Source organism: Nocardioides bigeumensis, from assembly GCF_039531755.1.
GTDB classification, from domain to species: domain Bacteria; phylum Actinomycetota; class Actinomycetes; order Propionibacteriales; family Nocardioidaceae; genus Nocardioides; species Nocardioides bigeumensis.
The window spans coordinates 169154-224890 of the sequence record NZ_BAAAQQ010000001.1 but is presented as its reverse complement, the minus strand read 5'-3'; the positions used below and the strand labels follow the sequence as shown (position 1 = coordinate 224890).

Annotated in this window: 60 protein-coding genes and 1 other RNA gene (2 of these 61 only partly in view); 39 read left to right on the top strand and 22 right to left on the bottom strand. The window is 71.4% G+C overall.

The genetic code is table 11. The features are described from left to right. A protein-coding gene (locus ABD295_RS01150) for an RNB domain-containing ribonuclease (RefSeq protein ID WP_344301674.1) crosses the window boundary here: on the top strand, positions 1 to 1250 show its 3' portion. The gene continues 202 nt to the left of window position 1, outside the view; only the last 1250 of its 1452 coding nucleotides appear in the window; its start codon lies off the left edge, out of view; it ends in the stop codon at positions 1248 to 1250. Here ABD295_RS01150 and ABD295_RS01145 read toward each other — a convergent pair. Then, positions 1243 to 1983, bottom strand: a complete 741-nt coding sequence (locus ABD295_RS01145; protein ID WP_344301673.1) for a PIG-L deacetylase family protein — start codon at positions 1981 to 1983, stop codon at positions 1243 to 1245. The two genes, ABD295_RS01150 and ABD295_RS01145, sit on opposite strands and share 8 nt — an antisense overlap. 167 nt (positions 1984 to 2150) lie before the next feature. Here ABD295_RS01145 and ABD295_RS01140 point away from each other — a divergent pair, with 167 nt between their 5' ends. After that, positions 2151 to 2876, top strand: a complete 726-nt coding sequence (locus tag ABD295_RS01140; RefSeq protein WP_344301672.1) for a hypothetical protein — start codon at positions 2151 to 2153, stop codon at positions 2874 to 2876. 7 nt (positions 2877 to 2883) lie between these two features. Here the strand turns inward: ABD295_RS01140 and ABD295_RS01135 are convergent, their stop codons facing one another. Together ABD295_RS01135 and ABD295_RS01130 are read right to left on the bottom strand one after the other, a co-directional pair. Further along, entirely contained in the window at positions 2884 to 3684 is an 801-nt protein-coding gene (locus ABD295_RS01135; RefSeq protein WP_344301671.1) for an enoyl-CoA hydratase-related protein, read from the bottom strand. A 5-nt stretch (positions 3685 to 3689) separates the two neighbouring features. Then, a complete protein-coding gene (locus ABD295_RS01130) occupies positions 3690 to 4853 on the bottom strand; it encodes an acyl-CoA dehydrogenase family protein (RefSeq protein WP_344301670.1) in 1164 nt (387 codons plus the stop codon). A 126-nt stretch (positions 4854 to 4979) separates the two neighbouring features. Here ABD295_RS01130 and ABD295_RS01125 point away from each other — a divergent pair, with 126 nt between their 5' ends. From ABD295_RS01125 to ABD295_RS01115, 3 genes are all read left to right on the top strand, one after another. After that, the gene (locus ABD295_RS01125; RefSeq protein WP_344301669.1) at positions 4980 to 5705 is read left to right on the top strand and encodes a VOC family protein; all 726 of its coding nucleotides are present in this window, start codon (positions 4980 to 4982) and stop codon (positions 5703 to 5705) included. Positions 5706 to 5707: 2 nt separating this feature from the next. Then, positions 5708 to 7000, top strand: a complete 1293-nt coding sequence (locus tag ABD295_RS01120) for an NAD(P)/FAD-dependent oxidoreductase (RefSeq protein ID WP_344301668.1) — start codon at positions 5708 to 5710, stop codon at positions 6998 to 7000. A gap of 129 nt (positions 7001 to 7129) precedes the next feature. Beyond that, positions 7130 to 7612, top strand: a complete 483-nt coding sequence (locus ABD295_RS01115; RefSeq protein WP_344301666.1) for an SRPBCC family protein — start codon at positions 7130 to 7132, stop codon at positions 7610 to 7612. A gap of 13 nt (positions 7613 to 7625) precedes the next feature. On the opposite strand, the gene ABD295_RS01110 is transcribed toward ABD295_RS01115, so the two are convergent. From ABD295_RS01110 to ABD295_RS01085, 6 genes are all read right to left on the bottom strand, one after another. Continuing rightward, the gene (locus tag ABD295_RS01110; RefSeq protein WP_344301665.1) at positions 7626 to 9272 is read right to left on the bottom strand and encodes a bifunctional 3'-5' exonuclease/DNA polymerase; all 1647 of its coding nucleotides are present in this window, start codon (positions 9270 to 9272) and stop codon (positions 7626 to 7628) included. Between the two features lie 41 nt (positions 9273 to 9313). After that, the gene (locus ABD295_RS01105) at positions 9314 to 10036 is read right to left on the bottom strand and encodes a class I SAM-dependent methyltransferase (RefSeq protein WP_344301664.1); all 723 of its coding nucleotides are present in this window, start codon (positions 10034 to 10036) and stop codon (positions 9314 to 9316) included. 54 nt (positions 10037 to 10090) lie between these two features. After that, positions 10091 to 11437, bottom strand: coding sequence for a DUF222 domain-containing protein (locus ABD295_RS01100; protein ID WP_344301663.1), 1347 nt, complete (start codon positions 11435 to 11437; stop codon positions 10091 to 10093). A gap of 215 nt (positions 11438 to 11652) precedes the next feature. Next, positions 11653 to 12564: a cation diffusion facilitator family transporter gene (locus ABD295_RS01095; protein WP_344301662.1), complete on the bottom strand. Its 912-nt coding sequence runs from the start codon at positions 12562 to 12564 to the stop codon at positions 11653 to 11655. Between the two features lie 38 nt (positions 12565 to 12602). After that, on the bottom strand, positions 12603 to 13502 hold the full coding sequence (locus ABD295_RS01090; protein ID WP_344301661.1) for a DMT family transporter: 900 nt from the start codon (positions 13500 to 13502) through the stop codon (positions 12603 to 12605). Positions 13503 to 13571: 69 nt separating this feature from the next. After that, positions 13572 to 13802, bottom strand: a complete 231-nt coding sequence (locus ABD295_RS01085; protein WP_344301660.1) for a hypothetical protein — start codon at positions 13800 to 13802, stop codon at positions 13572 to 13574. A gap of 249 nt (positions 13803 to 14051) precedes the next feature. On the opposite strand from ABD295_RS01085, the gene ABD295_RS01080 reads away from it, so the two are divergent. From ABD295_RS01080 to ABD295_RS01070, 3 genes are all read left to right on the top strand, one after another. Beyond that, positions 14052 to 14309 carry a hypothetical protein gene (locus ABD295_RS01080; RefSeq protein WP_344301658.1) on the top strand — a complete coding sequence of 86 codons (258 nt, stop codon included), beginning with the start codon at positions 14052 to 14054 and terminating at the stop codon, positions 14307 to 14309. 89 nt (positions 14310 to 14398) lie between these two features. After that, entirely contained in the window at positions 14399 to 15130 is a 732-nt protein-coding gene (locus tag ABD295_RS01075) for a flavodoxin family protein (protein ID WP_344301657.1), read from the top strand. A gap of 2 nt (positions 15131 to 15132) precedes the next feature. Then, entirely contained in the window at positions 15133 to 16188 is a 1056-nt protein-coding gene (locus ABD295_RS01070) for an NAD-dependent epimerase/dehydratase family protein (RefSeq protein WP_344301656.1), read from the top strand. On the opposite strand, the gene ABD295_RS01065 is transcribed toward ABD295_RS01070, so the two are convergent. Next, the gene (locus tag ABD295_RS01065) at positions 16173 to 17528 is read right to left on the bottom strand and encodes a hypothetical protein (protein ID WP_344301655.1); all 1356 of its coding nucleotides are present in this window, start codon (positions 17526 to 17528) and stop codon (positions 16173 to 16175) included. The two genes, ABD295_RS01070 and ABD295_RS01065, sit on opposite strands and share 16 nt — an antisense overlap. 90 nt (positions 17529 to 17618) lie before the next feature. On the opposite strand from ABD295_RS01065, the gene ABD295_RS01060 reads away from it, so the two are divergent. The 9 genes from ABD295_RS01060 to ABD295_RS01020 all read left to right on the top strand — a co-directional run bounded on the left by ABD295_RS01060 (position 17619) and on the right by ABD295_RS01020 (position 24176). Then, positions 17619 to 18302, top strand: a complete 684-nt coding sequence (locus tag ABD295_RS01060) for a glycosyltransferase family 2 protein (protein WP_344301654.1) — start codon at positions 17619 to 17621, stop codon at positions 18300 to 18302. Continuing rightward, on the top strand, positions 18299 to 18967 hold the full coding sequence (locus ABD295_RS01055) for a TIGR04282 family arsenosugar biosynthesis glycosyltransferase (protein WP_344301652.1): 669 nt from the start codon (positions 18299 to 18301) through the stop codon (positions 18965 to 18967). The genes ABD295_RS01060 and ABD295_RS01055 overlap by 4 nt, the downstream gene beginning before the upstream one ends. Next, on the top strand, positions 18964 to 19611 hold the full coding sequence (locus ABD295_RS01050; RefSeq protein WP_344301650.1) for a methyltransferase domain-containing protein: 648 nt from the start codon (positions 18964 to 18966) through the stop codon (positions 19609 to 19611). The genes ABD295_RS01055 and ABD295_RS01050 overlap by 4 nt, the downstream gene beginning before the upstream one ends. Beyond that, the gene (locus ABD295_RS01045) at positions 19608 to 20777 is read left to right on the top strand and encodes a molybdopterin-dependent oxidoreductase (protein WP_344301649.1); all 1170 of its coding nucleotides are present in this window, start codon (positions 19608 to 19610) and stop codon (positions 20775 to 20777) included. Before ABD295_RS01050 ends, ABD295_RS01045 begins: the two co-directional genes overlap by 4 nt. Next, positions 20774 to 21226, top strand: coding sequence for a hypothetical protein (locus tag ABD295_RS01040; protein WP_344301648.1), 453 nt, complete (start codon positions 20774 to 20776; stop codon positions 21224 to 21226). The genes ABD295_RS01045 and ABD295_RS01040 overlap by 4 nt, the downstream gene beginning before the upstream one ends. Continuing rightward, positions 21204 to 21884 carry a response regulator transcription factor gene (locus ABD295_RS01035; protein WP_344301709.1) on the top strand — a complete coding sequence of 227 codons (681 nt, stop codon included), beginning with the start codon at positions 21204 to 21206 and terminating at the stop codon, positions 21882 to 21884. The genes ABD295_RS01040 and ABD295_RS01035 overlap by 23 nt, the downstream gene beginning before the upstream one ends. Then, entirely contained in the window at positions 21881 to 23041 is a 1161-nt protein-coding gene (locus ABD295_RS01030) for a sensor histidine kinase (RefSeq protein ID WP_344301647.1), read from the top strand. Before ABD295_RS01035 ends, ABD295_RS01030 begins: the two co-directional genes overlap by 4 nt. 86 nt (positions 23042 to 23127) lie before the next feature. Next, positions 23128 to 23337 carry a hypothetical protein gene (locus tag ABD295_RS01025; protein WP_344301646.1) on the top strand — a complete coding sequence of 70 codons (210 nt, stop codon included), beginning with the start codon at positions 23128 to 23130 and terminating at the stop codon, positions 23335 to 23337. Positions 23338 to 23345: 8 nt separating this feature from the next. Further along, positions 23346 to 24176: a DUF72 domain-containing protein gene (locus ABD295_RS01020; RefSeq protein WP_344301645.1), complete on the top strand. Its 831-nt coding sequence runs from the start codon at positions 23346 to 23348 to the stop codon at positions 24174 to 24176. A 102-nt stretch (positions 24177 to 24278) separates the two neighbouring features. Here ABD295_RS01020 and ABD295_RS01015 read toward each other — a convergent pair whose 3' ends face one another. Further along, the gene (locus ABD295_RS01015; RefSeq protein WP_344301644.1) at positions 24279 to 24788 is read right to left on the bottom strand and encodes a hypothetical protein; all 510 of its coding nucleotides are present in this window, start codon (positions 24786 to 24788) and stop codon (positions 24279 to 24281) included. 220 nt (positions 24789 to 25008) lie between these two features. On the opposite strand from ABD295_RS01015, the gene ABD295_RS01010 reads away from it, so the two are divergent. Both ABD295_RS01010 and ABD295_RS01005 read left to right on the top strand, forming a co-directional pair. Beyond that, a complete protein-coding gene (locus tag ABD295_RS01010; protein WP_344301643.1) occupies positions 25009 to 25989 on the top strand; it encodes a TIGR03885 family FMN-dependent LLM class oxidoreductase in 981 nt (326 codons plus the stop codon). Further along, the gene (locus tag ABD295_RS01005) at positions 25986 to 27653 is read left to right on the top strand and encodes an alpha-amylase family protein (RefSeq protein WP_344301641.1); all 1668 of its coding nucleotides are present in this window, start codon (positions 25986 to 25988) and stop codon (positions 27651 to 27653) included. The genes ABD295_RS01010 and ABD295_RS01005 overlap by 4 nt, the downstream gene beginning before the upstream one ends. 51 nt (positions 27654 to 27704) lie before the next feature. Here the strand turns inward: ABD295_RS01005 and ABD295_RS01000 are convergent, their stop codons facing one another. The 3 genes from ABD295_RS01000 to ABD295_RS00990 all read right to left on the bottom strand — a co-directional run bounded on the left by ABD295_RS01000 (position 27705) and on the right by ABD295_RS00990 (position 30590). Next, entirely contained in the window at positions 27705 to 29408 is a 1704-nt protein-coding gene (locus ABD295_RS01000) for a SulP family inorganic anion transporter (RefSeq protein WP_344301639.1), read from the bottom strand. Next, positions 29405 to 29740, bottom strand: coding sequence for an ArsR/SmtB family transcription factor (locus ABD295_RS00995; protein WP_344301638.1), 336 nt, complete (start codon positions 29738 to 29740; stop codon positions 29405 to 29407). Before ABD295_RS00995 ends, ABD295_RS01000 begins: the two co-directional genes overlap by 4 nt. A 244-nt stretch (positions 29741 to 29984) precedes the next feature. Further along, positions 29985 to 30590: a sigma-70 family RNA polymerase sigma factor gene (locus ABD295_RS00990; RefSeq protein ID WP_344301637.1), complete on the bottom strand. Its 606-nt coding sequence runs from the start codon at positions 30588 to 30590 to the stop codon at positions 29985 to 29987. Positions 30591 to 30778: 188 nt separating this feature from the next. Here ABD295_RS00990 and ABD295_RS00985 point away from each other — a divergent pair, with 188 nt between their 5' ends. From ABD295_RS00985 to ABD295_RS00970, 4 genes are all read left to right on the top strand, one after another. After that, entirely contained in the window at positions 30779 to 31246 is a 468-nt protein-coding gene (locus tag ABD295_RS00985) for a hypothetical protein (RefSeq protein ID WP_344301636.1), read from the top strand. 80 nt (positions 31247 to 31326) lie between these two features. Continuing rightward, positions 31327 to 31713, top strand: coding sequence for a metalloregulator ArsR/SmtB family transcription factor (locus ABD295_RS00980; protein WP_344301635.1), 387 nt, complete (start codon positions 31327 to 31329; stop codon positions 31711 to 31713). After that, on the top strand, positions 31710 to 32825 hold the full coding sequence (gene arsB, locus ABD295_RS00975; protein WP_344301634.1) for an ACR3 family arsenite efflux transporter: 1116 nt from the start codon (positions 31710 to 31712) through the stop codon (positions 32823 to 32825). Before ABD295_RS00980 ends, arsB begins: the two co-directional genes overlap by 4 nt. After that, the gene (locus ABD295_RS00970; protein ID WP_344301631.1) at positions 32822 to 33286 is read left to right on the top strand and encodes an arsenate-mycothiol transferase ArsC; all 465 of its coding nucleotides are present in this window, start codon (positions 32822 to 32824) and stop codon (positions 33284 to 33286) included. The genes arsB and ABD295_RS00970 overlap by 4 nt, the downstream gene beginning before the upstream one ends. Positions 33287 to 33316: 30 nt before the next feature. Here the strand turns inward: ABD295_RS00970 and ABD295_RS00965 are convergent, their stop codons facing one another. Beyond that, entirely contained in the window at positions 33317 to 34219 is a 903-nt protein-coding gene (locus tag ABD295_RS00965; RefSeq protein ID WP_344301630.1) for a metalloregulator ArsR/SmtB family transcription factor, read from the bottom strand. 96 nt (positions 34220 to 34315) lie between these two features. Between ABD295_RS00965 and ABD295_RS00960 the strand changes: the two genes are divergently transcribed. The 4 genes from ABD295_RS00960 to ABD295_RS00945 all read left to right on the top strand — a co-directional run bounded on the left by ABD295_RS00960 (position 34316) and on the right by ABD295_RS00945 (position 39690). Then, positions 34316 to 35701 carry an FAD-dependent oxidoreductase gene (locus tag ABD295_RS00960; RefSeq protein WP_344301629.1) on the top strand — a complete coding sequence of 462 codons (1386 nt, stop codon included), beginning with the start codon at positions 34316 to 34318 and terminating at the stop codon, positions 35699 to 35701. After that, entirely contained in the window at positions 35698 to 36960 is a 1263-nt protein-coding gene (locus ABD295_RS00955) for an MFS transporter (RefSeq protein WP_344301628.1), read from the top strand. Before ABD295_RS00960 ends, ABD295_RS00955 begins: the two co-directional genes overlap by 4 nt. A gap of 184 nt (positions 36961 to 37144) precedes the next feature. After that, the gene (locus ABD295_RS00950) at positions 37145 to 37609 is read left to right on the top strand and encodes a TadE/TadG family type IV pilus assembly protein (protein WP_344301627.1); all 465 of its coding nucleotides are present in this window, start codon (positions 37145 to 37147) and stop codon (positions 37607 to 37609) included. A 44-nt stretch (positions 37610 to 37653) separates the two neighbouring features. Continuing rightward, positions 37654 to 39690 carry a hypothetical protein gene (locus ABD295_RS00945; protein WP_344301626.1) on the top strand — a complete coding sequence of 679 codons (2037 nt, stop codon included), beginning with the start codon at positions 37654 to 37656 and terminating at the stop codon, positions 39688 to 39690. 163 nt (positions 39691 to 39853) lie between these two features. Here ABD295_RS00945 and rnpB read toward each other — a convergent pair. Further along, an RNA gene (gene rnpB, locus ABD295_RS00940) (RNase P RNA component class A) lies at positions 39854 to 40285 on the bottom strand. A 58-nt stretch (positions 40286 to 40343) separates the two neighbouring features. Here rnpB and ABD295_RS00935 point away from each other — a divergent pair. From ABD295_RS00935 to ABD295_RS00925, 3 genes are all read left to right on the top strand, one after another. Beyond that, the gene (locus ABD295_RS00935; protein WP_344301624.1) at positions 40344 to 40553 is read left to right on the top strand and encodes a hypothetical protein; all 210 of its coding nucleotides are present in this window, start codon (positions 40344 to 40346) and stop codon (positions 40551 to 40553) included. 31 nt (positions 40554 to 40584) lie between these two features. Further along, positions 40585 to 41274 carry an aspartate/glutamate racemase family protein gene (locus tag ABD295_RS00930; RefSeq protein WP_344301621.1) on the top strand — a complete coding sequence of 230 codons (690 nt, stop codon included), beginning with the start codon at positions 40585 to 40587 and terminating at the stop codon, positions 41272 to 41274. A gap of 179 nt (positions 41275 to 41453) precedes the next feature. After that, positions 41454 to 42893 (top strand): GGDEF domain-containing protein, encoded by a 1440-nt coding sequence (locus ABD295_RS00925; RefSeq protein WP_344301620.1) that lies wholly within the window; start codon positions 41454 to 41456, stop codon positions 42891 to 42893. Between the two features lies 1 nt (position 42894). Here the strand turns inward: ABD295_RS00925 and ABD295_RS00920 are convergent, their stop codons facing one another. From ABD295_RS00920 to ABD295_RS00910, 3 genes are all read right to left on the bottom strand, one after another. Continuing rightward, positions 42895 to 44109: a PQQ-dependent sugar dehydrogenase gene (locus tag ABD295_RS00920; protein WP_344301618.1), complete on the bottom strand. Its 1215-nt coding sequence runs from the start codon at positions 44107 to 44109 to the stop codon at positions 42895 to 42897. Between the two features lie 138 nt (positions 44110 to 44247). Next, the gene (panB, locus tag ABD295_RS00915; protein ID WP_344301617.1) at positions 44248 to 45102 is read right to left on the bottom strand and encodes a 3-methyl-2-oxobutanoate hydroxymethyltransferase; all 855 of its coding nucleotides are present in this window, start codon (positions 45100 to 45102) and stop codon (positions 44248 to 44250) included. A 47-nt stretch (positions 45103 to 45149) separates the two neighbouring features. After that, a complete protein-coding gene (locus tag ABD295_RS00910; protein ID WP_344301616.1) occupies positions 45150 to 46091 on the bottom strand; it encodes a phosphotransferase in 942 nt (313 codons plus the stop codon). 17 nt (positions 46092 to 46108) lie between these two features. Between ABD295_RS00910 and ABD295_RS00905 the strand changes: the two genes are divergently transcribed. The 4 genes from ABD295_RS00905 (at position 46109) to ABD295_RS00890 (ending at position 50038) form a co-directional block, all read left to right on the top strand. Further along, the gene (locus ABD295_RS00905) at positions 46109 to 46807 is read left to right on the top strand and encodes a class I SAM-dependent methyltransferase (protein WP_344301615.1); all 699 of its coding nucleotides are present in this window, start codon (positions 46109 to 46111) and stop codon (positions 46805 to 46807) included. A 30-nt stretch (positions 46808 to 46837) separates the two neighbouring features. Next, the gene (locus ABD295_RS00900; RefSeq protein ID WP_344301614.1) at positions 46838 to 48877 is read left to right on the top strand and encodes an NAD(+) synthase; all 2040 of its coding nucleotides are present in this window, start codon (positions 46838 to 46840) and stop codon (positions 48875 to 48877) included. Positions 48878 to 49023: 146 nt separating this feature from the next. After that, the gene (locus ABD295_RS00895; protein WP_344301612.1) at positions 49024 to 49395 is read left to right on the top strand and encodes a hypothetical protein; all 372 of its coding nucleotides are present in this window, start codon (positions 49024 to 49026) and stop codon (positions 49393 to 49395) included. 64 nt (positions 49396 to 49459) lie between these two features. Then, positions 49460 to 50038: a hypothetical protein gene (locus ABD295_RS00890; protein ID WP_344301611.1), complete on the top strand. Its 579-nt coding sequence runs from the start codon at positions 49460 to 49462 to the stop codon at positions 50036 to 50038. A 26-nt stretch (positions 50039 to 50064) separates the two neighbouring features. Here ABD295_RS00890 and ABD295_RS00885 read toward each other — a convergent pair whose 3' ends face one another. Continuing rightward, positions 50065 to 50646: a M15 family metallopeptidase gene (locus ABD295_RS00885; RefSeq protein WP_344301609.1), complete on the bottom strand. Its 582-nt coding sequence runs from the start codon at positions 50644 to 50646 to the stop codon at positions 50065 to 50067. Between the two features lie 100 nt (positions 50647 to 50746). Here ABD295_RS00885 and ABD295_RS00880 point away from each other — a divergent pair, with 100 nt between their 5' ends. The 4 genes from ABD295_RS00880 to ABD295_RS00865 all read left to right on the top strand — a co-directional run bounded on the left by ABD295_RS00880 (position 50747) and on the right by ABD295_RS00865 (position 53557). Continuing rightward, positions 50747 to 51499, top strand: a complete 753-nt coding sequence (locus ABD295_RS00880) for a response regulator transcription factor (RefSeq protein ID WP_344301608.1) — start codon at positions 50747 to 50749, stop codon at positions 51497 to 51499. Then, on the top strand, positions 51492 to 52598 hold the full coding sequence (locus tag ABD295_RS00875; protein ID WP_344301607.1) for a sensor histidine kinase: 1107 nt from the start codon (positions 51492 to 51494) through the stop codon (positions 52596 to 52598). The genes ABD295_RS00880 and ABD295_RS00875 overlap by 8 nt, the downstream gene beginning before the upstream one ends. 112 nt (positions 52599 to 52710) lie before the next feature. Then, positions 52711 to 53103: a hypothetical protein gene (locus tag ABD295_RS00870; RefSeq protein WP_344301606.1), complete on the top strand. Its 393-nt coding sequence runs from the start codon at positions 52711 to 52713 to the stop codon at positions 53101 to 53103. Positions 53104 to 53170: 67 nt separating this feature from the next. Further along, a complete protein-coding gene (locus tag ABD295_RS00865) occupies positions 53171 to 53557 on the top strand; it encodes a hypothetical protein (protein ID WP_344301605.1) in 387 nt (128 codons plus the stop codon). Between the two features lie 35 nt (positions 53558 to 53592). Here ABD295_RS00865 and ABD295_RS00860 read toward each other — a convergent pair whose 3' ends face one another. Continuing rightward, positions 53593 to 54900, bottom strand: coding sequence for a sensor histidine kinase (locus ABD295_RS00860; protein WP_344301604.1), 1308 nt, complete (start codon positions 54898 to 54900; stop codon positions 53593 to 53595). A gap of 21 nt (positions 54901 to 54921) precedes the next feature. Then, positions 54922 to 55611 carry a response regulator transcription factor gene (locus ABD295_RS00855; protein WP_344301603.1) on the bottom strand — a complete coding sequence of 230 codons (690 nt, stop codon included), beginning with the start codon at positions 55609 to 55611 and terminating at the stop codon, positions 54922 to 54924. Positions 55612 to 55712: 101 nt separating this feature from the next. Between ABD295_RS00855 and ABD295_RS00850 the strand changes: the two genes are divergently transcribed. Then, a protein-coding gene (locus ABD295_RS00850) for a hypothetical protein (protein WP_344301602.1) crosses the window boundary here: on the top strand, positions 55713 to 55737 show its 5' portion. The gene runs 434 nt beyond the window's last position; 25 of the gene's 459 nt are visible here — the first part of the coding sequence; its start codon is at positions 55713 to 55715; its stop codon lies beyond the right edge, outside the window.

The window sequence follows — 55737 nt, the reverse complement described above, 5'->3', positions numbered from 1 at the left end:
TCGACCCGCCGGGCGCCCGCGACCTCGACCAGGCGCTCTTCCTCGAGCGCGCGGGGGACGGCTACCGCGTCTACTACGCGATCGCCGACGTCGCTGCGTTCGTCACACCCGGTGACCCCGTCGACGTCGAGGCGCACCAGCGCGGCCAGACGCTCTACGGCGCCGACTCGAAGATCCGGCTGCACCCCGCTTCGATCTCCGAGGACGCCGGCTCGCTGCTGCCCGACCAGGTCAGGCCGGTGCTGCTGTGGACCATCGACGTCGACAGCACCGGTGAGGGCACCGACGTGGTCGTCGAGCGGGCGCTGGTCCGCTCGCGCGCGCAGCTCGACTACGAGTCCGTCCAGGAGCAGCTCGACGCCGGCAACGCCGACGAGTCGCTGCGGCTGCTGGCCGAGGTCGGCAAGCTGCGCCAGGCCCGCGAGGCCGCCCGGGGAGGCGTGTCCCTGCCGATCCCCGAGCAGGAGGTCGACATCGAGGGGGACACCTGGCACCTCGAGTACCGACCGCTGCTCGACGTGGAGCTGTGGAACGCCCAGATCTCCCTGCTCACCGGCTTCGCCGCGGCGTCGCTGATGGTCTACGGCGCGGTCGGCCTGCTGCGCACGCTGCCACCGCCGGACCCGCGCGACGTGCAGCGGTTGCACCGCACCGCCCGCGCGCTCGGCATCGACTGGCCGGCGGAGCAGCTCTATCCCGACTTCATCCGCACCCTCGACCCTGCGAAGCCGGCGCACGCCGCGATGGTGGTGGCGTGCACCCGGCTCCTGCGCGGCAGCGGTTACGCCGCCTTCGACGGCGCCGTCCCGGAGCAGCCCCTGCACTCCGCGCTGTCGAGCGAGTACGCCCACGTGACCGCTCCGCTGCGCCGGCTCGCCGATCGCTACGCCGGCGAGATCTGCATCGCGCTGTGCGCCGGCACGGACGTGCCGCCATGGGTGCTCGACCGGTTGCACGACCTGCCGGGGATCATGACCGAGTCGGGCCGTCGCGCGGCGGCGTACGAAGGGGCTGTGGTCGACCTGGTCGAGACCGCGCTGCTGGCGTCGCACGTGGGGGAGAGGTTCGACGGCGTCGTCGTCGACGTCAACGAGAAGGACCCGCGGCGCGGGACCGTGACCCTGGCCGAGCCGGCGGTCGAGGCGCCGATCCGCTCGACCGAGGGGGAGCTGCCGCTGGGCACCGAGGTGTCGGCCCTGCTGACGCGCGCCGACGTGGACGCGCGCAAGGTGGAGTTCGAGCTCAGCTGACAGGCCCCGGATCGAGCGGGTCGGCGAAGCCCTCCCTGGCGACCCACGCGGCGTACCGCTCCCGGCCGACCGCGTCGACCAGGCCCGAGGTCTGGCTGGCCTGGGCCAGGAGCGCCGCGACCTTGCGCTCGCGTTCCTCGCCCTCGATGTCGAGGTAGACCACCAGCTCGTCGGGGGTGCACAGCCGGGGCCGGCCGTGGGTGTAGATGGCGTACCCCTCGTTGATGTCGCGGAACGTCTCCATCTCCTGGGGCGTGAACGCCGAGTGCAGGACCCGCGGCCGCGAGGCCATCCGTGGCGCCGCGGCGCTGACCCAGGCGCTGACCGTGCAGTGGTCGGGGTGCCCGGTGATGCCGTCGGGGCCGAAGGTCAGGATCGTGCGCGGGCGTACGTCGTCGGCGATCTCGACCAGCCTGGCCACGACCGGCCCGGGGTCGAGGTCGGCGCACCCACCGTCGGGCAGGTCGAGCCACACGTGCTCCTCGATGCCGAGGATGGCGGCCGCCGCCTCCAGCTCGGTGGTGCGCAGCGCCGCCAGCGCCGCCCGCTCGGCGTCGGTCGCGTCGGGATCGGCGGCCTCTCCGCGGGTCGCCGTCACACAGACGACCCGCTCCCCGCGGTCGCGGAGGCGTGCGAGGACGGCGCCCGACAGGTAGGTCTCGTCGTCGGGGTGCGCCCAGACGGCCAGGGTCGTGCCGAGGGCGTGCGTCGCATCGTCGATCGCGTCTGTCACGGGTTCAGCCTGGCGTGAGTCCGAGGGTCGATGCCAGAGCGGAGGCCGCGGAGCAGCCAGTCCGTGCCGAAGCACGTCCTAGGGGGTGTGCCCCGGGTCGCCTCGTTGTGTCTACGTTGAGGCAGGCCCGGCACCGCCCGGGAGTCGACCGCTCTCGGGAGGGCGTCATGTCCGGCTGGCACAAGGGCCGATCCATCCGTACGACGAGCCTGGGCGTGGCGCTGGCGGTGGCCGTGCCTCTCAGCCTCGCCGGCCCCCTAGGTCTCACGGGGCCCGCCGGAGCCGCCGCGGCACCGGAGACGACCATCACGTCAGGGCCACCGGACGGCGTCGTGCTGCGCGGGCGTGCGGTGGTCTACGGCCTCGAGTCGTCGGCGACCCCGCCGAGCTTCACGTGCTCGCTGAACGACCGGCCGATCACCTGCACGACGTCGGGTGCGGACCTGAGCAACCTCGAGGGCGGGACCTACACGCTGCGTGCGGCCGCGACCGACGCGACCGGCCTGGCTGATCCGACCCCGGCCGAGCGGACCTTCACGGTGCCCTTCGACGACGACGTGCTGACCCAGAAGGGCGAGTGGTCGGACCACAAGAAGCCGGCGGCGTTCGACGGTGACTACGTCCGCAGCACCGACAAGGGCGCCAAGCTCGTCTACCGGGTCTCGGACGTTGTCGGCATCAGGCTGGCGGTGAGCACCGGCCCCGAGTTCGGTCGCGTCCAGGTGAGGCTCGGGAGCAAGGTGCTCAAGACTGTCAACACGCGAGGGGGCGTTCGGTCGCTGCGGCTCAAGCCGGTGGCGACCTTCGACACGCCTCGCGCGGGCAAGCTGCGCATCGTCGTGGCGGGGCACCGCGAGGTGCGGATCGAGGGCCTGGCGGTGATCACCGGCTGAGAGGGGCTCAGCGCCCCTTCCAGACCGGCGGCCGCTTCTCGGCGAAGGCGCGCGCGCCCTCGAGCTGGTCCTCGGAGGAGTAGAGCGCGGCGACCGTCGGGAGCCGGCTGTGGGTGACGAGGTCCATGGCGTCCTGGAAGCCCAGTGTCTCCGCGACGCGCGCGGTCTCCTTGATGGCGGCGAAGACGAGCGGGGGTCCGGCGGCCAGCGTCCTGGCCACCTCCCACGCCTTGGTCCGCACTGCCTCGTCGTCGGCGAGCACCTCGTTGACCAGCCCCCAACGGGCAGCCTCGTCGGCGGGCATCCAGCGGCCGGTGAGGAGCAGTTCCATCGCCACGTGGTAGGGCATCCGGCGGGGCAGCTTGAGGGTGGCGGCGTCGGCCAGGGTGCCGGCGTTGATCTCGGGCAGTCCGAAGGTCGTGGTGGTGGACGCGTAGATCAGGTCGCAGGAGAGGGCGAGCTCGAAGCCGCCCCCCACGGCCATGCCGTGCACGGCGGCGATGACCGGTTTGTTGAGGTCGGGCAGCTCCTGGAGGCCGCCGAAGCCGCCGACGCCGTAGTCGCCGTCGACCGCGTCGCCGCCCGCGGCGGCCTTGAGGTCCCAGCCGGCGCAGAAGAACTTGTCGCCGGCGGTGCGCACGATCGCGACGCGGAGCTCGGGGTCGTCGCGGAAGCCCGCGAAGACCTCGCCCATCGTCCGGCTGGTCGCCAGGTCGATGGCGTTGGCCGGCGGCCGGTCCAGGGTGACCTCGAGGACGCCGTCCTCGCGGTGGAGGTGGAGCACCTCGGTCTCGGGCTCGCCGGTCACCGAGGTCACGCTCCCAGCGGCCGCAGCAGCGAACGGCTGATGATGTGTCGCTGGATCTCCGAGGTGCCGTCCCAGATCCGTTCGATGCGCGCGTCGCGCCAGATCCGCTCCAGGGGCAGCTCGTCCATGAGGCCCATCCCGCCGTGGATCTGGATCGCCTCGTCGGCGACCATCGCGAGCACCTCGCTGGCCTTGAGCTTCGCCATCGCGTAGTCGGCGTCGGTCGCGGTGCCCTGGTCGTGCTTCCAGGCGGTGTGCAGGGTGAGCAGCTCGGCGGCCCGGAGCTCGAGGGCCATGTCGGCGAGCTTGAACCCGACGCCTTGGAACCGGCCGATCGGTTGGCCGAACTGCTCGCGGGTCGCGGCGTACGACACCGACAGGTCGAGCGCACGCTCGGCCCGGCCGAGACAGGTGGCCGCGACCTGGAGGCGGGTGGCGCTCAGCCACGTGCCGGCCAGCTCGAAGCCGGTGCCCTCCTCGCCGAGCAGGGCGTCCGGCCCGACACGCACGTCGTCGAAGTCGACGATGGAGTTGGTGTAGCCGCGGTGGGACACGTTGCGGTAGCCGTCGTGCACGGCCACGCCGGGCGTGTCGGCGTCGACGAGGAAGATCGACATCGCCGGCCGTCGCTCGTCGTCCTGGTCCTGCGGGCCGGTGCGCGCCAGCAGGATCACGAAGTCCGCCTCGTCGGCGTGGCTGATGAAGTGCTTGCTGCCGCGGATGACCCAGCCGTCGCCGTCGCGAATCGCCCGGGTGCGGATCGCGCGCACGTCGGAGCCGGCGCCGGGTTCGGTCATCGCCAGGCAGTCGGTCTTCTCGCCGCGGACGCAGGGGAGAAGGTAGCGCTCGCGCTGGTCGGCGGTGCCCGCCAGCAGGATGTTCGACGGCCGCAACACTCCGGTGTAGTGGAGCGCATAGCTCGCCTTGCCCAGCTCCTTCTCGAACAGCACCTGGCTCACCGTGTCGAGACCGGCGCCGCCGACCTCCTCGGGCATGTTGGCGGCGTACAGCCCCGCCGCGATGGCCTTGCGCCGGATCTCGGCGAGCAGATCGGGGCGCACGACGCCCGTGCGCTCGACCTCCTGCTCATGGGGGTAGAGCTCACGCTCGACGAACGCGCGGCTCACCTCGACGATGCTGCGCTGCTCGTCGGTCAGTTCGAAGTCCACGAGGTGACGCTAGCCGCGCCAGCCTCTTTGGGCGAGGTCGGTCCACGGCGGCGGTCGATGGCTGACATCGAGAACGTGGGCATGTCCTGATGCCCGGTCCGGCGGCATCAGGGACACAATCCGGGGGTGATCACCTTCGACCACACGTCGTTCGCCGTGCCCGATGCCGTCGCGGCGGCCCGGCGGGTGCGTCGCGAGCTCGGTGCCGTCCCGTTCGCCGGAGAGGCGATGAGCGAGTTCCGGTGGCTCCAGCTGCGGGTCGGAGACAACGGTCAGTCGGTCGAGCTCCTGGACCCGGCCGGGCCGGGCTTCCTGAGCAGGTTCCTGGACCGCCGGGGGAGCGGGCCGCACCACGTCACGTTCCTCGTGCCCGACCTGCGGGCGGCGGTCGCGGACGCCCGGGCGGTCGGTGCCGTCGTCGTGGGGGAGGACTACGGGCACCCGGCCTGGCGAGAGGCGTTCCTCGCGCCCGACGGGGTCCACGGCCTGGTGATCCAGCTCGCGGAGACCGACGGCTCGGACGACTACGTCGCCGACTGGTGGCAGCCGGTCACTGCCGAGGAGCCGCTGCGGGTGGCGACCCTGGGCCACACCCATCTCACGACCACGGACCCCGGCCGGTCGGAGGAGATCTTCGCGAGCCTGCTCGGCGGCGAGCAGGAGCAGCGCTCCGACGGGGTGCGCTACTCCTGGCCCGGTGGGGCGCTGCTCGTCCGGCGCGGCGACGTGCCCGGCATCACCGGCCTGACCCTCGATCAGTGGCCCGGCGCCGCACCTCCCGTGACGGACCTCCTGCCCGGCGTCGCCTGGACCCTGGCCGATGAGCCCGGCGCGATGGACATGACGCGATGAACATGGCGACAGCGGACGCGATCGTCGTCGGCGCCGGCGTGATGGGCGCCTCGATCGCTCTCGAGCTCAGCCGGGCGGGTTTCACGTGCGTCGTCGTCGACCGCGGGCGTGCCCCGGGGGACGGGTCGACGAGCGCCTCGAGCGGGATCGTCCGCTTCAACTACCCGACGCCTGACGGGGTGGCGCTGTCCTGGGAGTCCAGCGCTCGCTGGGACGCATGGGAGGACCACCTCGGGCTGGTCCCGGACCAGGGGCTGGCCACCGTCGACCGGTGCGGCATGGCGTTCCTCGACGTGCCGATCTTCCCGCGGGACCGGATGGTCGCCCTGCTCACCCAGGCCGGGATCCCGGTCGAGGAGTGGGGGCCTGGCGACCTACGGGCGGCGTACCCCGGCATCGATGCCGGTCGGCACTACCCGCCGAAGCCCGTGCACTCCGAGGCCTTCCTGGCCGAGCCCCGCGGTGAGCTGGGTGCTGTCTACACCCCTGGTGCGGGGTACGTCGGCGACCCTCGGCTCGCGGTCGCCAACCTCGCGGAGGCCGGGGCCCGTCAGGGCGTGCGCTTCCTGCTCGGGCACAAGGTCACGGGGCTCCGCCAGGTCGGCACGGACTGGCGGGTGACGCTCGACGACGGTCAGGTGCTCGAGGCGGCCGTGGTGGTCAACGCCGCCGGACCGTGGTCGTCGTCAGTCAACCGGCTCGCCGGTGTGGGCGACGACTTCACCGTCGAGGTCCGGCCGCTCCGGCAGGAGGTGCACCACCTGGTCGCACCGGCCGCGCTCGGCGAGCGGTTCCCGATCCTCGCCGACGCCGACCTGGGGATCTACGTGCGGCCCGATGCCGCCGGCCACCTGCTGGTCGGCGGTACCGAGCCGGAGTGCGACCCGCTGGAGTGGCTCGACGACCCCGACGAGTCAGACCCCCGACCGACGCAGCCGCGCTTCGAGGAGCAGGTGTGGCGGGCCGCGCGGCGCTTCCCCGAGCTCGCCGTGCCGAACCGTGCGCGCGGCCTCGCGGGGGTGTACGACGCCGCGTCTGACTGGACGCCCGTCTACGACCGCGTCGATGCCGACGGGTTCTTCGTCGCGATGGCGACCAGCGGCAACCAGTTCAAGAACGCGCCGAGCGTCGGGTCCCTGATGGCCACGCTGATCCAGGAAGTGCTGGCCGGCCACGACCACGACGCGGACCCGGTGCGCTTCGAGGCGACGTACACCGGCGGCTGCGTCGACCTCGGCGCGTTCAGCCGGAAGCGCGCCCGCAACACCGCCACGTCGGGCACGGTGTTCGGCTGACGGGGCGTAGGCTACTTAAGTAGCGGGTACTTCGGGCAAGCAGGCAAGTACCTGGCCGTGGGAGGGCACGACACCGCACCTGGGGAGGGCGGCCACACAGCTCGTCGACGAGAGGTGGAGGAGGCAGCGTTGCCCACGGTCGAGCGCATCGTCCGCGCCGGCTGCCCGTTCGCCCAGATCTGGGCGAGGCTGAGCGACTACCAGGAGGCGCCGCGGTGGGATCCGCGCCTGGAGTCCGTCGAGCGGATCGAGGGCGACGGAGGTGTCGGGACCGTCTACCGCACGCGGTCCATGGTCGCCGGCGTCCCGACTGACGGCGTGCTGCGGGTGACCTTGTATCGGCGCCACGAGCTGCTGGAGCTCAGGGGAGCGCACGCGAAGCTGCGCGCGATCGAGACGCTCAAGCTCCTGCGCGGCCACCATGGTGCGTTCGTGCACTGGTGCTCGCAGCTCGAGGACCCGCTCGACGATGCCGCCGCCCGGTCGGGCCAGGTGCCTGGCCAGGTGCCTGGCCAGGTGCCGGGCCACGTGTCGGGCCACGTGTCGGGCCACGTGTCGGAACGCGTCGGTGACGCCCTGGTCGCGCGGCTCGCGGCCTACCTCAGCGACTAGCCGGGGGCTGCCTTCACTTGCCGGCCTCGGCATAGGACCGGACGACCGTGACGTTGAGCGGGAAGTCGATCGAGACGTCGGGGAACACCAGCGACGCTGCCGAGGCGGCGGCCTCGGTCAGGCAGGCCGTGACCTTGTCGGCGAGCTCGCTCGGGGCATGCACCACCACCTCGTCGTGCAGGAAGAAGACGAGGTGCGGGCGGGCCGTGAGCGCGCCCTGCCCGCCGAGACGCCAGAGGCTGTTGCGCAGCTCGGCGATCCAGCACAGCGCCCACTCGGCGCCCGTGCCCTGCACCACGAAGTTGCGGGTGAAGCGTCCCCACGACCTCCGGCGGCTCGCCTGCGCGTCGGGGTCGGCGGGAGCTCCCTCGTCGGTGTGGCCCCAGTCGTCGGCGCCGCCGATCGTCGAGCCGCGTCCGAGCTGGGTGCGCACGACCTGGGCCCGCTCGCCAGCACGGGCGGCATCCTCGACGAGGCCCATGGCGCGGGGGTAGCGCCGCATCAGGGCGGGCAGCATCCGGCCGCTGTCGCCGGTCGTCGCGCCGTAGAGCGCACCGAGCATGCCGACCTTGGCCTCCGCGCGGCTGGCGACCGCGCCGTCGTCGACGATGGCTTGGTAGAGGTCGGCGCCGCGAGCCGCGCCGGCGAGGGCGTGGTCGTTGCTCATTCCGGCGAGCACCCGAGGCTCGAGCTGGGCGACGTCGGCGACGACCAGGCACCACCCCTCGTCGGCGACCGCCGCCGGACGGACCTGCATCGGGATCGAGAGGGCGCCGCCCCCGTTGGAGGACCACCGGCCCGTGCTGGAGCCGGCCGGCTGGTACGCAGGGTGCAGCCGGTCGCCGCGCACCCACTGGTCGATCCACTCCCAGCCGTTGTTGGAGAACAGGTGGGACAGGCGCTTGTAGCGCAGCAGCGGCTCGATGCACGGGTGGGTCTGCCGGCGCAGGGTCGAGGCGCGGACGTCGGTGAGGGTCAGGCCGGAGCGCTGGAGGGCCGCCAGCAGCTCGGGCCTGGAGTCCGGGTTGAGGCCGGGCGTGCGGAGCAGCTCGCGGAGCTCGTTGGCCAGCGCCTCCAGCTCGGCGGGGCGAGCGCCGCGTGGCGGTCGCGGGCCCAGCTGCTCGTCGAGGATCCGCTCGTGGACCTCCCGGCTCCACGGGATGCCGGCGTGGGTCATCTCCGCGGCCGCCAGCGCTCCCGCGGACTCCGCGGCGAGCAGGAGCCGGAGCCGGCCCGCCTCGGACGACGCCGCCACGGCCGCGAGCTGCCGTCTGTCCTCCACGCCGGCGTCGAGGTGCTCGATGCGGTCGTCCACGGGGAACAGGGTCGGCAGCGCGGCGACCGCCGGGCCGAGCCGGTCCCAGAGGTCCGCGTCATCGCCCTCGAGCAGGTCGCGGTCGACGGCAGGGGCACGCGTGAGGATGCGGCGCGAGAGCCGCAGGTCGTGGCAGCGCGCTACTCGCACGCCGGCCTCGAGCAGAGGTGGGTACCACCGGGCGGTGTCGTCCCACACCCAGCGGGCGCCGTCCTGCTCGATCTCGGCGACGTGAGCAGCCAGCTCGGACGCGGGCAGCTCACGCTCGCCGTCGGCGCCGACCACGCGGACCCGCTCGCCCGGCAGGCGGGACAGGGCGACGCGAGGCACTCCCGACGGCGGCACGCGGCCATCCTCACACCGGTCGCCGACAGGGGCGCTGTCGATCAGCCGGGGGTCGGCAACCCCAGGTCGGCTCGGAGCTCCGCGACGATGTCGGGGAACCTCGCCAGGCGCAGCGCGTCCTCCTGACGCGTCAGGTCGTCGAAGGTCATCGAGCCGACCTCGGCGAGGGTCCTGTGGGGTACGTCGGGGCGTCGGTGCCGCCAGAGCACGGCCTGGCCGTGGTTGTTCTGGATGACCCGGAACGACAGCTGCTGGCAGAAGGTGTCGATGAAGTAGACCAGCCGGAACACGTCGCCCATCCAGGCCTTCTCCTCGACCCGTCCGGCCTCGCGGCGTACGCGGAAGAACTCCTGGCGGTCGGCGATCGCCGCGAGGTCGGTGGGCGGACGCACGTCGTCGATGACGATCACGCCGCGGGGTTGGAGGTGCGGGAGCGCGTTGAGCAGGTCGCGCAGCGTCTGCTCCACCGTGTGCAGCCCGTCGAGGAAGATGACGTCGAACTGCGCGTCCGGCTCGATGACCGTGCCGAAGTACTCGTCGCTGGTGATCTCGTGATAGCTGGTGCCGAGCGTCTGCCGCTCCGGCGCGTGCTGGTCGAAGCGGAACTCCGGGTCGACCGCGACCTTGACGGCCGCCTCCACCTTGTCGAAGGTCTTCGCCTCACAGACCCCGATCTCGAGGTACCGCGGGTCGTCGTAGTGGGCCAGCAGCCGTCGCACGACCTGGCTGCGCCCGACGCCCCCCTTGCGTGGTGTCGCCGTCACGCCGCCACCGTACGTGAGCCCGCTCCGATCTCCACGCGCGCGTCGCGTCGCCGACTAGCCGGCCAGCACGAAGTCGATCGTGAAGGGGGTACGCCGGATCGTCGCGAGTGCGGGTGGTCGCGTCGTGTAGGTGTGGCCGGTGGGTGTGGTGGTCTCGACGGTGTTGGGTGATCGAGCAGCGAGCGGTGAGTCGGGTCCCCTGGCCGACCAGCCGGGCGCCTCTTTGGCGTAGCTGCATGCTTCGCAGAGTCCTTGGGCGTTGTGCTGGCTGGTGGGGCCGCCGCTGGTGTAGCTCTGGGCGTGGTCGATGTGTCGGATGGGTGCGTCGCACCAGGGTGTGCGGCAGGTCTGGTCGCGCAGGCGGATGAACCGGCCCATCGCGTGGGGGAACAGCCGGGCTCTCGCGTCGGCTGCGACGAGCTGGCCGGTCTCGGGGCTGGTGTAGAGCCGCCGGATCCAGACCTTCTCCTGGCGCTCGCAGGCGCCGGCCACGATCTCGCGGGCGAGCTCGGCGGGGATCGGGCCGTAGCCGTCGAGGCGGGCCGGCTGGTCGTCGTCGCCAAGCAGCGCGGTGTCGGTCATCACCAGGTTGAGCCGCACCGGCCTCGAGGCGACATCCGGTGGTCGAGCAGGGTCGAGACCCGACGAGACCGACGTGACTGAGGTGACTGAGGTGACCGCGGCGACCAGCTCGTCGGCCATGACCTGCCCCCGGCCGCGTGGGTCGCCCTCGGCGCGGGCGGACTCAGCGCGGCGCTGCAGCGCGGCGTACGCCGCGACCCCGTCCTTGACCGGCAGCAGGGCGGTCAGCCAGGTCATCGCGTCTGGTGCGGGCCGCAGCGACACGAACCGCTCGGACTCGGCCCGGCGGCGCCGCGCGACGAACGCCTCGGCGTCGACCTGGTAGGCCACCCGTTGGCAGGCCGCGGCCAGCTCACGCTCACCCATCGCCTCGAGCGCCGCCAGGTCGGAGGCGATCTGGGCGTCGACCAGCGCCCGGTCCTCTCGTGACAGGCACGCGGTCTCCCGGGCGACCAGGGTCGCCTTCCACTCGGTGATGCGCCCGGCGCGCCACGCGGCCCAGGTGTGCGGCAGCTCGGTGGTCACCACCTTCGCCAGACCCAGGTGCCGCCGACCGCGGTGCGGGGACTCCCGCCGCGCCAGCGCGACCTGCGCGGCGACCCCCTGACCGCGCCGAGCCGCAGGCACACCGGCCGCCTCGTGGGCCTCACGCTGGGACCGGTCCAGCTCCACGGCCAACGCCGCCTGCGCCGCGCTCATCACGCACACCGCCTCCTCGAGGGTCCTGATCCCCTCGACCAGCTCGGCGTCGCACAGTCCACTGCCCGACTCCAACGACGCCGACAGCTCAGCGGTCAGGTCCCGAAGTAGTTCGAACACACGTTCGATTGTAGTCGACCCCGCACCAACCCGCAACCGCCCGACCCAGACCGGCGCACGGAGTCCTCGCCCACGGCTCCGGCCGCGACTAGCGTGCGAAGGATCCGAAGGCACATCGACCGAAGGAACAGACCATGCCTGCCACCTCGACCCCGCGCGTGCGCGTGAACCTCAGCCTCGTCGTCCGACCTCATGGTCACCACGCGGGGTGAGGGCTACCAGGTCACCTCGTGGCACGCGTTGGTCGGCCGGTCCTCGACCTGCAGGGTCGCGTGCTCGACGCGGTGGGTGACGCGGAGGACGTCCTGGGCGGCCTGCAGCACCCGTTGGCCGTCGGCGTGGTCCTCGACGACCAGGTGGGCGGTCGCCACGTGCATTCCCGACGTGAGGGTCCAGACGTGCAGGTCGTGGACATCGCGTACGCCGGGCACGGCGGCCAGGTCCGCGGTCACGGCCTCGACCTCCATGCCGGCGGGCACGTGCTGGCCGAGCACGGCGAGCACCTGGCGGCCGAGGCCGACGGCGCGCACCGCGACGAAGACGCCGATGGCCAGAGCGACGATGGTGTCCCAGACGGGACTCCCCGACACCAGCACGAGGAAGCCCGCGACGATCACACCGACGCTGCCCGCGGCGTCCGCGACCACCTCGTAGTAGGCACCCTTGACGTTGAGCGACTCCTTCGCGCCTGAGCGCAGCAGCAACAGCGACACCCCGTTGACCGCGAGGCCGAGCAGACCGACGACGAGCATCGGACCCGTGGAGATCTCCTCCGTCGTGCCGAAGCGGCCGATCGCCTCGACGCCGACGTACACCGACACGGCGAGCATGATGAGCACGGTGAACCCGGAGGCGAACACCTCGGCCCGGTAGGACCCGTAGGTCCGCCGTCCTGTCGAGTCCGGTCGTGCGGCGACCTTGGTGGCCACCAGCGCGGCTCCGAGGGCGACCACGTCCGCGGCCATGTGACCGGCGTCGGAGATCAGCGCGAGGGAGCCGGCGACCAGGCCGACGACGAGCTCGACGACGAAGAAGGCCGCGACCATCGCGAAGGTGAGGGTGAGCCGCCACCGGTGCCGACCGCCCGCACTCGTGGGCCCGTGCCCGTGTCCGTGCCCCGCACCCACCGCGGCTCCTCTCGTCCGCGTCCAGGATGCCGTACGGGTCAGACCCGCGCGGGGACCCGCGGGGCCACGACCCGGGGTGCGCTCGTCCTCCACTGCACGAGGACCACTGCGGCCAGGACCAGGACGCCCCCGAGCGTCTGGGCTGTCGTCAGCACCTCGCCGAACACCAGGGCCGCGGCGCCGACGGTCACGACCGGTTCGATGCCCGACAGCAGCGCGGCCATGGACGGCCCGACGCGGGCCAGGCCGCTGAAGAACAGCAGGATCGAGCCGACGGTGCAGACGAGCGCGATCACGCCGATCCACGCCCAGCCGGCGGCGGGCATGCTGAGATCTGGGCCACCGGTGACCAGGCCGGCGATCGTGCAGCTGGCGAAGGCGCCGACGCAGACCAGGGCGGTGAGGGGCACGGCGGGAGCGTCGCGGACCACCCGGTCGCCGACCAGGATGTAGACGGTGTAGACCAGCGCGGAACCGAGCGACAACGCCGCGCTGACCACGTCGAAGCCCCCGCCCCGGCTGCTGACGCCGCCGAGGACCAGCGCGCTGCCGGACAGCGCGAGGGCCAGCGCGACGAGGCGGCGTCCCGAGGCCCGTTCGCGGCCGATCGCCACCGCGGCGACCATCACGAGGACGGGGTAGACGCAGAACACCAGGGCGACCTCCGACGCGTCGACGCGCGCGACGGCGGCGAGGTAGAGGCCCGCCTGCGCGGCGTACCCGAAGACGCCCATGCCCAGGCCCGCCAGGACGGTGCGTCGATCCAGCCTGCGCAGCGCCCCGGTCACCAGCGATACCGCGAGCAGGGCCGCACCCGCGAGCCCGAAACGGATCACGAGCAGCCCGCCGACGTCGGCGCCCTCGGCGTAGGCGAGCTTGGCGAAGATCGCCATCAGGCCGAAGCCGACGGCGGAGAGCAGGACGAAGACGGCACCCACGGGTCAAGCCTGGCGACGCGGACCGTCCGTGTCCATCGAGCCTTTCGGGACGACATCGTTCAGATACGCTTACGCCGGCCGGCTCGAAGGAGTCGTGCGGGTCGCCGCCCTCCAGTCGGCCGTGGTGCGCGTCGTCGCTCCCGCGGTGCAGGCCCGGCCCGGAGCCACCCCGGGATCCGCGTCGAGGTCAGCGAGGCCGAGGTCGAGCAGTCGACCCCGGCCCTGCGCCTCCAGCAGCTCGACGTCGTCGTCGGCGACGAGTACGACGACCAGCCGCGGCCGATCTACGACGACCTCCACCGGGCCACGTTGCTCCGCGAACAGATCAGCCTGGTGCTGCCGGCCGGACACCCGCCCGCCGACGCGCTCCACGAGGCCGCGGAGCGCGAGACCCGCGCAGCACGCTGACGTCAGGCAGATCAGTGGCTAGGGGGCTCGATCCGCATGACGTCCCGACGGAGTCGAGCCCAACCGGCGAAGGAGTAGCGTGAAACCTGCCCGTCGCGCTTGCGCATGATGCGTGCGCCCAGCGAGCAGGACGGATCGACCATGTCGCAGCCCCGGCAGCATCCCAGCCCGCGCGAGCGGGAGCGCGTGATCGAGTGCCTGCAGGACCTCAACATCGCCCGTGCCCACCTCCACACGGCACGACGGAACACCCGCGAGTGGGACAAGCGCATGCTGCGCGACGACCTGCTCGTCTCCCTCGAGCGCTACGCGGCGGCGATCGCGCGGATGGGAGCTCCGGTTCCACGCCGGCTCCGCACCGAGATCGCGCTCTACAAGGGCCTGAAGAATCGAGGCTGACCCGTCGGAGCAGCGACCGCTCGACGATGTCACCACTTCGTCATGAGGGACGCGTTGCGCGGTGCCGAGGGCGCGAAGAGAGTGGGCGCATGACTGCCAGTCCCGATTCCACCGGTCCCGACTTCACCGGCCTGAAGGCCACCTTCGTCAACTGCACGCTCAAGCGCAGCCCCGAGCGCAGCCACACGCAGGGACTGGTCGACGCCAGCGCCGCGATCATGCGCAAGCACGGCGTCGAGGTCGAGGAGATCCGGCTCGTCGACCACGACGTGGCCACGGGGGTCTACCCCGACATGCGCGAGCACGGGTGGGAGACCGACGCGTGGCCGGAGCTGTCGCCGGGGATCATCGGCAGCGACATCCTCGTCGTGGCCGGGCCGATCTGGCTGGGGGACAACTCCTCACAGACCAAGAAGCTCATCGAGCGGATCTACGCCCACAGCGGCGAGCTGAACGACAAGGGGCAGTACCTCTTCTACGGCAAGGTCGCCGGCTGCCTGATCACCGGCAACGAGGACGGCATCAAGCACTGCGCGCAGAACGTGCTCTACAGCCTCCAGCACGTCGGCTACACGATCCCGCCCAACGCCGACGCGGGCTGGATCGGCGAGGCCGGCCCGGGGCCGTCGTACCTCGACCCCGGCAGCGGCGGTCCCGAGAACGACTTCACCAACCGCAACACCACCTTCATGACGTGGAACCTCCTGCACCTGGCGCGGATGCTGAAGGACGCCGGTGGGGTGCCGGGCTACGGCAACCAGCGCAAGGAGTGGGACGCCGGCACCCGCTTCGACTTCGAGAACCCGGAGTACAGGTCCTGACCATGCGAGTGCTGCTCACGGGATCGGCGGGCTTCATCGGGCGAGCGATCGGCGTCGCGCTCGAGGAAGCAGGCCACGACGTGGTGCGGGTCGACGCGATGCTGCCCCAGGCCCACGGGCACACGTCCCCACCGGAGGGCACCGAGCTGCTCGATGTGCGGGACGCCGCCGCGTGGACGCACCTGATCGCAGGGTGCGACGCGGTGTGCCACCAGGCCGCGGTCGTCGGGGCCGGGACCTCGACGGCCGACCTGCCTGTCTTCGCTGCCCACAACGACCTCGGGACCGCCTCCCTTCTTGCGGCCATGCACGACGCGGGCGTACGCCGGCTGGTGCTGGCGTCGTCGATGGTGGTGTATGGCGAGGGGCGGTACGCGTGTCTCCGTCACGGCGTGCAGGTGCCCGGTCCCCGCGCGGTGGGGGCGCTCGATGCCGGGGACTTCGAGAACCACTGCCCCCAGTGCGGCGATGCGCTGGACTGGGAGGCCGTCGACGAGGACGCCTGGCTGGACCCACGCAGCAGCTACGCCGCGAGCAAGGTCGCCCAGGAGCACTACACGCGTGCCTGGGCTCGGCAGGTCGACGGCGCGGTCGTCGCGTTGCGCTACCACAACGTCTATGGGCCCCACATGCCCCGGGACACGCCGTACTCCGGCGTCGCTGCGATCTTCAGGTCCTCCCTGGAGCGGCGGGAGCCGCCGCGCGTCTTCGAGGACGGTGGGCAGGTACGTGACTTCGTGCACGTCTCCGACGTGGCGCGGGCCAACGTGCTCGCGCTCGAGGCTGTGACCGAGGACCGGCCTCCGCAGCACGCCGCTTACAACGTCTGCTCCGGCAGGCCCGTCATCATCCAGGGAGTCGCGGAGCTGGTGACCCGCGGCTCCCACGTCGACGTGGCGCCGGTCGTCACGGGCCAGTACCGGTTGGGCGACGTGCGCCACATCGTCGCGTCCCCCGCGCGCGCGGCCGCGCAGCTGGGGTTCGTTGCCCGGGTCGGTCCGGAGACGGGACTTCCGGCCTTCGCCGAAGACCCGCTCCGGGATCACCAGCTCGTGTAGAGCAGGTGCTGCACGAGCAGTGCGGTGACGAGCTGCGCGGCCAGCGCCGGACGGCGCCAGCGCTCGGGCAACAGCGCGGTCGACAGCAGCAGCCACGGCACGAAGGGGAGCCAGATCCGCTCGACCTCGGCCTTGCTCATCCGCGACAGGTCTGCCGTGAGCACGGCCGTGGCCGCGGCGACGACAAGGGTCGCGACCACCCGGTCGGCGCGCCCGCGCAGCTCGACCAGTCGTCCGAGCCCGGCGCCCAGCGCGGGGCCGGCGCTGAGGAGGAGGGCGGCGAGGTTGCCCCACAGCCAGTACTCGGCGGGCCGCCGCCTCGCCAGTCCGTCCCAGTAGCGGTCGTGCAGCACGGGGTAGGCCTCCCACCAGGCGAACCCCAGGGCGGCGAACGCGAGCACCACGGCCAGCGCCGACAGGGCAGCGATCGGGAGCGCACGCCATGGACTGCCCTTCGAGCGACCCGGCCACAGCACCGCCAGAGCAAGGAAGCCCAGCAACGGCAGGCCGTAGGACACCATCACGCAGCAACCGAGGAGCAGCCCGGCGAGTGCCGCCCACGCCGCGGCGGGGACAGATTCTCTAGTGGTGGCAGCGACGGCGAGCGCGGCCAGGGCCCACGCCGCGAGCGCGGCGAAGAGCCCGTCCGCAGACACGGCCGCGAAGATCGCCGCGGGGGAGAGCACCACGAACGGCGCGGCGCGTCTTGCCGCGACCTCGGCGCCGAGCCGGCGCAGGGTGATCAGCACCGCAGGGGCGGTCGTGGCCGCCAGCACCGCGACCGTGGTGCCTGCCGCCAGGCTGCCGCCGAGGCCGATCTCGACCAGCCCGACGAAGAACAGAAGCGCCAGGGGCGGGTGTCCGGCCGGGTGCACGGTCCAGTTGTCCGGGCTGGTCAGGGGGATGCGGTCGACGTAGGTCTCGAGCATCACGCGTACGTCGGTGATCCCGCGCGCGGTGTGGAGGTAGTCGTAGCCGTGGTCCATCGTCCGGGTCAGGCCGGCGACCCCGTCGACGAGCGCGAGCGAGACGAGCCAGGCCAGCCCCGCCGCGTACGACGCCAGGAGGAGCCAGCGCCAGGAGAGCCGTGCCGCCACGTCGGCGGCGTACCGCCACGCGAGGACGGCGAGCGCGACAGCCGGGAGGGTGCCGGCGCCGAAGAGCTTCGGGTCCCAGAAGCCGTGCAACGGGGGCAGTCCGCCGCCGGCCGACCGGGCCCAGACCTCCCAGCCGGTCAACGGCGGGACGGTGAGGGCGGCGAGGACCAGGAGGACACCGACGAGGGCACCGATCGTCGTCCCGCTCACCCTCCGGCCCACCCGGCGAGCGTAGGTGCGCACGATGTCCGAGACCCTGGGTCGATGGGGGATGTCAGCGAACCGTAAGAGTTCGTGAGCCCGTCGGCGCGAGCGCGAACCTACGTTGACGACATGCCAGTTGCGCGCGGCCTAGAGCCTGACGCCGTCTGCGATCTCGTGCTGCCGTGCCGCGACGAAGCAGCGGCGCTGAGGCTGCTGCTGCCGCAGATCCCCGGCGTCTTCTCCGTGATCGTCGTGGACAACGGCTCCACGGACGGAACCCCCGACGTGGCAAGGGGTCTGGGTGCGCGCGTCGTCTCCGAGTCGATGCCCGGCTACGGCGCGGCGGTGCATGCAGGCCTGGTGGCGGCGACCCGGGACTTCGTGGCCGTGATGGACGGCGACGGCTCCTTCGACCCCGGCGACCTGCTCCCGTTGCTGGACGACGTCAGAACCGGACGCGCCGACCTCGCCGTGGGCCGGCGCCGTCCGGTCCGCGGCGGGGTCTGGCCGTGGCACGCCCGGTTGGGCAACGCCCTGGTCGTCGCCTGGCTGCGCCGCCGCATCGACCTGCCCGCGCACGACATAGCGCCGATGCGGGTCTTCCGCCGCCAGGCGATGCTCGACCTCGGCCTCCAGGACCGGCGCTTCGGCTATCCCGTCGAGCTGCTCCAGAAGGTGGTGCGAGCGGGGTGGCGGGTCGTCGAGCACGACGTTGCCTACCACCCGCGCGCCGAAGGCACCCGCTCGAAGGTGTCCGGCTCGGTCACCGGGACCGCGCGCACCGCGCGGGACTTCTGGCGGGTCCTCGCATGACATCTCGTCGCTCTCGAGCTGGGTCGCGGGTGCTCGTCGTCGCGAAGGCGCCGGTCGCTGGGCTGGCCAAGACGCGGCTGGCCCGTGACGTCGGCTTCGAGCGGGCAGCGGAGCTCGCGGCCGCGAGCCTGCTCGACACGCTCCGCGCGAGTGCCGAGGCCGTCGGCGTGGCGAGCTGCCACCTCGCGCTGACCGGTGACCTGCGAGCAGCAGCCCGGTCCGACGACCTCGCGAGCGCGCTCGCCGGGTGGACGGTCCACAAGCAGCGCGGACCCGACTTCGCGAGCCGGCTGGCTCACGCGCACCTGTCGATGCCGGCTGACCGAGCGGTCGTCCAGATCGGCATGGACACGCCGCAGCTGTGTGCTGCCGACCTCGTCTCCGCCGGAGACCTCACCGGCGAGCACGACGCCGTCCTCGGCCCCGCCCTCGACGGCGGCTGGTGGGTGCTGGCGATGCGCGATCCCGGCCGGTCCGCGGGGCTCGCCACCGTGCCGATGTCGAGCCCGACGACGTACGACGACACCTGGAGGGCGCTCGAGCACGCCGGCCTGCGCGTGGGCCCGACCTCGGAGCTGCGAGACGTCGACACCGTCGAGGACGCCGAGGCGGTCGCTCACCAGGCGCCCGACACCGAGTTCGCTCGGGCCTGGAGGGATCGATGAGCCGCGCGACGGGTTCCGACTCGTTCACCAACGTGTTCGCGCGCGCCCTGCAAGGCCACGCGTGCGTCGTCGAGGGGTTGGGCGACGGTCTGCAACAGGTGCCTGTCCATCTGTGGTCGCGCGCCGCCGACCGCTCGGACGCCGCGCTGCTGGACCATTGCGACGGCCCGACCCTCGACATCGGCTGCGGACCCGGGCGGATGACCCAAGGGCTCGCCGAGCGCGGCCACGTCGCGCTGGGGATCGACGTGGTCCACGAAGCCGTCCGGCAGACCCGCGACCGAGGCGTGCCCGCGCTCGTGCGCGACGTCTTCGACGCGCTGCCCGGGGAGGGTCGATGGCGCAGCGTCCTCCTTGCCGACGGCAACGTCGGCATCGGCGGCGACCCCGCGGTGCTGCTCGCACGGTTGCGTCAGGTGCTGGACCCACGTGGCCGCGTCGTCGTCGACGTCGCACCGCCCGGCGTGCCGCTGCGGTCGGTGTGGGCTTCGCTCGTCTGCGAGGGGGTGCGCAGCAAGCCGTTCCGCTGGGCCGTCGTCGGCGTCGACGACATCGGCGCGCTCGCGCGAGCCGCGGGCTTCGGCACGCTGGAGTGCCACGAGCACGACGGCCGCTGGTGCGCGGTGCTGACGGAGGCGGCATGACGACCGGCACACAGCTGAGGGCTCCTCGTGAGGAGGACTTCCGCTCGCACCTGCGCAGCCCCGCCGTGGCCGCCCGCGTCGGACTCTGGCTCGGCATCGCCTTCGCCGTCTGCTTCGTGACCGGGCTGATCAGCCACTACGCGCAGAACCCTGCCCAGCCGGTGCCGTTCCCCACCAGCCCGTCGTGGGGCTACCGGGTCACCCAGGGGGTGCACGTCGTGGCGGGCTACGGCTGCGTCCCGCTGCTGCTCGTGAAGCTGTGGACGGTGTTCCCCAAGCTCTTCGCCCGACCGCCCAAGGCGATGCGCGAGCTCGCGCTGCACGCGGCCGAGCGCGCGTCGATCGGCGTGCTCGTGGCTGCCGCGATCTTCCAGCTCGCCAGCGGCATCGCCAACGCCGCTCAGTGGTATCCCTGGACGACCTTCTCCTTCCGTGCCACCCACTACGCCGTCGCCTGGGTGGCGATCGGCGCCCTGGTCATCCACGTCGCCGTCAAGCTGCCGATCATCCGCCACGCACTCGGCGCCGAGGTCGACGACACCACGCAGGACCGTCCGGCCGCGACCGAGCCGGGGGTGCTGACCCGCCGGGGCCTGTTGCGCACGACCTGGTCGGCGGCCGGGGTGGCGGCCCTGGTCACCGCGGGCTCGGCCGTCCCACTCCTGCGCCGGGTCTCGGTGCTGGGCGTGCGGTCGGGCGACGGCCCGGGCGGCATCCCGATCAACAAGTCCGCGAGTGCCGCGGCGGTCACCGCGTCGGCGACAGCGGCGTCGTACCGGCTGGCTGTCGCGTACGCCGGCCGCGAGGTCACCTTGACCCGCGCCGACCTGGAGGCGCTCCCGCAGCAGACCGTGACCTTGCCGATCGCCTGCGTCGAGGGGTGGAGCGCGAGCGGTGAGTGGACCGGACCGACCGTCCGCGACGTGATGAGGCTCATCGACGCCCCGGCCGGCCGCGACCTCCGCGTCGAGTCGCTCCAGCAACGCGGGGCCTTCCGCGCGACGACGCTGTCGTCCGGCTTCGCCGACGACGAGCGGACGCTCCTGGCGCTCGGCCTCGACGGCGAGACGCTGGCGCTCGACCACGGCTACCCCTGCCGGCTGATCGCGCCCAACCGTCCCGGAGTCCTGCAGACCAAGTGGGTGGCCCGGATGGAGGCGCTGTGAGACTCCGGCTGGCGGTCGGCGCGACCGGCCTCGCCCTGGCGGCGTACGGCGCGTTCCTGGTCCTGTCCCGCCAGGGTTTGGGTGACTGGGTGGAGATCGCCGCGTGGTTGGCTGTGGGGGTGGTCGTCCACGACGGCGTGCTGGCTCCGCTCACGATCGGCGCGGGCCTGCTCGTGTCCCGCCGCCTGCCGGCCGTCGCGCGCGGACCGGTTGCCGTCGGCGCGGTGGTGCTCGCCTCCTCGACGCTGCTGGCGATCCCTGTGCTCGGCCGGTTCGGTGCCCGCCCCGACAACCCGACCCTGCTCGATCGCAACTACGTCGTCGGGTGGCTCGTGCTCGCCTTCCTCGTGACGGCGGGTGCCGTCGTCGGCACCGTGGTGCGTGCCCGCACCGTCGCGGTGGCACCCGTCAGAGGAGGTGGGCGTCCTGGCGCTCGTGCTGGTGGTTGACGACGACCACACCGTCCGCGAGGTGGTGGTGTCCTACTTGCGCGCCCACCGGCACGAGGTGGTGGAGGCCGCCGACGGTGAGGAGGCGCTGCGCTGCGTGAAGGACAGTGCGCCCGACCTCATCGTGCTCGACCTGATGCTGCCGGGCATCGACGGTCTGGAGGTGTGCCGTCGGCTGCGGCTGCAAGGTGAGGTCCCGATCATCATGCTGACCGCGCTGGGGTCCGAGACCGACCGCGTCGCCGGGCTCGAGATCGGTGCCGACGACTACGTCACCAAACCCTTCAGCCCGCGCGAGCTGGCGCTCCGCGTCGACTCGGTGCTGCGTCGTACGGACGCCGTGCCGGCGTCGCCGCCCGTGCTCACCGACGGCGACCTAGTGCTCGACAGCACCCGGCACGAGGCCCGGCGCGACGGGGCGCCGCTCGCCCTCACCGGCCGGGAGTTCGACCTGCTCCGCTTCCTGGTCGCGCACCCGGGCGTCGCGTACTCGCGCGACGACCTGCTGCAGCAGGTCTGGGGCTGGTCGGTCGGCGACTCGTCGACGGTCACCGTCCACGTGCGCCGCCTGCGCGAGAAGATCGAGTCCGACCCGAAGCGACCGTCCCGCCTGGTGACGGTCTGGGGCGTCGGCTACCGCTGGGAGGGCCTCGCATGACCGCGCTCGTCGGCTCGGACCAGGTCCAGATCGTCCTCATCGCCGTCGCCTGGTCCGGCGGTGCCGGCGTGGTGGGCCTGGGCATCGCCTACCTCCTGCGCCGCCGCTCGGTGCCGGTGCTGTCGGCCACGGTCGCGCTCGTCGCCGTCGGCGCGGTCATCGCCGGGATCATCGGCACGGCCCGGGCGATGTTCCTCTCCTCCCACGACTTCCGCGTCACGCTCATGGTGGCGGCGATCGCCGGCGTCGTCGCGGTGCTGGTCGCGACCCTGGTCGGCCGGGTCCTGTCACGGTGGTCGCGGCAGCTCGCCGACGAGACGCGGCGGTTCGGCGCCAGCGGGGAGTTCGTGGCCTCCGGGTCGTCGGCTCCCGTCGAGCTGCGTCAGCTCGCAGCCGAGCTCGAGCGCACCAGCGAGCGACTCGCGCAGTCGCGGGCGCGCGAGCGGCGGTTGGAGGAGGCCAGGCGCGAGCTGGTGGCCTGGGTGTCGCACGACCTGCGCACGCCCCTCGCCGGTCTCCGCGCCATGACCGAGGCGCTCGAGGACGGCATCGCGCCGGAGCCCGAGCGCTACCACCGGCAGATCCGGGCCGAGGTCGACCGGATGACGCGGATGGTCGACGACCTGTTCGAGCTCTCCCGCATCCACTCCGGCACCCTCGAGCTGAGCCCGCAGTCACTGTTGCTCGGCGACCTGGTCAGCGAGGCGATCGCGGGTGCCGACCCGGTCGCGCGCGTGCGCGGCGTACGGCTGGGTGGGCGCGTCGAGGAGGGCATCGAGGTGCACGCCGACGCCCAGGGCCTCTCGCGGGTGCTGTCCAACCTGGTCATGAACGCGATCCGGCACACCCCGTCGGACGGCACCGTGGAGATCGTCGGACGCCAGGTGGCCGGCGCCGTCGAGCTCAGCGTCACCGATGCCTGCGGAGGCATCCCCGACGCGGACCGGGAGCGCGTCTTCGACGTCGCGTGGCGCGGGGTCGACGCCCGCACGCCCGCCGCGCCCGGTGAGGCCGACGACCGCACCTCGGGAGCCGGCCTCGGCCTGGCCATTGTGAAGGGCATCGTCGAGGCGCACAGCGGCCAGGTCAGCGTCGAGAACCTCGACGCACCGCCGGCCGGCTGCCGGTTCCTGGTGCGTCTCCCCGCGCCAGCCTGAGCCTGCCTGAGCCTGCTTGGGCCTGCCTGATGACATCGCCCCGCCCGGGGTACCTCAGGGCGACCCTCCACCTACCGAGGAGCGACATGAGCGAAGGCACCGAGCGCAAGGAAGACGGACAGATCTCCGAGGTCGGCGCCCTCGAGGGCTCCGGCGAACCGATCACGCCCGGCGACGCGACGGCCGGCTACCCCTTCGAGGAGGCGGAGTCGGGGCGGCCGGACGAGGGCACCGCTGGTCCCAACGCCGCGCCGCGACACGGACGCACCGAGAAGTCCAACGAGTCATCGAGGTAGACGCTGACGTGCCAGCCCGGGTACGGGTCGGGATCTCCGGGTGGCGCTACCCGCGCTGGCGCGGTGACTTCTACCCCGCCGGGTTGTTGCAGCGCGAGGAACTGGCGTACTCCGCCGCGCGGCTGTCGACCGTGGAGCTCAACGGCTCGTTCTACTCCCTGCAGCGGCCGTCGTCGTACCGCGCGTGGCGTGAACAGGTCCCGGACGACTTCGTGCTCGCGGTCAAGGGCGGTCGCTTCATCACGCACCTGAAGCGGCTGCGCGGTGGCGAGGCCCCGCTCGCCAACTTCTTCGCCTCGGGCGTCCTCGCACTCGGGCCGACGCTGGGTCCGATCCTCTGGCAGCTGCCGGAGGCGGTGGCGTACGAGGCGGACGTCCTCGAGGAGTTCCTCTCCCTGCTGCCCGGGACCACCGGGGAGGCCGCCGAGCTGGCTCGACGGCACGACGACAAGCTGCCGGTCGCGCGCACGCTGACCGACGCCGAGGAGGATCGCCCCCTGCGCCATGCCCTCGAGTTCCGCAGCCCTTCGTTCCTGACCGGCGCCGCCGTCGACCACCTGCGCAGGCACGGCGTCGCGACCGTGGTGGCCGACACCGCCGGCCGGTGGCCGCAGAGCCTCGAGGTCACGGGTGACCACGTGTACGTGCGGCTGCACGGCGAGCGGGTGCTCTACCACGGCAGCTACTCCGACGAGGCGCTCGACCTGTGGGCGGAGCGCTGCCGCGCCTGGGTCAGCGAGGGTCTCGACGTGCACGTCTACTTCGACAACGACGCGGACGGGGCCGCGCCGCACGACGCGATCCGACTGCAGGAGCGGCTGTCCCCGGGGTCGGGGTGACGTGGCGGTCCGGCGATCCTCAGGCGTCCGAGACCTTCTGACCCGCGCTGGGGGCGCCGATCTCGAAGCCGTGCACGACGAGCTCGATCGCCTCGTCGGAGGTCATCGCGACGACTTCCGAGCCCTCCCGGTCGAACGACGGGCTGGCGCCGTCTTCTTCGTCGCCGTCTTCTTCGTCGCCGTCTTCTTTGTCGCCGTCGTACGCGTCGACTTCTTGGCGGGCGTCCGCTTCTGGGGGCCGGCGTCACGAGACCCGGCGGCGACGAGCGCCTGGGCAGCCGCCAGCGCAGCCTCGGCCTTGGCCAGCTTCTTGCGTCGCTTGGCCAGCTGCGCGTCGAGCTCCTGGAGCTCCTCGGCGGCCTGGGTCCGGTGCGCCTCGGTCTCCTGGGAGAGGCGGGCGGCGTCCTTGCGCGCCCACCTGGCCTGGGCGGTCTCTCGCTTGAGCGCCGCGTGCCGCTCGCGTGCGACGTCGGCCGCCTTGGCGGTGTCCTCGGCGACCCGACTGGTGTCCTCGAGCCGGGTGCGCGCCAGCGAGTGAGCGGTCTCGGTCTGCTCGTGCTTGCGCCGCTGCTTCTCCAAGCGCTGCTCGAGCAGCTGCGGGTCCTGGTCCATGGTGGCTCCCTCCGTGCGTCGGAGGTCCGGTACCCACCCCCGCCCTTCGCGAGACCGGCACGGTCAATACCGACAGCTGCGCAGGACTGACCATCGTCCGGCCCGTTCGCGCGGCGCCGCGGTGCAGCAAGAGGACCACGCCGTCGCCGCAAGGGAGGGTGCACTGCCCCGCACATGCGGGTGTGGTGCGGCAGGTAGAGCGAGCGGTTGGCTGGGGAACGTGACCCGTATCGGCTTCCACGCCTCGCACGAGCAGATCGACCCTCGACAGCTCCTGGCGGACGTGCAGCACGCCGAGCAGGCCGGCTTCGACATGGCGATGTGCTCGGACCACTTCTCGCCCTGGACCTCACGCCAGGGCCACAGCGGCTACACATGGTCCTGGCTGGGCGCCGCTCTGGCGACCACGGACCTCGACCTCGGGTGCGTGAGCGCCCCCGGACAGCGCTACCACCCGGCCATCGCCGCGCAGAAGATCGCGACCCTGGGAGTGATGTTCCCCGGTCGCTTCTGGGTCGCGCTCGGCAGCGGCGAGGCCTCGAACGAGCGGGTGACCGGAGACCCGTGGCCGGACAAGGAGACGCGCACGCGGCGCCTGGAGGAGTGCGTGGAGGTGATCCGTGCGTTGCTGTCCGGCGACGTGGTCACGCACCACGGCCTCGTGACCGTCGAAGGTGCCCGGGTCTGGGAGCGCGCGGACCCGCTGCCGCTGCTCGTCGGGCCCGCGGTCTCGGCGGAGAGCGCGGGCCGCGTCGCCGCGTGGGCGGACGGACTGGTCACCGTCAACCAGCCACGCGACCAGCTGCGCAAGGTGCTCGACGCCTACCGGGACGCCGGTGGCAAGGGACGCGCGGCGGTTCAGGTGCACCTGTCGTGGGCGGCGACCGAGGAGGAGGCGCTGTCGGTGGCGCACGACCAGTGGGCGGCCAACGTCTTCGCACCGCCCGTGCCGTGGGACACCTCCACGGTCGAGGCATTCGACGCGCTCGCCGAGCAGGTGCCCCTCGAGGCGGTACGACAGCCGGTGCTCGTCTCCGCCGACCTGGGTCAGCACGCGCAGTGGCTGTCCGAGCTCGCCGAGCTCGGCTTCGACGACCTCTACCTGCACCATGTCGGCCAGCAGCAGTCGGCGTACATCGACACGTTCGGTGAGCACGTGCTCCCAGCGCTGCAACGTGCTCCGACGGGAGCCTCGGCATGAGCCGGATGGCCAACACCAGCGACGTCTGGTGGAAGGACGCCGTCATCTACTGCGTCGACGTCGAGACCTTCCAGGACTCCGACGGCGACGGGATCGGGGACTTCTCCGGCCTGACGAGCCGCGTCGACTACCTCGCCGAGCTCGGCATCACGTGTCTGTGGCTGATGCCGTTCTACCCGACGCCCGACCGCGACGACGGGTACGACATCACGGACCTGTTCGGCGTCGACCACCGGCTCGGCACCCACGGCGACCTCGTGGAGCTGATCCGAACGGCCGGAGACCGCGGCATCCGCGTCATCGCCGACCTGGTGGTCAACCACACCTCCGACCGGCACCCATGGTTCAAGGAGGCGCGCCGCAGCAAGACCAACCGCTATCGCGACTACTACGTCTGGCGCGCCGACCCGCCGCCGGACACCTCGGACCAGGTCGTCTTCCCGGACAAGGAGGACAGCATCTGGGAGCACGACCCGAGGACGGGGGAGTGGTACCTCCACCACTTCTACTCCCACCAGCCGGACCTCAACTTCGCCAACCCGGCGGTCCGTGACGAGATCGCCAAGTCGATGGGGTTCTGGCTCCAGCTGGGCCTGGCGGGCTTCCGCGTCGACGCGGTGCCGTTCCTGGTGGCCGACGTCGAGACCGGCGGGGACGCCGTACCGGGCGACCCCCACGAGTACCTGAAGGCGCTACGGGCGTTCCTGGGGCGCCGCCGCGGTGACGGGGTGCTGCTCGGCGAGGTGAACCTGCCGCGCAGCGAGCAGCGTCAGTACTTCGGGGGTGCGGCGGGCGACGAGCTCCAGATGCAGTTCGACTTCATCACGATGCAGTCCCTCTACCTGGCGCTGGCCCGCCAGGACGCCCGGCCTCTCAGCAAGGCGCTGCGGGGCAGGCCGCGCATCCACCCGGACTGCCAATGGGCGACGTTCGTGCGCAACCACGACGAGCTGACGCTCGACAAGCTGTCCGACGACGAACGGCAGGAGGTCTTCGCGGCGTTCGGTCCGGAGCCGGCCATGCAGGTGTTCGGCCGTGGGCTGAAGAGGCGGGTGCCGCCCATGCTCGCGGGAGACCCGCGCCGGATCCGGATGCTCTACAGCCTGCTCTTCTCCCTGCCGGGCACGCCCACGCTGTACTACGGCGAGGAGATCGGGATGGGCGAGGACCTCGCAGCCGAGGGGCGGATGGCCGTGCGCACCCCGATGCAGTGGGAGCCCGGCCGAACCGGTGGCTTCTCCTCGGCCACGCCGTCACGGCTGGTGCAGCGGATGGTGCCTGACGGCTACGGTCCCGACCACGTCAACGTGCGCGACCAGATACGTGACCCGGACTCCCTGTGGACCTTCGTGCAGACGCTGATCCGTGCCTACCGAGACTGTCCGGAGCTCGGCTGGGGCGACTTCGCGGAGCTGCGGCAGCCACAGCGCTCCGTCCTGGCGCACACCTGCACGTGGGAAGGCTCGACGGTCGTCGCGGTGCACAACCTCGCGTCGGAGCCGGTCTCGCTCGAGCTGTCGGTGCCGCTCCCCGATGACGGGTCCTGGCGCCTGGAGGACGTGTTCGTCCTTGGGGCCGTGGAGCTCGACAACGGTGGGAGGGCGGCACTCTCGCTCGACGGCTACGACCACCGGTGGTTCCGGCTGGTGGAGGCCACGCAGTAGAGACGTCAGGCGCCGGGAACCCTTGAGGGCTCCAGACGCATGACATCCCGATCAGTGGCGCGGCGCAGGGGTGTGCGCCACCCGGGCAGCATGCAGGCGCGCATGAGCGATGGCCTCGGGCGTGGCTGGGAACAGGTGTCGTTCGTGAGCGAGGTGGTCGTGGACCCCGAGCTCGCGGAGGACGCGTTCGTGCTGGGCCTGGACGCCGGAGAGGAGCACCGTGATCGCTCGCTTCTCGAGTCGACGGATGGTGTCGGCCAGCACACTGGCGCCCGTGGCGTCGATGCTCGTGACGCGTGCCATGCGCAGCACCACGACGCGTACGTCGCTGACCTCGGCGAGCTCGAGGAGGAAGTCGTGCGCAGCCGCGAAGAACAGCGGGCCGTCGATGCGGAAGGCCACGATGTGCTCGTCGAGGAGAGATTGCTCCTCTTCGGAGTGGTCGCCGTCGAGCAGCGGCACCTCGTCCAGCCGCACGGCTCTCGCGGTCTCACGCAGGGCGAAGAACCCGGCCAGGACCAGCCCGATGAGGACGGCGGTCGCCAGGTCCAGGGCAACGGTCGCGACGGCGGTGACGACGAGGACGGCCGCGTCCCTGGGCGTGGAGCGGAGGAGCGCTGTGAGGCTGGAGACCCGGACCATCTGGACGGCGGTGGCGATGAGCACCCCGGCGAGGGCGGCCAGCGGGATCTCGCTCACCCATCGAGCGGCCACCAGCACGACCAGCAACAGGATCACGGCGTGCGTCAGGGCCGCGAGGCGGGAGCTGGCGCCCGAACGCACGTTGACCGCGGTGCGAGCGATGGCCGCAGTGGCCGGGATGCCGCCGAACAGCGGGGCGCCCAGGTTGGCCAGCCCCTGGCCCACGAGCTCTCGGTTGGAGTCGTGTCGCTGGTCGACGCTCATGGCATCGGCCACGGTCGCCGAGAGCAGGCTCTCGAGGGCGGCGAGTGCGGCCACGGCGATCGCGGGCAGCAGCAGGGACGTGAGGTCACCGATCGGCACGACGGGCAACGCGGGCGCGGGTAGTCCGGAGGGGATGTGCCCGATCGTCGCGGCGCCCCAGCCGAGTGACGTGTTCGCGAGCGTGGCCAGGCCCACCGCGATCAGGGACCCCGGGACCCTCGGAACGATCCGGGCGAGGACGAGGAGCGACACACCGACACCGACCGCGACCAGGACCGAGACCCAGACCGGGTGGCCGATCGACACGCGGACGGCGCGGACGGCGAGCACGACGACGTTGTCCGCCTGCACGTCGGCTCCCAAGACGTTCGGCACTTGCTGGAGCGCGATGATGACCGCGATGCCGATGGTGAATCCCTCCACCACCGGGACGGGCACGTAGCGGATGATGCGCCCGGCTCCGGCGTACCCCAGACCGATCAGGATCAGTCCGGCGAGCAGACCGACCACGAGGACACCGTCTCGGCCGTGGACAGCGATGATCGGGACCAGGATCACCGTCATCGCGCCCGTCGGCCCGCTGACCTGGACGCGGCTGCCACCGAAGACGGCGGCCAGTGCGCCGGCGACGATCGCGGTGATGAGGCCGGCCCGCGCGCCCATCCCCGAGCTGACCCCGAACCCCAGGGCGAGCGGCAACGCGACCAGACCCACCATGAGGCCCGCGCTCAGGTCCCGTGCAGGGCGGACGTGCGCCCAGTCGGCGCGCCGGGGCAGCACCTCGGACGTACGTCGCGCCAGCCGCCGCGCCCAGGTGGAGCACACCCGGGACGCGGAGTCGGCACTCACGATCGGTCGGGCGGTGTCAGCTCGGCCGCCAGCTCGCCCTGCTCCGTGATCAGTCCGGACAGGATCTTGCGCGCGGCCATGAGGAGGTCGCGCACCTCCGGCACGCTGACCGAGTAGACGACCTCACCACCACGGCGGTGGGAGACGACCATCGAGGTCCGTCGGAGCACCGCGAGCTGCTGGGAGAGGTTGCTCGGCTCGATGTCGACCCGCTCGAGCAGCTCGTGGACCGCGTGGTCGCGCTCGGACAGCAGCTCGAGGATGCGGATCCTCGCGGGGTGGCCCAGGGTCTTGAAGAACTCTGCCTTGGCTTGGTAGAGCGGCACGCTCACCGCCGACTCCTCCCACCCGCAGGGCCGGCCGGTCGGCCGGTTCACATGAAGATATCATGATGTGAAGAAGTCTTCATGTGGGGGAACGCCGTTAACGAGGTCGAACACGCTGAGCTCCCTGAGTGTCGGCGGACGTTGCCGTCAACGTAGGGACGCGAACCTGCACGCCACCTGACCGGCACGGGTCGCACGCGCTCGCGCTCCGACTGTGGCCGGCTCCGCTCGCGCGGTCGTCGCAACGGTCCTAGACCACCGGGAGACAAGGGCTCTCGTCGGATCGCACCGTCACGTCGGCGAGGCCGCCCCGCGCGTCCAGGCTCACCTCGCAGCAGTGCGTGATCTCTGCCCGCAACAGTCGCCGGCCGCGTTGGACGCGCGACTTCATGCCCGACCTGCTCAGCCCGAGCCGGTCCGCGGCTGCCTCGTGCGTCAGGCCGCCGAGATCGGTGAGCTCGAGGGCCGCCCGATAGCTGTCCGGGACACGGCCGAGCAACGTGCGCAGGCACCCGCTCAGCAGCTCGTCCGCCGGTTCGTCCTCCACGGCGCTGCCGCCGAGCATCGGATCCATGTCCTCGGGGTCGACCGGCACGGGACGACTGTCGCGCCGACGGTGGTGGTCGGTGATCGCGTTGCGCGCGATGCGGTACATCCACCCGTAGAACGCGCCTACGTCTCGGAGCTGCTCGACGCTGCGATACAGCCGGAGCAGCGTCTCCTGGGTGATGTCGTCGGCGTCCTGCGCGTGCGCCACCCTCCGACGCACGAAGCTGCGAACGGCGTTCGCGACCTCCTCGGCGTCGGTGTAGCAGCGGCACCCCTGGGTCGGGCCCTGCCCGCAGCAGCTGTCCAACGGACTCTCCTCACACGCTCGTGTCATTCTCCGGCTCCCGTGCGGACGTGACCAGCAGTGGAAGGACGCAGATCCGCTTCGTCAGGCGGAACTGGTCTGGTCCAGCTGTCGGATCTGCGTCCCGCGTGCCGAGCCGGCGTCCGAGAGCTCGACACACCCACCAGTCCAAGCCACGAAGGAGATCCACCATGTCCAGACGTCTTCTTGTCCTCGCGGCCGTCGCCGCGACGATCCTCAGCGCGTTGCTCGCGGCACCTGCCCAGGCGCGCCCGGCCAAGCTCCAGCTCACCGGTCTTGGGGACGCGGTCGTCCCGGCCGACGGAGCCGCCACCTTCACCGCCTACCTCAACGGCACACCCCTCTCCGGTCGTGCAGAGGGGAGGCTGGAGCCGGCCGACGGCACCCTGCCGATCGTCGGCACCTGTGAAGAGGCCACGGCCCGCCTCTACGTCCACGATGGAGCCGGTCGCTTCGTCGACCTGGTCGCCGAAGCAGGTCAGGTCTGCTCGATCTGGCTCCCCCTCGGCACCATGCAGGCCTTCGATGGCCACTTCGCCGTGGTGTCCACGAGCGAGCGGAAGCTGCGCCGCGTCGACGGTCCGCTCCAGGTGCGGCTGCTCGGCGAGCAGAGCGACATCTACGCGACCGGCGGCTGAGGCACGACTCCTGGCCGGCGCGTCCTCTCCGGCGGTCGGACGGCGTGGCGGCATCGATAGATACCTGTCAACATAGACAGGTGTCGAATTCCTCGATCGTCGGCCGGGACCTTCCCCTCGCCGGTGACCCGCTGGCCAGCTGTGTGCCGCTGGCGCGCCAGCCGATCAGTGCAGCGCAGGCGGCCGCGATGGTCCCGATGCTCAAGGCGATCGCGGACCCGGCGCGGCTCAGGCTGCTGTCCCTGGTGCTGTCGCACGAAGGCGGGGAAGCGTGCGTCTGCGACCTCACCCCCTTCTTCGACCTCTCGCAGCCCACGATCAGCCATCACCTCAAGGTCCTGCGCGAGTGCGGGCTGCTGGAGCGCGAGAAGCGCGGCACGTGGGCGTTCTACCGAGCCCGCCCCGAGGCCATGGCGGCGCTGGGAAACCTCTTCACGTCGGTGCAGTCCTTGGAGAAGCGGAGATGAGGGAGACGCGGCGTGACGTGCCGTCCGCCGGCGCGGATGACGCGGTGCTCGGGCGGCTCTCCACCCTGGACCGGTTCCTGCCGATCTGGATCGGCGTGGCGATGGTCGTGGGGCTGCTGCTCGGGCGTGGTTTCACCGGGCTCGACGACGCGCTCGCGGCCGTGGAGGTGGGATCGGTCTCGCTGCCGATCGCCATCGGTCTGCTCGTCATGATGTACCCCGTCCTGGCCAAGGTGCGCTACGACGAGCTCGGCCACGTCACGGGCGACCGTCCGCTGCTCGCGACCTCGATCCTGCTCAACTGGGTGCTCGGTCCGGCGCTGATGTTCGCGTTGGCCTGGCTGCTGCTCCCGGACCTGCCGGAGTACCGCACGGGTCTGATCATCGTCGGTCTCGCGCGCTGCATCGCGATGGTGCTCATCTGGAACGACCTGGCACGTGGTGACCGAGAGGCAGCGGCCATCCTGGTGGCCCTGAACGCGGTCTTCCAGATCGTCGCCTTCGCCGTGTTGGGCTACTTCTACCTCGAGGTGCTACCCGGGTGGCTGGGTCTCGACCAGGCGACGCTCGAGGTCTCCATGTTCGACATCGCCAAGTCCGTGCTCATCTTCCTCGGCATCCCGCTGGTGGCCGGTTACCTGACCCGCACCTTGGGCGAACGTGCCAAGGGCCGGGAGTGGTACGAGTCCACGTTCCTGCCACGCCTCGGTCCCACGGCGCTCTACGGGCTGCTCTTCACCATCGTCCTGCTTTTCGCGCTCCAGGGCGACACCATCACCAACCAGCCTGTCGACGTCGCCCGGATCGCCCTTCCGCTGCTGGCGTACTTCTTCCTGATGTGGGGCGGCTCGATGCTTCTCACCCAGGCGCTCGGGTTCGACTACCAGCGGGCCACGGCCGTCTCCTTCACCGCCGCCGGCAACAACTTCGAGCTCGCCATCGCCGTCGCGATCGGCGTGTTCGGCGTCGCATCGGGTCAGGCGCTGGCGGGCGTCGTGGGTCCCCTCATCGAGGTGCCCGTCCTGGTGGGACTCGTCTACGTCAGCCTGTGGGCCCGCCGCTTCTACCCCGGCGCCGTTCCCACCCCGAGCCCCACAGGAGCGAGACCATGACCTCGACCATCCCGGCCACGACCCGGCAGGTGCCCCAGGTCGTGTTCGCCTGCGTGCGCAACGGTGGCCGTTCCGTGATCGGGCGAGTGCTCACCGAGCACTACGCATCGGGACGCGTGCTGGCCGTGTCCGCCGGCACCCAGCCGGGCGAGCGCATTCACCCAGAAGTGGCAGAAGCGTTGCAGAGGCTGGGATTGGACACCTCCGCGGAACACCCCAAGATGCTCACGCGCGAGTCCGTCGCCGCCAGCGACCTCGTGATCACGCTCGGGTGCGGAGAGGAATGCCCCTACGTCCCGGGGGTGAAGTACGTCGACTGGCCCGTCGCCGACCCCGGTGGCCAGGACGAGGCGACCGTCCGCGCCATCATCTCCGACATCGACGGGAGAGTGCGCAGCATGCTCTCGGAGCTCGTCCCCGACCTCGACCTCGCACCGTCATTGCTGGACGAACGCGCCTGAGGTCACCCCCGAGCAAGCTCAGCGAGCGTGTCAGTCGGCTGCGCGGCGCCGCTCGAGCAGCACCGTGTCGCGCCACTCACCGTCGAGCTGCGCGATCCGGGAGCGGACGGCGAGGGTCTCGTAGCCGGCCGAGTGGTGCAGGGCGATGGAGGCGCGGTTCTCGGGGAAGACCGAGGTCTGCAGGGTCCAGATCCCGGCCACGTCGGCCTCGTTGACCTGGCGCCAGAGCAGCGCCTTGCCGACGCCGCGGCCGCGCGCGGACTCGGTGACGTAGACGCTGGACTCGCCGACGCCGACGTAGACCTCGCGCGAGGAGACGGGCGTGATGGCCGTCCATCCGACCACCCGGCCGTCGAGCTCGGCCACCCAGCGGTGACCCGGAAGCCACTTGGCGACCAGCGCGTCCGCGGCCGGCACCTCGGTCTCGAAGGTCGCGAGGCGGGTGGCGATGCCCTCGGCGTAGATCTCTCGCACGGTCTCGAGGTCGTCGTCGGTCATGGCCCGGACCGTGACGTCGGTCGGGAGGTCCTCCGGGCAGCAGGGCCGGGCTGCGAGGGTGCCCATGACGACGTCGGCGGCGTGGGGGAGTCCGGTGCAGCAGGAGGGGTTGACGGACACGATGCTGGACGCCCCGACCTTGTCGACCTTCACGAACCCGACGTCGGCGAGCTTGCGAACGTGGTGGGAGCAGGTGGACTGGCTGATCCCCAGGGCGGCGGCCAGGTCGCCGACCTTCATCGCGCCGGCGGCGGACGTCGACACCGTGTGAAGCAGCCGGACCCGGGTGGCGTCGGCCAGCACGGCGAACCACTCGGCGTACGTCGCTGCGGCGCCCTCGTCGAGACCGACTGCGGACGTGGACCCGCCAGGCCCGCAGTCGGACGCGCAGCTGTCGTCGGCGGCCGGAGCGCGGGTCAGGTCGAGGGTCGTCACACCGTCAGCATAATCGATGCACGTCGATACTTGAAACCATCGACGGACGTCGATTAGAGTAATCATCGATCACCGTCGATGAAACAAGGAGTCCCCATGTCGTCCGCCCCAGCACCCGCCACCTCCGCGGTGGAGCGCCACCCGCACCTGCCCGTGGTCGTCGTGGGCGCCGGCCCCGCAGGCCTGGCCGCTGCCGCGCAGGCCAGTGCCCGCGGTCTCGCCGTGGTCGTCATCGAAGCCGGCCCCCGTGCCGGGTCCGCGGTGCTCGAGTGGGGCCACGTCAAGCTCTTCTCCCCGTGGTCTGAGCTGGTCGACCCCGTTGCCGAGAAGCTGCTGACCGAGTCCGGCTGGACCAGCCCCGCGCCCCGGTCCTACCCGACCGGACTCCAATGGGTCGAGCTCTACCTCGCGCCCCTCGCGGAGCGGTTGGCCTCGTCGCCCGACGTCGAGATCCTCTACGACCACCGAGTGGTCGGCGTCGCCCGCTCCGGTCGTGACCGACTGGTGGCCATCGGTCGCGACCAGGTGCCGTTCACCCTCCACGTCTCCGGTCCCGAAGGCCGCAGCGTGATCACTGCCGCCGCGGTCATCGACGCGTCCGGCACCTGGGGCAACCCCAACCCCCTCGGCGGCGACGGCTACCCGGCGATCGGCGAGCCCGAGCACGCCGGCCAGATCTTCTACGGCATCCCCGACCTCAGGCTTCCTGAGGTCGAGGCGAGGTATGCCGGCAAGCACGTCGCGGTCGCGGGTCGCGGTGCTTCCGCTCAGAACACCCTCGTCGCGCTGACCCAGCTCGCCCAGCGCCACCCCGGCACCCGAGTCTCGTGGCTGGTCCGCCGCCACGACACCGACGAGGCCTTCGGAGGCGGCGACAACGACCAGCTCGAGGCGCGCGGCGCCTTGGGCAACAGCGCTCGCAAGGCGGTGGCCGACGGTCCGGTCACCACGGTCACCGGCTTCCGCACCGCTCGGGTAGACGGCGCCCCCGGGCTGCCGATGACCTTGGTGTCGATCGACGGGAAGACCGTCGACGACGTCGACGAGGTCGTCGTCGTCACCGGCTTCCGCCCCGACCACACGTGGCTCTCCGAGGTCCACCTCGACCTCGACGGCGAGCTGTCCGCACCGGTCGGCCTGGCCCCCGAGATCCACCCGGCTTATCACTCCTGCGGCTCGGTCTCCCCGCACGGCGCCGACCTGCTGCGCCAGCCCGAGGGCGACCTCTACCTCGTCGGCATGAAGTCCTACGGCCGGGCGCCGTCGTTCCTCACCCTCACCGGCTATGAGCAGACCCGCAGCGTGGTCGCCGAGATCGCCGGCGACTTCGAGTCCGCCGCCCGCGTCGAGCTCGTGCTGCCTGACAGCGGGGTCTGCGGTGGAGCGGGTCTCTTCGACGAGTCCGCCGAGGCCGGTTGCTGCGGAACCGCTGCTCCGTCCGAGTCCGAGCTCCTGACCATCGGTGCTGCAGCTGAGCGGTGACCACCGACTCGGATTCCTCCACCATCGGTCGTGAGGCCGCCACCAGCCGCGGTGGCGGCCTCCGGCGTGAGGTCGCCGTCCTCTGCGCCACCGAGATCACCACCTGGGGAGCACTCTTCTACGCGCTCCCGGTGGCCGCGAGCACCATCGCCGATGACCAGGGGTGGACGCTTCCGCAGATCCTCGGTGCCTTCACGGTCGCGCAGCTCGTCGCCGGGGCGTTGGGCTTCTGGGTCGGCCGGCACATCGACCGCGCCGGACCTCGCCGGATCATGACGCTCGGCAGTGTCCTCGGCGCTGGCGCGCTCGTGGCCGTCGCGATGTCCGGCTCGCTGGTCACCCTCTACGCCGCCTGGATCGTCGGGGGTGCCGCGATGTCCGCCACCCTCTATGCGCCAGCCTTCGCCGCGATCACCGGATGGGCCGCGGGCGACGAGCACCGACGGCTGCGTGCACTCACCGCCGTCACCCTCGTCGCCGGTCTCGCCTCGACGGCGTTCGCCCCGCTCACGGCCTGGCTCCTAGGCCCTCTGGGGTGGCGGGGTACCTACCTCGTGCTGGCGGGTTTCGTGGCCGCCACCGCAGTGGCGCACTGGCTAGGGCTCCGGGCTGCCTGGCCGGACCGCGATCACGACGAGGTCGTGGGTCAGGACTCCGGCCCCGATGCCACGATCGACTTCGCCCGAGCGGACTTCCGGCTCCTGGTCGCCGGCATGACCCTGGCCGGGTTCGCCGTCTCGGCCGTCGTCGTCAACCTGGTCCCTCTGCTCACCGAGCACGGACTGAGCGTTCGGATGGCAGCCGTCGTCCTGGGCGTCGGCGGTGTCGGCCAGGTCACCGGGCGCGTCTTCTACGCGCTGCTGTCTGCGGTCACCAGTCCAGCAACTCGCACGTGGAGCGTCCTGGCCGTCGTCGCCCTCAGCACGGTGGGACTCGCCGAGATCCATGACCCAGTCGTGATCATCGTCGTCCTCTCCTTCGTCGGAGGGATGGCTCGCGGCCTCTTCACGCTCATCCAGGCCACGGCCGTCGTCGACCGCTGGGGGACCCGCCACTACGGCTCCCGCAGTGGCATCCTCTCGGGGGCGACCATGGCGGCCGCCGCCATAGCCCCGTGGGCGGGCGCGAGCATCGCGGTGGCCCTCGACGGCTACTCCACGGCGTTCTGGCTGTTCGCGGCGGGGGCGATGCTCGGAGCGGCCCTGGCGACCGCCAGCCAGCCGTCCGGTCGCAGGGTCCGGTCCACGGCAGCCCGGTAGAGGTCTCGCTGGCCGGGTTCGGTCAGGAAGTATGAACCAGTCGGAGAACTCCCCCCTGGCTCCCCTTCCAAAGTCACCAGTTGTGACCTACTTTAGTCTCTCGACTGCCGTGTCTTTGGGGGAAGCAATGGCGTCTGATTCACCTGACCCAGGTTGCGTTTCGTCTGAGCGTGGCGCGGCAGCGTTGGAATTCGCCCTCCTGGTGCCGCTGCTGCTGATGCTGCTTCTCGGGACGATCACGACGGGATTGGTCTACTCCGACCATCTAGCAGTCACCAACGCGGCGCGAGAGGCAGCTCGGTACGGCGCTGCCACGGACGCGACTCTGGGCTCGACCTGGGCCACGTCGGTTCAGACTCGGGTCCAGCAGGTGTACTTCAACTCCACCGGCGGAGCACCCACCGACGACCAGGTGTGCGTGGACCTGGTGGCCTCGAACGGAACGGTCATCGCCTCCGACAGCGGCGCCGCGTGTGGCACCCAACCCGCTGCACCGGACGGCATGGCCCCGGGGAGTTGCGCCGTACGCGTGTGGATGACCCGGCCGGCGAGGATCCAACTCGCCGTCGATGACCTCAACTTCACACTTAGTGCGCAGTCGGTCGCGTTCTACGGCAGGACAGTCGGGACGTCGTGCACCGTCAATTGAAACGGTGCGACACTCGTCCCTGTCGCGGGGAAGAGCGCGGTGCGGTGACGGTCTTCATGGCGCTCACCATGACCTTGCTCATGGTGGCTGCAGCAATGGTGCTGGACTTCGGTCTCGTCAGGGTGGACCGTCAGATCGACAGATCAGCGGCGGATTCCGCAACGCTGGCAGGCCTGCACAGCCTGGACACGGGCCACGGTGTCGCCCACCCCTACCCAGCCGTGTGCGCAGCGGTGCGATATCTCAAAGCCAACAGCCCGCGCTTCGCCGACGTCAGCGAAAGCACCGGTTGGATGAACGGGCTTGGCGTGAGCACCGCGGACGGCTGCTCCGACGTGGTCCTGCGCAACAAGGTCTGCTCCCCCACCGACAAGGCGACCTGGGCGAAGTGGAGGTGGACGGGTAGCTATGGTGGCTTGTCCCTGGACGTGACCATCGAGAGCGGATATTCGTTCGCCGGCTCGAATTGGTCCGAGGACACCTTGCCAGCCTCAAGCCCGGACACCGGGGAAGCGACCCAGCAGGGTTGCGACCAGCTCGCAGTCACCGTGAACCAGCGCCGCCGTCCCGGGCTGGGCAGTCTCGCCACGAGCTCAGACCTGGCCACCCGGATGCGCAGCGTCGGTCGAGTCAAGGCCGTGGCAGGAGACATGTCTCCGGCGATGTTGCTGCTGCAGCAAACCGGTTGCCCGGTCCTGCGTACCGGCTCCAACAGTGGAGGATCATTCGTCCATGTGCTCGGTGCAGTGTCCTCGAACGGAGTCTCCCAAGCCGGCACCATTCACTCCGACAGCGACGGCGTCGGGTGCACCGGCGGCAGCAACTCCAACGTGTACATCGGGGGTGCTACCGACGGAATCGTGTCCTACGCTGCCCCCACCGTCAGCAACCCGACCTCGCCGGACCCGCTCAAGCCAGGTGTCATCACCTCCGTTGCTGCCGCCAACGGTTTGGCCCTGAACGTCGTCCGCGACAGCCTCAGCAACGTGCACGGCAGCTCCGCGCTCCGCGGAGGCGTCAGCACCGGAGGAATCAACACCGAGGTAGCACCGCGACCCCTGGTCACGCGGAAACTCGTCGACGAACGCTACTTCCCCGGAGTCTCGACAGCTATCTCTGGAGCCACCGGCGTCTTCAGCACCGGCGCCACCGGGCCGCCATCAGGGTGGGTGACGTTCCCTTCGCCGGTCGACCCGTGCAAACCCACACCAGCCCAAGTAGCGGCCCTGTCGCTCACCGCCGCGTCGCGCTTGTACGTGAACTGCAGTGGAAAGTTCGTCGGCGACAGCGCGGGACTCACCCTCAACGCCGGCACCGTCTACTTCCGAGGGTGGTTGAACCCCAGCAGCACCCTGCGCCTGCCCAACGCCCACCACGTCTACGTCGGCAACCACATGAACAACGCCAACGCCATCGACCTGGGCAACAACACCGCCCTCGAAGCCAATACGGCAGGAAATGTCTCAACCAGCACCAGCCTGTGCGCGGCAGGCCAGACCTCGAGCAGAGCGGTGCTCTTCGTCAGGAGCGGCAGCGTCAAACAGACCGGCGGTCTGCTCCGCCTGTGCCGCACCACAACCTTCATGATGGGCGGCAGCAACACCGGCTGCGTCCCCACCACGACCGGCACGGCGCCAACAGCGACACCGTGCCCCCTCATCAACTCGGGCCGAGGGACCGGCCAGTTCACCCAGACCGGCGGCGACATCGACTGGACCGCACCCGACACCCTCGACATCACCAGCGACCCCGCCACCACAACGCCACTCCCCGCAGCCATCGCCGCCTGGGGCAACGCCAACGGCCCTGAAGACCTGGCCTTGTGGGCCGAAAGCGGCACCAACTCCAGCGACACCTACAACATGGCCGGCGGCGGCATCTTCAACGTCCGCGGCGTCTTCATGACCCCCAACGCCAAACCATTCATCCTCAGCGGCGGCTCCACCATGAACCTGATCAACGCACAATTCATCGCCACCAGCATCGAGCTCAACGGCACCGGCACCAACATCACCATGTCGGTCGACCCCAACTCCGCCGTCACCCTGCCCGCCCTCGGTATCGTCGGACTGGTCAGATAGCCGGCAAGCAGTCCCGTCCGCCTCGGCCATGCCTCGGCCGCCGAGACCCTGGACACCTACAGCCACCTCTGGCCTGACTCGGACGCCCGCACGCGGGCGGCCATCGACTCTGTCCAAGGCGCCGACCCGGAGTCGGCCGAGTCAGACGCGGCAGCTGCTGGTGCGGACGGGCTGGCCTGTAGGCCGGGTTCTGTCCCGGTTCTCCTCACGGATCCCCGGGGGCGACCATCCATCTACGACGACCGTTGCCGGCCGCCTCCAGCGGTCTACCCGCGCACTCGGGCGGGCCACCCTCAAACGTACGCGCGCCGTGCGGCCCTGCTCTCGCAGAGACACTCGGTTTCTTGACCTTGCTCCGGGTGGGGTTTACCTAGCCGTTCCGGTCGCCCGGAACGCTGGTGGTCTCTTGCACCACCGTTTCACCCTTGCCTCGCCGACCCCCATCGCTGGAGGTGCGGCGTGGCGGTCTGTTCTCTGTGGCACTGTCCCGCGGGTCACCCCGGGTGGCCGTTAGCCACCACCCTGCCCTGTGGAGCCCGGACCTTCCTCGGGACCGCCTCTTGCGAGGAGGTCACGCGGTCGCCCGGCCAGCCCATCCGCGGTCCAAGGGTCTCACAGAGTCAGGCGCAGGGTTCAGTAGTAGTTTCGACGACATGACGCACACCTCGGACGGCAAGACGGATGAGTACTGGTGGTGCCTGAACCACCACGCGGTCGAGGGTCCGGACGGATGCCGCAACTCCGACCGGCTCGGCCCCTACGCCACAGCGGAAGAGGCGTCCCGGGCGCTCGAGAAGGTCGAGGAGCGCAACGAGGAGTGGGACAACGATCCCAAGTGGAACGACGACCAGCTCGAGGACTGAGAACGAGCCCGGCGCCACGAGCGGACCACCGGTGAAGCGCATCGGCCTCCTCGGCGGCATGAGCTGGGAAAGTTCCGACCTCTACTACGAGCTGATCAACGAGCTCGTCCGCGAGCGGCTCGGCGGAGTGCACTCGGCCGACTGCGTGATGATCTCGGTCGACTTCGACGACATCGAAAAGCTTCAGGCTGCGGGGGAGTGGGACGCAGCGGGTGAGCGACTCGCGTTCGAAGCGCAGCGCCTGGTCGCCGCCGGCGCCGAGCTCATGGTGCTGTGCACCAACACGATGCACAAGGTCGCCGACGCCATCCAGGCCGCGGTCGACGTGCCGCTGCTCCACCTGGGAGACGTCACGGCGAAGGCCGCGCAGGAGGCCGGCTGCCGAGAGCTCGGACTGCTGGGCACCGGCTTCACGATGGCGCAGGACTTCTACCGCGACCGGATCGCGTCACACGGACTGACAGTGCTCGTGCCTGACGACGATCAGCAGGCCATGGTGCACCGGGTGATCTACGACCAGCTGGTGCGCGGGATCGTGCGGGAGGAGTCGCGAGCGGCGTACGCCGCTGTCATCGACGAGCTCGTCTCACGCGGGTGCGACGGGATCATCCTCGGCTGCACCGAGATCGAGCTGCTCGTCGGCCAGGACGACTCGCCCGTGCCCGTGCTGCCCACCACGCGGCTGCACGCGATCGCCGCCGTGGACGCCGCGCTGGCCTGAGCTACCTACGGAGTCCTCCGGACACGACTCTCAAGTCAGGGTGATCACCGACCGAAGACTGTGAGCGTGGAGAAGTTGCACGCACCTGACAGTCGACTTCGAGACTGGTTCCCGGCTGGTCCTGGCTCCCCGACGACGTCGTCGCCTACTTCGAGCATCAACTGAACGACAGGTAGACCATGCAGCTACCGATGCGTGGACGGGTCGCTCTCCCCAGCCATCCCATCGCGTTGGCCGTGGTGGCGTTCGTCAGCTACGCCGTGGCTGTTGAGCTCTACTATCTCGCATTCGGCTTGGCCGACGCCCTCACTCCCGTTGCTACCTTCTTTCCGCCGGCGGGCTTGGCCCTCACGCTGTTCCTGGGCTCGCCGTACTCGCGGTGGCCGGTCGTCGTGGGCGCCATCTGGGGCGCTGAGGTGACGGTGGACGTGCTCCATGGCGTGGCCTTCTGGGACTGCGCACTCTGGGGCGTGGCCAACACCGTCGAGCCCATGGTCGCTGCCGTTCTGTTGTGGGGCTTCATCCGGCCAGAGGGACGCAACAACATCGCCTCGACGCGTCACCTGATGGCCTTCCTGGGCTCGGCCGTCCTGGCAGGACCGGCTGTCGGGGCTCTGATCGCTCTGCCATCTGCTCCTGCCGGCGATCTGGAGACCCTCACCGGCTTCTGGAGCCGCTGGTGGATCGGGGATGGGATCGGGGTGCTGGTCGTGACCCCGCTGCTCCTGATCCTCGGCAACAGCCGCCCACGCGAACGGTCCTGGGGTGCGCCGTGGCTCGCGTTGGTGACGGTCTTGTCAGCCATCACGCTCGGACCAGCGCAGCCGGTCGCGCACGGGCGGGGGGCGTACCTCCTCCTTCCCACCCTGGTGTGGATCGCGTTCAGAGCAAGCCCGCTCACGTCGGCTGCCGCCGTCTTCATCGTCGGGCTCTCCGCGAACCTGGCGACCCTGGCCGGGGTCGGACCGTTCGTGGAGCCGGGACGCCCCTACGTCGGGCAGGCCAACGCGCAGATCTTCATCGGCACGGTGGCATTCTCCGCCTTGCTCGTGGTCGTGCTGAGCGCCAATCTCATCCAGCGCGACAAAGTCGAGCTGGTCGTGCGTCATCAGGCTCGCACCGACGTGCTGACCGGCATCGGCAACCGGCGGATGCTGTTCGATCGGCTGGACGGCTTCCGCTCGACCCACGCTCTCCAGGCCGGGGACCCGATCGCCTTCCTCCTCCTGGACCTCGACGACTTCAAGCGGGTCAACGACAGGTTCGGGCACGCCGCGGGGGACCTGGTCCTCAAGACGATCGCGGACCGCCTGGTCATGGCGACCCGCAGCGACGAGACCGTGGTGCGATTCGGGGGCGACGAGTTCCTCCTCTGTCTGACGAAGTCGTGCTCGCCCGATCAGGTACGTGCCTTGTCGGGCAGGCTCTCGGCCGTCGTCGCCGAGCCCATCGCGATCGGGACGGAGTCGGTGCAGGTGGTCGCCAGCATCGGGGTTGCCGAGGGACTGTGGGGGGACTTCAACCCCGACGAGTTCCTCCGGCGAGCCGACGAGGAGATGTACTCCGCGAAGCGCAGACCTCTTCCAGGCACGTCCTTCCGCAGCCCTGGCGGATCCTGAGCTATCCGGCCGGCCGGACCCGCAACACGGCGTCGGACCCGCCGCCGTTGGCCGTGGTGACGAGCAGGTCGCCGTTGGCCAGGCTGGTGACCGAGCGGACCCGGCCGAACCTCTTGAGCGGACCCGGGGCGCGGGTCCACTTCAGGTCGCCGGCCTTGTCGAACTTCATGAAGACCACGCGGTTGCCGGCCAGGGCAGCGACCGCCAGCGTGCCGTCGAAGCGGCCCCATTGCCTGCCGCGGACCCAGGCGGCGCCGGAGGTGGCGATGGTCGGGTCACCGGAGCGCCACTGGGCGTCGATCTGCGGGCCGGGCAGCGACTGGTCGGTCATCGGCACCGACTCGTTGTAGCCCGGGACGGGGTTCCAGCCGTAGTCGCCGCCGTCTCGCAGCAGGTTGACCTCGTCGTCGCGGTAGGACCCGTGCTCCACCGACCAGACAGACCCGTCACGGCGCTGGGCCAGGCCCTGCACGTTGCGGTGTCCGTACGTCGTCACGTAGCGCTGGTTGCGGTTCGGGGCCTCGATGTAGGGGTTGGCCGGCCACGGCGCACCGGTCATCCGGTCCAGCCTCAGCGTCTTGCCACCGAGAGAGGTGAGGTCGCGCGGGTTGGTGCCGACCGCGGCATCCCCGGTGCCGACGTGCAGGGCCCCGGACTCCCGGTCGATCAGCAGCCTGCAGCCGCCGTGCCGACCGCTCGTCGCCGGCAGCCCCGGCAGCAGGACCTGGGGGTTCTTGACCCGGGTCTGCTTGCCGTTGATCCGCCACGCCATGACCCGCACGTCGCGGACGCCAGAGCCGCTGAAGCCCTGGCAGGTGTAGATGCGGTGGTTGCTCTCGTAGTCGGGGTCGACCGCCATCGACATGAGGCCGGTCTCCCCGGACACCCAGACCTGGTCGGACGGGTAGCCGAGCGACGTCTTCTTGCCGCCGCGCACGATCGACAGCGTCGCCCGGTCCCGCTCGGTCACCAGCAAGGCGCCGTCAGGCAGCTGCTGGACGTCCCACGGGATGTCGAGGCCCTTCACCACGCGGGTGACCCGGAGCCGGGGCGCCCCCTTCACCGACGTGCTCTCGGCGGCCGACGGTGTCGACGTCGCCGATGGTGCCGCGGAGGTGGCGGGGGAAGGCGCCGGCCCGGACGTCGCCGGCGGCGACGAGCAGGCGAGACCGGCGACGACCAGGGGGAGTGCGGCGGCGAGGGCCCGAGTGCGCATGCCGTCCACCCTAAGCGCGATTCTCCAGGTCACCGGGTCTCGATACGCGCTCGCGCGACCTCGCAGGCTCGGTCGCGGCGCTGCACGACCTGGCCGAGCCCACGCGGGCAGCTCCTTCGTCGCTGCCCGCTGCTCGTCTCAGAAGGTGTGCTCGGGCCCTGGGAAGGTGCCGGCCCGGACCTCGTCGGCGTAGGCCCGGGCGGCGTCGAGGAGGACGCCGTGGACGTCGGCGTACTGCTTGACGAAGGTCGCCATCCGGCCCGTGCGCAGGCCGAAGGCGTCCTGCCAGACCAGCACCTGCCCGTCGCAGTCGGCCCCCGCGCCGATGCCGATCGTCGGGATGGTGAGCTCCTTGGTGACCTGGGCGGCCACCTCGCCAGGCACCATCTCGAGGACGACCGCGAACGCGCCGGCCCCCTCGACCGCGTGCGCGTCGCGGAGCACGCGGTCGGCCGCGTCGCCGCGACCCTGCACGCGGTAGCCGCCCAGCGTGTGCTCGCTCTGGGGGGTGAACCCGATGTGGGCCATCACGGGGATGCCGCCCTGGGTGCACTTCTCGATGACGGGGGCCATCTCCGCGCCGCCCTCGAGCTTGATGCAGTGGGCGCCGGCCTCCTTCATGAAGCGGACCGCGGTGAGGTAGCCCTGTTCGGGCGACGCCTGGTAGGACCCGAACGGCAGGTCGCCCACCACCAGCGCCCGCTTGACGCTCCTCGACACCGCACGGGTCAGCGGGAGGAGCTCGTCGACGGTGACCGGCAGCGACGTCTCGTTGCCGTAGACGTTGTTGGACGCCGAGTCACCCACCAGCAGGACCTCGATGCCGGCCTCGTCGAAGGTGGCGGCGGTGTACATGTCGTACGCCGTCAGCATCGCGAAGCGCTCACCGCGCTCCTTCATCTCGCGCAGGTGGTGCGTGCGGATCCGCTTGGTCGGGGTGGCGGGGGGCTTTGCGGCCCCGGTGCCGTACGGCGAAGTCGTCTCGTCGGCCATCTGGTCAGGCTAGTCCCGCTGCGGACTCCGAGGCTCTGTGTCGGTGGTCACGCCTCGACGGCGAAGTCTGCCCGGTCGAGCTCGCCGAGCAGCCCGCCGTAGGCGATCTCGTCGTCCTTCGTCCCGTCGTGTGGTGCCGAGAACCAGTCGGCGTACTGGCTGATCTCGTCCAACCGCCACTCGAGGTCGTACATCTCGACCATCTCCCAGTCGATCGCGTCGCCGCAGAGGTCGGCGAACCCGCCCTCGACGAGCACGCGGAGGTCGCGCTCGGCCGGCGCCCGGCGGGCCGTCTCCCAGTCGACGAGCACGCGCCCTGTCGGCGTCACGAGCTGGTTGCCCTGGTGAGGCTCACCGTGGGTCGCGCCCCAGGGTCGGTCGACGGCCGCGTCGCAGAGACGCAGGTACGCCGCCGACCAGCGGCCGATGTCCTCGACATGCCTGGACAGGGCGGCCCGGGCACGCTCGCCGTAGGGCCCCGTGTCCCACGGGGTGCCGAGGCGGAGAGCGAGGCGGGCGGAGAAGGCCCGGTCGATCACCGGCCGCCAGGGCGCCAGGCCGGGTGGGGGTGCGGTCGCGTGGAGCCGGCGCAGCATCGCCAAGGTCGCCTCCGCGGCCTCGCGGGTCTCAGGCGGCCCGAAGCCGTGCGAGGTGCCGTCGCGCCAGGCGGTCACGCTCAGGTCGCCGTCCGCGCACGGCACCGTGAAGCTCCCCGTGACGCTGGGCAGCGACGGCACCACGAACTCCAGGCCCGACGCCGCCAGCTGGGCCGCGGCGGCGTACGACGCTTCGAGCTCGGAGGCGGTCTTGCGCTCGTCCGGCAGGTCGAGGGTGACGAAGAACCGGGGTGTGCCCTCGGCGTCGGCGCGCCAGTGGTGGGCGCCGAAGCCGACGGGAAGGTGGGTGACCGAGGCGAGATCCCGGTCCCAGCTGGACCGGAGCAGGACCAGGACGTCGTCGTCACTGACGTGGGGAGGGGGCTCGCGCACCGTCGTAGTCTGCCGCCATGAGCTCCGAGCCTCGGCAGTGGACACCGCGACCCTGGAACGGACGCGCCGACGAGCTGGCCCGTGAGCACCGGTCGACCGAGGAGCCCATCGGCTGGTTCGACCGGCTGTACGCCGAGGGTGTCGCCGGTGAGGTGACCATGCCGTGGGACCACACCGAGCCGAACGCCGCGCTGCGCGCGTGGGCCGAGCGGGATCTCGTGACGCCGGCAGACCCTCCTCCTCGACCACCGGGACGGGGGAGGGCCGTCGTGGTCGGCTGCGGGCTCGGCGCCGACGCGGCGTACGTCGCCTCACTGGGCTTCGACACCGTCGGTTTCGACCTGTCGCCGCACGCCATCGAGGTGGCTCGCGAGCGCTTCCCCGACAGCGGCGTGGAGTTCCGTGCGGCCGACCTGCTCGCGCTGCCCCCTGAGTGGCTGGGCGCCTTCGACCTGGTCGTCGAGATCTACACGGTCCAAGCCGTCCCCGAGCCGCCCCGCACCGACGTGGCGGCGGGCGTGCGGTCCCTGGTCGCGCCCGGCGGCACGCTGCTGGCCGTCCAGTTCCGGGCGAGTGGCGAGGACGACGCGACCGAGGGGCCGCCGTTCGCCCTCGGCACCACGCGGATGCAGTCGCTGAGCGCGGGCTGGGAGGTCGTCGGGCTCGAGGAGCTCGAGGGTCCGCTCTGGCGGCTGGAGTGTCGCCGTCCAGCCTGATCCACCGGTCCCACCTGCCACACTGGACGTGTGGACTTCTACTCGGCGTACGCGCAGGGTTTCGCCCGCGTCGCGGCCTGCACCGTGCCGGTGGCGATCGCCGACCCGGCGGCCAACGCCGCCACCGTGCTGGCCGAGGCGCGCAAGTGCCACGACGACGGCGTCGCGGTGGCGCTCTTCCCCGAGCTGACGCTGACGGGGTACGCCGTCGACGACCTGTTCCTCCAGGACACCTTGCTCGCGGGCGTCGAGGCCGCGGTCGCCGAGCTCGTCGAGGCGTCGGCCGACCTGCTGCCGGTCCTCGTGGTCGGGGCCCCGCTCGTGCACGGGACGCGCGTCGTGAACGCCGCCGTGGTGATCCATCGGGGCGAGCTGCTCGGCGTGGGGGTGAAGTCCTACCTGCCGACGTACCGCGAGTTCTACGAACGCCGGTGGTTCGCCCCCGGCGACGACCGTCGCGACGAGACCATCACCGTCGCCGGGCGCACGGTGCCCTTCGGGCCGGACCTGCTCTTCGACGCCACCGACGTGCCCGGGCTGGTCCTGCACGTCGAGATCTGCGAGGACATGTGGGTGCCGATCCCACCGAGCAGCGAGGCGGCGCTGGCGGGCGCAACGGTGCTGACCAACCTGTCGGGCAGCCCCATCACGGTGGCCCGCGCCGAGGACCGGCGGCTGCTCGTGCGCAGCGCCAGCGCGCGGTGCTCCGCCGCGTACCTCTTCGCCGCCGCCGGTCAGGGCGAGTCGACGACGGATCTGTCGTGGGACGGCCAGACGCTGGTCTACGAGTGCGGCGACCTGCTGGCCGAGACGGACCGCTTCCCCGAGGAGGCGCAGCGCAGCATCGCCGACGTCGACCTCGACCGGATCCGCCAGGAACGCCTGCGCCAGGGCACCTTCGACGACAACCGGCGCACCCACGATGCGCGGGTGCGCGCCTTCCGGACCGTCGCCTTCGAGCTGCGCCCGCCGTCGGGCGACGTCGGGCTGCGGCGCAAGGTGGACCGGTTCCCGTTCGTGCCCGACGACGTCGAGCGACTCGCGTTGGACTGCTACGAGGCCTACAACATCCAGGTCTCGGGGCTCGAGCAGCGGCTGCACGCGATCGGCCACCCCAAGGTGATGATCGGCGTCAGCGGCGGGCTCGACTCGACGCACGCGCTGATCGTGGCGGCCAAGGCGATGGACCGGTTGGGCCGCCCGCGCTCGGACATCCACGCCTTCACGATGCCGGGATTCGCGACCGGTGAGACGACGAAGTCCTACGCCACGCGGCTGGCCAAGTCGTTGGGCGTCACCTTCGAGGAGCTCGACATCACCGCGGCGGCCAACCAGATGCTGACCGACCTCGATCACCCCTACGCCTCGGGGGAGCCCGTCTACGACGTCACGTTCGAGAACGTGCAGGCAGGACTGCGCACCGACTACCTCTTCCGGCTGGCCAACCACCGGGGCGGGATCGTGCTCGGCACCGGCGACCTGTCCGAGCTGGCCCTGGGCTGGTGCACCTACGGCGTGGGCGACCAGATGTCGCACTACAACGTCAACGCCGGGGTGCCGAAGACCCTCATCCAGCACCTGATCCGCTGGGTGATCGAGTCGGGCCAGTTCGGCGGCGACACCGACGACGTGCTGGTCGAGATCCTCGACCAGGAGATCACGCCGGAGCTGATCCCGAGCACCGACGGCGTGAAGCCGCAGGCGACCGAGGACTCCGTGGGGCCCTACTCGCTGCAGGACTTCACGCTCTACCACGTGATCCGTCGTGGCTACCGCCCCGCGAAGATCGCCTTCCTCGCCCTCCACGCGTGGCGCGACGCCGACGCGGGGGAGTGGCCTCCCGGCTTCCCCGAGGAGCGGCGGACCTCCTACGACCTCGCGGCCGTGCGTACGTGGCTCGTGGTCTTCACCAAGCGCTTCTTCGCCAGCCAGTTCAAGCGTTCGGCGCTCCCGAACGGGCCGAAGGTGTCAGCCGGAGGCACGATGTCGCCGCGCGGCGACTGGCGAATGCCGTCCGACGCGGCGCCGACCGCATGGCTCGCCGAGATCGAGCGCGACGTCCCTTCCTAGGGCCCTGGTAGGACGACCATCCGCGTGCCACGCTGCCTGGTCATGAGCTATCCGCGCACCCTGATGACCGGCCTCATGGCCGTCCTCCTCACAGCTCTCGGGATGTCAGCCGTCACCGCCGCGATCGCGACCGCGGACGCGGCGAGGTGACCTTCCAGGCCCCGACCGACCGCACGACCGGCCTGGTGCTGGGGGTCAGTGCACCTTGGGACGTCGAGCTGCCGTGGCAGACGATCGTGGTGATGGGCTACAAGGGGTACACCGCCGGCGACAAGATCTCCACCGCCGACGCGAAGGCCGCGAAGAAGGCGGCCGCCTGCTGGGCGGGCACCGATGCGGCGGCGTACACGCTCAAGCTCGTGGTCAAGAAGGTCACCGTCGAGGGCAACGACGGCCCGACGTCGGGAAGCATCGCCTTCGCGAAGAAGACGCAGCCGACGATCAAGCCGTGGCGCGATACCACGAAGGGCGTCCTCGGCAGCCTGGACGCCATCATGTGCGGCCCAGGGGGAGCCTGACCGGATGCAACCCTCTGGCGCCCAGCGGCGTCTGAGGTGCGACCGACCCCACGAAAGGATTGAGATGAAGCACCTCCGCACCATCCTGGCGGCAGCCCTGATGACTGCCGTCGGCCTGGTCGCCGCCGGCAGCCAGACCGCGCACGCCGCCGCGAACACCACCCTGACCCTGAAGATCCCGAACTGCGAGGGCTGCGTCATCGGCCTGACGTCGGTGATGGCGTCCGACTACGAGGACCTGTGGTCCTCGCCGGAGAAGAAGGTCAAGAACGGCGAGGTCACCTTCAAGGTGCCTGCCGACCGCACTGCCGGCCTCAGCATCGGGTTGGCGGCGCCGTGGGAGGGCGCGGTGCCCGCGCACACGATCGTGGCGCTCCGCTACAAGGGCTACGACGTCGGCGACAAGGTGTCCTACTCCGACATCAAGACCGCCAAGAAGGCCTCGGGCTGCTGGGCCGGCACGACCGAGTCGGCGGCCACCCTCAAGGTGATCGTCAAGAAGGTCACCGTGATGGGCAACCTCGGCCCGGTGAAGGGCTCGATCGCCTTCGCCAAGAACACCCAGCCCTACCTCCAGCCGATGCAGCGCACCTACGACGGTGTGCTCGCGACGCAGGACGTCTTCGGCTGCGGCCCAAGCTGATCAACGGCTGATCGGCGCCCAGGGGGTCACCTGCTCAAGGTGATGCCCTGGGCGTGCGTGGCATCGGTGACGGGCGGCGGGCAGCCGTCGTCGACGGCTCCGGGGCGCAGCTCGAAGTGCCAGGGCTCGTTCCCGAAGGTCTGGCAGAGGCCGTACGCCGCGCCTTGCCGGGCGAGCCACTCGGAGGCCGCGTAGGGGCCGACGTCCACGGCGTCCCCGGTGACGTGCGACGAGGTGTCGGCGGTCGCGACCCAGCGGGCCGCCTCGGCCTCCGAGCCGTAGGTCGTCACCGCGTCGCGGAACAGCTGCGCCTGATAGGCCCGGGACCGCCACCCGCTGTTCACGCGGAGCTCGATCCCGTCGCGTGCGGCGGCGGAAGCTGCTCGCCGGAGGGCGCGCCGGAGCTGGCCATCGAGCCGCGTCACGGCCGGGACCTCGTCGTACGCCGTCACGACCGTTCCACCGATGACGCCGTCGTCCTCGTCGATCACCCCGTCCGACGAGGACCGCGGCGAGGCCGCCACCGTCCACCAGCCGAGGACGCTCGCCAGGGTGGCGCCCACGGCGACGGTCGCAGCGACGACAAGGGGGACGGTGGTTCGGCGCATGTGCCGAGCGTGGAGCTCGGCCCGTTGCCGCGGCGTACGTGCATTTCGATATGCCCGCGATAGGCGACCGCTCGTAGCATGAGGGCGCAATGGGGTGGACATGCGCGTGCTGATCGTGGAGGACGAGCCGTTCCTCGCCGAAGCCATCCGCGACGGCCTGCGTCTCGAGGCGATCGCTGCCGACATCGCCGGCGACGGCGACACCGCTCTGGAGCTGCTCGACGTCAACGCCTACGACATCGCGGTGCTCGACCGGGACGTGCCCGGGCCTGGTGGCGACGAGATCGCCCAGCACATCGTCGCCTCCGGCAGCGGCACGCCGATCCTCATGCTCACCGCGGCGGACCGGCTCGACGACAAGGCTTCCGGCTTCGAGCTCGGCGCCGACGACTACCTCACCAAGCCGTTCGAGCTGCGCGAGCTGGTGATGCGGTTGCGGGCGCTGGATCGCAGGCGGGGCCACAGCAGACCGCCGGTGCGGGAGATCGCGGGGCTCCGGGTGGATCCCTTTCGTCGCGAGGTGTTCCGGGACGGCAGGTACGTCGCGCTGACGCGCAAGCAGTTCGCCGTGCTCGAGGTGCTCGTCGCTGCCGAGGGCGGGGTGGTGAGCGCCGAGACCCTCCTCGAGAGAGCCTGGGACGAGAACGCCGACCCGTTCACGAACGCCGTGCGCATCACCGTGTCCGGTCTCCGCAAGCGACTCGGTGAGCCCTGGGTGATCGGCACCGTCCCCGGCGTCGGCTACCGGGTCGAGACCACCGCCGGCACTCGCGCCGGCACTCGCGCTGGCACTCGCAATGGCACCGGCAGCGGCAGCGGCACCGGCAGCGGGAGCGGGAGCGCAGGTGGATAGGCCGCCGGGGCTGAGCGTCCGTCTCAAGCTCACGCTCAGCTATGCCGCCGTCGTCATCGTGTCGGGCGCGATGCTGCTGGCCGTGGTGTGGGTGTTCCTGCTGCGCTACGTCCCCGACGCGACGTACGCCGGCGGCCCGGGCCCCTTCACGCCCAACCGCGGCGACCTGACCCGCGCTTTCACGCCGCGCGCGGTCCAGATGATGGCCTTCCTCGTGGTGTTCGGGCTCGCTGGCGGGTGGCTGCTCGCCGGCCGGATGCTCGCCCCGTTGGCGCGCATCAGCGATGCCACCGGCCTCGCCGCGAACGGGTCGCTCTCCCATCGCATCGCACTACCTGGCCGCAAGGACGAGCTCCGCGAGCTCGCCGACACCTTCGACACCATGCTTGCCCGGCTCGAGGCGCACGTGGCCGAGCAGCGTCGCTTCGCCGCCAACGCCTCCCACGAGCTGCGGACCCCGCTCGCGATCTCCCAGACGCTCCTGGAGGTCGCCCGCAACGACCCGGACCGGGACACCGACGAGCTCGTCGAGAGACTGCTCGCCGTCAACACCAGGGCGATCGACCTCACCGAGGCACTCCTGGTGCTGAGCCGGGCCGACCAGCGGTCGTTCACCCTCGAGCGCGTCGACCTGTCGCTGCTGGTCGAGGAGGCGACGGAGACGCTGCTGCCGCTCGCCGAGGCGCGCGGCCTCACCCTGCGGACCGGGGGGACCGTCGCGACGACCGTCGGCAACGGCGCCCTGCTGCTGCAGCTGGTCAGCAACCTCGTGCACAACGCGATCGTCCACAACCTCCCCGAGCGAGGCTGGGTCGAGGTCGTGACGACGACGGACAGAGGCGCGGTCGTGCTGGGCGTCGAGAACACCGGGACGACACTCACCGCCGAGACGCTGCCGACGCTCGTCGAGGCCTTCCAGCGCGGCAACGAGCGAGTCCACACCGACCACGCGGGCGTCGGCCTCGGCCTGGCGATCGTCAAGCGCATCGCGGAGGCCCATGACGGGGCACTCACGCTGACCGCCCGCGCCGCCGGCGGGCTGCACGTGTCGGTGCGCCTCCCCGCCGCGTTGGAACCAGCAGCCATTGCCTCGCCTTAACGTCCGGCAGGTTCGGGCTTAGCAGAGTTCACGAGAACGTCCTCTCACCACACCGGCACACCCACTCGTCACGCCATCCAGGCAGGGTGCCGGCCGAGCACGAGGAGGAGTCGTGAAGATCCGAACCATCGCCCTGGGCGCCGCTGCCGCGGTCGTCGTCGCAGGAGGGGCGGCGACCGCCACCTGGGTCGCGGTCGACGAAGGGGACGCGTCGGAGGCTGGACAGTGCTCCGGCGCGACCTACGCGCTCGAGGCCGAGCGCGAGGACGGCACCCTCGAGATCTCCTTCGAGCTGCAGACCGGCGAGCCCGGCCAGACCTGGGACGTAGAGGTGGCGCACGAGGGCGAGGTGCTCCTCTCCGGCGAGCGGGAGACCGACGCCGACGCCGAGATCGACGTCGACGTGCCTGCGCCGCGGGACAGCCAAGGCGAGTTCACCGCCACCGCGACGCCCACGGACGCCGGATCGGGGGAACCCTGCAGCGCGTCCATCACCACCAGCTGACCGACTGCTGCCCGCCGGCCGCATGCCGGGGGCGCACCACACCATGACACCCAAGGAGAGCATCACCATGAACTTCCGTCGCATCACCGCCACCACCGCCGTGGCCACCCTGGTGGCGGTCCCGACCGCCGTGCTCGTCGCCGCGCCCGCTCACGCGGACTCCGAGCGACAGGTCGCCTGCGCGGGTGGACGGCTCGAGCTCAGCATCGACCGCGAGGGCAACGGCTGGGAGGTCGACGCCGGAGTCGACAACGTCGCGGCCGGCCAGAAGTGGCGTCTCGTGGTCAAGCACGACGGCAACCGCGCCTTCAAGGGCGTGCGCACGACCGACAACGAGGGCGACGCGGACATCGACCGCTGGCGCAAGGACACCGCAGGCAAGGACACCTTCTCCGTCAAGGCGGTGCGTCTGTCAGACGGGACCACCTGCCGGGTCGGCGTCACCGTCGGCTGACGCCGACAGGTCGTCAGCAGCCCCGCCACGGCCAGCTAGGTGGTGGGGCCGAGCTCGACCACGACCCGGCCGCCGCCCGAGGGCGAACGCCCCACCACAAGACCGCCACCGGACTCGGTGGCGGTCTTGTGCGCGATGGCGAGGCCGAGGCCGGAGGAGTCCGCACCGCTGGCGCCGCGTCGTACGACGTCGACGCCATCGGGGAAGCCAGGACCGTCGTCGTCGACCGTGAGCACCAACCCACCAGAACGGCGCGCCGCGACGTGCACGGCGAGCGCGGCGCCCTCCGGGGTGTGCGTGAAGGCGTTGTCGAGCAGCACGTCGAGAAGGGCCTCGAGGTCGGCCCTGCTGGCCCGCACGCTGGCCTCGGGCACCTCGGCCTCGATCGTCAGCCTGCGGCCCTGGTCCTCGGCCAGCGGCGCCCAGAAGCGCGCCCGTCCCGTGAGGACGGCGACGCCCGGCGCGCCGACGACCAGTCCCTCCCGCTCGGAGCGACGCGCCTCGGTCACCACGTGGTCGACCATCACCTGCAGCCGGTCGAGGTCGTCCGACAGACGCGTGCGGTCGCCCTGGTCGGGGAGCGCGTCGATGCGCAGGCGCAGCGCGGTGATGGGTGTCCGCAGGCGGTGCGACAGGTCGGAGACGGCCTCGCGCTCCCGCTCGAGGAGCAGGTCGACCCGCTCCACCAACCGATTGAGCGTCGCGGCCAGGTCCTGGACCTCCGGGGGTCCGGACACAGGGACCGCTGCCGGTCGCCGGTCGTCGCCCAGTCGTTGCGACCACGACGCCAGCTTGCGGATCGGGTCCACGAACGACTGACCGAGGCGGTCGGCCATCAGCAGCGCGCCCACCAGCAGCACGAGACCGAGGCCGCCGAGCACGAGGAGGGCACGCAGCGTCGGTCCCGAGGACAGTCCCGGTTCGGGCACGACGATCCTGATCACCGGCGTGTCCGCCGGCGCCGCACTGCTGCCGCCGAGCGACACCGGCACCAGGATCTCGGCTCCACCGTCGGTGTCGTCCACGCGGGCCTGCCCGGTCTCCCTGGCGGTCTCGACCCTCGCGTCCTCACCGGGGTGCGGCCCGATGGCCTGTCCGTCGGGATACAGCACGGTGGTGAGGATCGGGTTGTCCTGGTTGATCTGGGCGATGAAGAGGTTCACCTCGCCGCGACCGTCGCCCGCCCCGGAGACCACGCTCTCGGTGGCCTGGACCTCCAGGGCAGCCGTGGCCAGCCGGTCCTCCAGCGCGTAGTCGCGCAGCAGCACGGCCATCGGCACCAGCATCGCCAGCAGCACCATGCCGACCGCGGCCGCGACCGTGACGATCAGGCTCCGCCTCATGCCCGCCGCCCCATGATCGGCTCAGCCCTCGGGAGGGGACAGGCGCACACCGACGCCGCGCACCGTGTGCAGGTAGCGGGGCTCCGCAGCGGTCTCGCCCAGCTTGCGGCGCAGCCACGACAGGTGCACGTCGACGGTCTTGTCCGAGCCGCCCCACGCCTGGTGCCAGACGTCGACGAGCAGCTCGCGCTTGGTGACCACCTCGTCGACGCTCTCGGCGAGCCGCACGAGCAGGTCGAACTCGCGCGGACTCAGGTCGAGGGTCGCGCCGTCGAGCGAGGCAGTCCGGGCCGCGGTGTCCAGCTCGAGGCCGCCCACCTCGAGGGCCCGGCGGCGAGACCGCGCCTCACCACCGGTACGCCGCATGACGGCGCGGATCCGGGCCTCGAGCTGCGCCGTCGTGTAGGGCTTCACCACGTAGTCGTCGGCGCCGGCGTCGAGACAGCCGATCAGCGAGGGGTCGTCGTCGCGCGCGCTGGCCACGATGACCGGCACCTGGCTCACCGCTCTCAGCATCGTGAGCACCTGCGTGCCGTCGACGTCGGGCAGGCCGAGGTCGAGGATGACCAGGTCGGGCTTGGTCTCGACGGCCATGGCCAGGCCGGCCATGCCGGTGGAGGCCGACGCGACGGCGTACCCCATCTCTCCGAGCGACCGCATGAGCAGCGGCCGGATCCGCGGGTCGTCCTCGACGATCAGCACCTGCGCCACGCGCCGACGCTATCCGGTGTGCGCGCCGACCCCGCCTTCCTTAGCCCGCCCTTAACCATCGCCTAACGCCGAGCACGACTCACCGTCACCACAATGGGGGCATGGAGGGCGGCCGGCGTGCGTGGG

Coding starts and splice junctions, on each gene's coding strand:
- ABD295_RS01140 (WP_344301672.1), top strand. CDS start 2,151: ATGTCCGGCTGGCACAAGGGCCGATCCATCCGTACGACGAGCCTGGGC.
- ABD295_RS01120 (WP_344301668.1), top strand. CDS start 5,708: ATGGCGACAGCGGACGCGATCGTCGTCGGCGCCGGCGTGATGGGCGCC.
- ABD295_RS01080 (WP_344301658.1), top strand. CDS start 14,052: ATGTCGCAGCCCCGGCAGCATCCCAGCCCGCGCGAGCGGGAGCGCGTG.
- ABD295_RS01075 (WP_344301657.1), top strand. CDS start 14,399: ATGACTGCCAGTCCCGATTCCACCGGTCCCGACTTCACCGGCCTGAAG.
- ABD295_RS01070 (WP_344301656.1), top strand. CDS start 15,133: ATGCGAGTGCTGCTCACGGGATCGGCGGGCTTCATCGGGCGAGCGATC.
- ABD295_RS01060 (WP_344301654.1), top strand. CDS start 17,619: ATGCCAGTTGCGCGCGGCCTAGAGCCTGACGCCGTCTGCGATCTCGTG.
- ABD295_RS01055 (WP_344301652.1), top strand. CDS start 18,299: ATGACATCTCGTCGCTCTCGAGCTGGGTCGCGGGTGCTCGTCGTCGCG.
- ABD295_RS01050 (WP_344301650.1), top strand. CDS start 18,964: ATGAGCCGCGCGACGGGTTCCGACTCGTTCACCAACGTGTTCGCGCGC.
- ABD295_RS01045 (WP_344301649.1), top strand. CDS start 19,608: ATGACGACCGGCACACAGCTGAGGGCTCCTCGTGAGGAGGACTTCCGC.
- ABD295_RS01030 (WP_344301647.1), top strand. CDS start 21,881: ATGACCGCGCTCGTCGGCTCGGACCAGGTCCAGATCGTCCTCATCGCC.
- ABD295_RS01025 (WP_344301646.1), top strand. CDS start 23,128: ATGAGCGAAGGCACCGAGCGCAAGGAAGACGGACAGATCTCCGAGGTC.
- ABD295_RS01015 (WP_344301644.1), bottom strand. CDS start 24,788: ATGGACCAGGACCCGCAGCTGCTCGAGCAGCGCTTGGAGAAGCAGCGG.
- ABD295_RS01005 (WP_344301641.1), top strand. CDS start 25,986: ATGAGCCGGATGGCCAACACCAGCGACGTCTGGTGGAAGGACGCCGTC.
- ABD295_RS00985 (WP_344301636.1), top strand. CDS start 30,779: ATGTCCAGACGTCTTCTTGTCCTCGCGGCCGTCGCCGCGACGATCCTC.
- arsB (WP_344301634.1), top strand. CDS start 31,710: ATGAGGGAGACGCGGCGTGACGTGCCGTCCGCCGGCGCGGATGACGCG.
- ABD295_RS00970 (WP_344301631.1), top strand. CDS start 32,822: ATGACCTCGACCATCCCGGCCACGACCCGGCAGGTGCCCCAGGTCGTG.
- ABD295_RS00960 (WP_344301629.1), top strand. CDS start 34,316: ATGTCGTCCGCCCCAGCACCCGCCACCTCCGCGGTGGAGCGCCACCCG.
- ABD295_RS00935 (WP_344301624.1), top strand. CDS start 40,344: ATGACGCACACCTCGGACGGCAAGACGGATGAGTACTGGTGGTGCCTG.
- ABD295_RS00925 (WP_344301620.1), top strand. CDS start 41,454: ATGCAGCTACCGATGCGTGGACGGGTCGCTCTCCCCAGCCATCCCATC.
- ABD295_RS00920 (WP_344301618.1), bottom strand. CDS start 44,109: ATGCGCACTCGGGCCCTCGCCGCCGCACTCCCCCTGGTCGTCGCCGGT.
- panB (WP_344301617.1), bottom strand. CDS start 45,102: ATGGCCGACGAGACGACTTCGCCGTACGGCACCGGGGCCGCAAAGCCC.
- ABD295_RS00905 (WP_344301615.1), top strand. CDS start 46,109: ATGAGCTCCGAGCCTCGGCAGTGGACACCGCGACCCTGGAACGGACGC.
- ABD295_RS00890 (WP_344301611.1), top strand. CDS start 49,460: ATGAAGCACCTCCGCACCATCCTGGCGGCAGCCCTGATGACTGCCGTC.
- ABD295_RS00885 (WP_344301609.1), bottom strand. CDS start 50,646: ATGCGCCGAACCACCGTCCCCCTTGTCGTCGCTGCGACCGTCGCCGTG.
- ABD295_RS00880 (WP_344301608.1), top strand. CDS start 50,747: ATGCGCGTGCTGATCGTGGAGGACGAGCCGTTCCTCGCCGAAGCCATC.
- ABD295_RS00865 (WP_344301605.1), top strand. CDS start 53,171: ATGAACTTCCGTCGCATCACCGCCACCACCGCCGTGGCCACCCTGGTG.
- ABD295_RS00860 (WP_344301604.1), bottom strand. CDS start 54,900: ATGAGGCGGAGCCTGATCGTCACGGTCGCGGCCGCGGTCGGCATGGTG.